Annotated in this window: 51 protein-coding genes (1 of these 51 running past the window's edge); 19 read left to right on the top strand and 32 right to left on the bottom strand. The window is 56.1% G+C overall.

Annotated elements, in window-relative coordinates:
- The 3 genes in view from KDX30_RS17930 to KDX30_RS17920 are tightly spaced (at most 26 nt apart) and all read right to left on the bottom strand, a layout consistent with a single transcriptional unit that may run on beyond the window.
- A protein-coding gene (locus KDX30_RS17930) for a glucosyltransferase domain-containing protein (protein WP_231677089.1) crosses the window boundary here: on the bottom strand, positions 1-1,450 show its 5' portion. 68 nt of this gene lie to the left of the window's left edge; the window shows 1,450 of its 1,518 coding nt (coding positions 1-1,450); it begins with the start codon at positions 1,448-1,450; the stop codon falls past the left edge of the window.
- A gap of 26 nt (positions 1,451-1,476) precedes the next feature.
- The gene (locus KDX30_RS17925; protein WP_231677088.1) at positions 1,477-2,430 is read right to left on the bottom strand and encodes a glycosyltransferase family 2 protein; all 954 of its coding nucleotides are present in this window, start codon (positions 2,428-2,430) and stop codon (positions 1,477-1,479) included.
- Positions 2,427-2,798, bottom strand: coding sequence for a GtrA family protein (locus KDX30_RS17920; protein WP_099267555.1), 372 nt, complete (start codon positions 2,796-2,798; stop codon positions 2,427-2,429). Before KDX30_RS17920 ends, KDX30_RS17925 begins: the two co-directional genes overlap by 4 nt.
- A gap of 302 nt (positions 2,799-3,100) precedes the next feature.
- Here KDX30_RS17920 and KDX30_RS17915 point away from each other — a divergent pair, with 302 nt between their 5' ends.
- The 4 genes from KDX30_RS17915 (at position 3,101) to KDX30_RS17900 (ending at position 6,863) form a co-directional block, all read left to right on the top strand.
- Entirely contained in the window at positions 3,101-4,243 is a 1,143-nt protein-coding gene (locus tag KDX30_RS17915; RefSeq protein WP_122808322.1) for an OpgC domain-containing protein, read from the top strand.
- Positions 4,244-4,356: 113 nt separating this feature from the next.
- Positions 4,357-5,061, top strand: a complete 705-nt coding sequence (locus tag KDX30_RS17910) for a hypothetical protein (RefSeq protein ID WP_231677087.1) — start codon at positions 4,357-4,359, stop codon at positions 5,059-5,061.
- Positions 5,062-5,281: 220 nt separating this feature from the next.
- Positions 5,282-5,989, top strand: coding sequence for a hypothetical protein (locus KDX30_RS17905; protein ID WP_231677086.1), 708 nt, complete (start codon positions 5,282-5,284; stop codon positions 5,987-5,989).
- 214 nt (positions 5,990-6,203) lie between these two features.
- Entirely contained in the window at positions 6,204-6,863 is a 660-nt protein-coding gene (locus KDX30_RS17900; RefSeq protein WP_231677085.1) for a hypothetical protein, read from the top strand.
- A gap of 51 nt (positions 6,864-6,914) precedes the next feature.
- Here KDX30_RS17900 and KDX30_RS17895 read toward each other — a convergent pair whose 3' ends face one another.
- Entirely contained in the window at positions 6,915-7,799 is an 885-nt protein-coding gene (locus tag KDX30_RS17895) for a hypothetical protein (RefSeq protein ID WP_231677084.1), read from the bottom strand.
- Between the two features lie 380 nt (positions 7,800-8,179).
- Between KDX30_RS17895 and KDX30_RS17890 the strand changes: the two genes are divergently transcribed.
- A complete protein-coding gene (locus KDX30_RS17890; protein ID WP_231677083.1) occupies positions 8,180-8,899 on the top strand; it encodes a hypothetical protein in 720 nt (239 codons plus the stop codon).
- A gap of 49 nt (positions 8,900-8,948) precedes the next feature.
- On the opposite strand, the gene KDX30_RS17885 is transcribed toward KDX30_RS17890, so the two are convergent.
- Positions 8,949-9,872, bottom strand: coding sequence for a hypothetical protein (locus KDX30_RS17885; protein ID WP_231677082.1), 924 nt, complete (start codon positions 9,870-9,872; stop codon positions 8,949-8,951).
- A 447-nt stretch (positions 9,873-10,319) separates the two neighbouring features.
- Here KDX30_RS17885 and KDX30_RS17880 point away from each other — a divergent pair, with 447 nt between their 5' ends.
- The 3 genes from KDX30_RS17880 (at position 10,320) to KDX30_RS17870 (ending at position 15,059) form a co-directional block, all read left to right on the top strand.
- On the top strand, positions 10,320-13,430 hold the full coding sequence (locus KDX30_RS17880) for a biosynthetic peptidoglycan transglycosylase (protein WP_231677081.1): 3,111 nt from the start codon (positions 10,320-10,322) through the stop codon (positions 13,428-13,430).
- A 274-nt stretch (positions 13,431-13,704) separates the two neighbouring features.
- Entirely contained in the window at positions 13,705-14,292 is a 588-nt protein-coding gene (locus KDX30_RS17875) for a PadR family transcriptional regulator (protein ID WP_231677080.1), read from the top strand.
- Positions 14,289-15,059: a siderophore-interacting protein gene (locus KDX30_RS17870; RefSeq protein WP_122707978.1), complete on the top strand. Its 771-nt coding sequence runs from the start codon at positions 14,289-14,291 to the stop codon at positions 15,057-15,059. The genes KDX30_RS17875 and KDX30_RS17870 overlap by 4 nt, the downstream gene beginning before the upstream one ends.
- A 188-nt stretch (positions 15,060-15,247) precedes the next feature.
- Here the strand turns inward: KDX30_RS17870 and KDX30_RS17865 are convergent, their stop codons facing one another.
- A complete protein-coding gene (locus tag KDX30_RS17865; protein ID WP_231677079.1) occupies positions 15,248-15,901 on the bottom strand; it encodes a Pr6Pr family membrane protein in 654 nt (217 codons plus the stop codon).
- Positions 15,902-15,939: 38 nt separating this feature from the next.
- Positions 15,940-16,167, bottom strand: a complete 228-nt coding sequence (locus KDX30_RS17860; RefSeq protein WP_027899801.1) for a VF530 family protein — start codon at positions 16,165-16,167, stop codon at positions 15,940-15,942.
- Positions 16,168-16,421: 254 nt separating this feature from the next.
- Here KDX30_RS17860 and KDX30_RS17855 point away from each other — a divergent pair, with 254 nt between their 5' ends.
- The 3 genes from KDX30_RS17855 to KDX30_RS17845 all read left to right on the top strand — a co-directional run bounded on the left by KDX30_RS17855 (position 16,422) and on the right by KDX30_RS17845 (position 22,775).
- Entirely contained in the window at positions 16,422-18,452 is a 2,031-nt protein-coding gene (locus tag KDX30_RS17855) for a TonB-dependent receptor (protein WP_231677078.1), read from the top strand.
- A 394-nt stretch (positions 18,453-18,846) separates the two neighbouring features.
- Entirely contained in the window at positions 18,847-20,229 is a 1,383-nt protein-coding gene (locus KDX30_RS17850; protein ID WP_231677077.1) for a carbohydrate porin, read from the top strand.
- 131 nt (positions 20,230-20,360) lie between these two features.
- Positions 20,361-22,775, top strand: coding sequence for a glucose/quinate/shikimate family membrane-bound PQQ-dependent dehydrogenase (locus tag KDX30_RS17845; RefSeq protein ID WP_231677076.1), 2,415 nt, complete (start codon positions 20,361-20,363; stop codon positions 22,773-22,775).
- Positions 22,776-23,260: 485 nt separating this feature from the next.
- Here the strand turns inward: KDX30_RS17845 and KDX30_RS17840 are convergent, their stop codons facing one another.
- The 8 genes from KDX30_RS17840 to KDX30_RS17805 all read right to left on the bottom strand — a co-directional run bounded on the left by KDX30_RS17840 (position 23,261) and on the right by KDX30_RS17805 (position 31,302).
- Positions 23,261-24,457 (bottom strand): ABC transporter substrate-binding protein, encoded by a 1,197-nt coding sequence (locus KDX30_RS17840; protein WP_231677075.1) that lies wholly within the window; start codon positions 24,455-24,457, stop codon positions 23,261-23,263.
- Positions 24,454-25,461 carry a CobW family GTP-binding protein gene (locus KDX30_RS17835; RefSeq protein WP_231677074.1) on the bottom strand — a complete coding sequence of 336 codons (1,008 nt, stop codon included), beginning with the start codon at positions 25,459-25,461 and terminating at the stop codon, positions 24,454-24,456. The genes KDX30_RS17840 and KDX30_RS17835 overlap by 4 nt, the downstream gene beginning before the upstream one ends.
- The gene (locus KDX30_RS17830; protein WP_027899796.1) at positions 25,458-25,757 is read right to left on the bottom strand and encodes a hypothetical protein; all 300 of its coding nucleotides are present in this window, start codon (positions 25,755-25,757) and stop codon (positions 25,458-25,460) included. Before KDX30_RS17830 ends, KDX30_RS17835 begins: the two co-directional genes overlap by 4 nt.
- Before the next feature lie 21 nt (positions 25,758-25,778).
- Complete coding sequence (locus KDX30_RS17825; RefSeq protein WP_231677073.1) at positions 25,779-26,528, bottom strand: SDR family NAD(P)-dependent oxidoreductase; 750 nt, start codon at positions 26,526-26,528, stop codon at positions 25,779-25,781.
- A gap of 292 nt (positions 26,529-26,820) precedes the next feature.
- The gene (locus tag KDX30_RS17820) at positions 26,821-27,582 is read right to left on the bottom strand and encodes an SDR family NAD(P)-dependent oxidoreductase (protein WP_231677072.1); all 762 of its coding nucleotides are present in this window, start codon (positions 27,580-27,582) and stop codon (positions 26,821-26,823) included.
- Between the two features lie 10 nt (positions 27,583-27,592).
- Complete coding sequence (locus KDX30_RS17815) at positions 27,593-28,933, bottom strand: MFS transporter (protein WP_027899793.1); 1,341 nt, start codon at positions 28,931-28,933, stop codon at positions 27,593-27,595.
- Between the two features lie 27 nt (positions 28,934-28,960).
- Positions 28,961-29,842, bottom strand: a complete 882-nt coding sequence (locus KDX30_RS17810) for a polysaccharide deacetylase family protein (RefSeq protein ID WP_122707992.1) — start codon at positions 29,840-29,842, stop codon at positions 28,961-28,963.
- Between the two features lie 86 nt (positions 29,843-29,928).
- Positions 29,929-31,302 carry an amidase gene (locus tag KDX30_RS17805; protein WP_231677099.1) on the bottom strand — a complete coding sequence of 458 codons (1,374 nt, stop codon included), beginning with the start codon at positions 31,300-31,302 and terminating at the stop codon, positions 29,929-29,931.
- A gap of 349 nt (positions 31,303-31,651) precedes the next feature.
- Between KDX30_RS17805 and KDX30_RS17800 the strand changes: the two genes are divergently transcribed.
- On the top strand, positions 31,652-32,644 hold the full coding sequence (locus tag KDX30_RS17800; RefSeq protein ID WP_231677071.1) for a GntR family transcriptional regulator: 993 nt from the start codon (positions 31,652-31,654) through the stop codon (positions 32,642-32,644).
- 109 nt (positions 32,645-32,753) lie between these two features.
- On the opposite strand, the gene KDX30_RS17795 is transcribed toward KDX30_RS17800, so the two are convergent.
- Genes KDX30_RS17795 through KDX30_RS17780 form a run of 4 tightly spaced genes read right to left on the bottom strand, consistent with a single transcriptional unit; the run spans position 32,754 to position 37,062 of the window.
- The gene (locus KDX30_RS17795; protein WP_049826871.1) at positions 32,754-33,173 is read right to left on the bottom strand and encodes a group I truncated hemoglobin; all 420 of its coding nucleotides are present in this window, start codon (positions 33,171-33,173) and stop codon (positions 32,754-32,756) included.
- A gap of 2 nt (positions 33,174-33,175) precedes the next feature.
- On the bottom strand, positions 33,176-34,039 hold the full coding sequence (locus KDX30_RS17790; protein ID WP_231677070.1) for a DUF3034 family protein: 864 nt from the start codon (positions 34,037-34,039) through the stop codon (positions 33,176-33,178).
- A gap of 3 nt (positions 34,040-34,042) precedes the next feature.
- Positions 34,043-36,394, bottom strand: a complete 2,352-nt coding sequence (locus KDX30_RS17785) for a bifunctional diguanylate cyclase/phosphodiesterase (RefSeq protein ID WP_231677069.1) — start codon at positions 36,392-36,394, stop codon at positions 34,043-34,045.
- A complete protein-coding gene (locus KDX30_RS17780) occupies positions 36,391-37,062 on the bottom strand; it encodes a hypothetical protein (protein WP_049826870.1) in 672 nt (223 codons plus the stop codon). The genes KDX30_RS17785 and KDX30_RS17780 overlap by 4 nt, the downstream gene beginning before the upstream one ends.
- Before the next feature lie 266 nt (positions 37,063-37,328).
- Here KDX30_RS17780 and lon point away from each other — a divergent pair, with 266 nt between their 5' ends.
- The 4 genes from lon to cmoB all read left to right on the top strand — a co-directional run bounded on the left by lon (position 37,329) and on the right by cmoB (position 42,176).
- Entirely contained in the window at positions 37,329-39,749 is a 2,421-nt protein-coding gene (lon, locus tag KDX30_RS17775; RefSeq protein WP_099268528.1) for an endopeptidase La, read from the top strand.
- A 242-nt stretch (positions 39,750-39,991) separates the two neighbouring features.
- Positions 39,992-40,384, top strand: a complete 393-nt coding sequence (locus KDX30_RS17770; RefSeq protein ID WP_231677068.1) for a protease inhibitor I42 family protein — start codon at positions 39,992-39,994, stop codon at positions 40,382-40,384.
- Between the two features lie 59 nt (positions 40,385-40,443).
- Positions 40,444-41,220 carry a carboxy-S-adenosyl-L-methionine synthase CmoA gene (gene cmoA / locus KDX30_RS17765; RefSeq protein ID WP_176560598.1) on the top strand — a complete coding sequence of 259 codons (777 nt, stop codon included), beginning with the start codon at positions 40,444-40,446 and terminating at the stop codon, positions 41,218-41,220.
- On the top strand, positions 41,217-42,176 hold the full coding sequence (gene cmoB / locus KDX30_RS17760) for a tRNA 5-methoxyuridine(34)/uridine 5-oxyacetic acid(34) synthase CmoB (RefSeq protein WP_231677067.1): 960 nt from the start codon (positions 41,217-41,219) through the stop codon (positions 42,174-42,176). Before cmoA ends, cmoB begins: the two co-directional genes overlap by 4 nt.
- A gap of 110 nt (positions 42,177-42,286) precedes the next feature.
- Here cmoB and pdxJ read toward each other — a convergent pair whose 3' ends face one another.
- From pdxJ to rpoE, 11 genes are all read right to left on the bottom strand, one after another.
- Complete coding sequence (pdxJ, locus tag KDX30_RS17755; protein ID WP_231677066.1) at positions 42,287-43,033, bottom strand: pyridoxine 5'-phosphate synthase; 747 nt, start codon at positions 43,031-43,033, stop codon at positions 42,287-42,289.
- 50 nt (positions 43,034-43,083) lie between these two features.
- A complete protein-coding gene (gene recO / locus KDX30_RS17750; RefSeq protein ID WP_049826869.1) occupies positions 43,084-43,770 on the bottom strand; it encodes a DNA repair protein RecO in 687 nt (228 codons plus the stop codon).
- Positions 43,771-43,848: 78 nt separating this feature from the next.
- Positions 43,849-44,751 carry a GTPase Era gene (gene era / locus KDX30_RS17745; RefSeq protein ID WP_027899779.1) on the bottom strand — a complete coding sequence of 301 codons (903 nt, stop codon included), beginning with the start codon at positions 44,749-44,751 and terminating at the stop codon, positions 43,849-43,851.
- Complete coding sequence (gene rnc / locus KDX30_RS17740) at positions 44,744-45,433, bottom strand: ribonuclease III (protein ID WP_027899778.1); 690 nt, start codon at positions 45,431-45,433, stop codon at positions 44,744-44,746. Before rnc ends, era begins: the two co-directional genes overlap by 8 nt.
- Entirely contained in the window at positions 45,430-45,807 is a 378-nt protein-coding gene (locus tag KDX30_RS17735) for a DUF4845 domain-containing protein (RefSeq protein ID WP_231677065.1), read from the bottom strand. Before KDX30_RS17735 ends, rnc begins: the two co-directional genes overlap by 4 nt.
- A gap of 114 nt (positions 45,808-45,921) precedes the next feature.
- Positions 45,922-46,776, bottom strand: coding sequence for a signal peptidase I (gene lepB / locus KDX30_RS17730; protein WP_027899776.1), 855 nt, complete (start codon positions 46,774-46,776; stop codon positions 45,922-45,924).
- 9 nt (positions 46,777-46,785) lie between these two features.
- Positions 46,786-48,582, bottom strand: coding sequence for a translation elongation factor 4 (gene lepA, locus KDX30_RS17725; RefSeq protein ID WP_027899775.1), 1,797 nt, complete (start codon positions 48,580-48,582; stop codon positions 46,786-46,788).
- Between the two features lie 170 nt (positions 48,583-48,752).
- Positions 48,753-50,141: a DegQ family serine endoprotease gene (locus KDX30_RS17720; protein WP_373562208.1), complete on the bottom strand. Its 1,389-nt coding sequence runs from the start codon at positions 50,139-50,141 to the stop codon at positions 48,753-48,755.
- A gap of 350 nt (positions 50,142-50,491) precedes the next feature.
- Entirely contained in the window at positions 50,492-51,454 is a 963-nt protein-coding gene (locus KDX30_RS17715) for a MucB/RseB C-terminal domain-containing protein (RefSeq protein WP_231677064.1), read from the bottom strand.
- An 8-nt stretch (positions 51,455-51,462) separates the two neighbouring features.
- Entirely contained in the window at positions 51,463-52,053 is a 591-nt protein-coding gene (locus KDX30_RS17710) for a sigma-E factor negative regulatory protein (RefSeq protein WP_231677063.1), read from the bottom strand.
- A gap of 31 nt (positions 52,054-52,084) precedes the next feature.
- Positions 52,085-52,666: an RNA polymerase sigma factor RpoE gene (gene rpoE / locus KDX30_RS17705; RefSeq protein WP_020288878.1), complete on the bottom strand. Its 582-nt coding sequence runs from the start codon at positions 52,664-52,666 to the stop codon at positions 52,085-52,087.
- A gap of 494 nt (positions 52,667-53,160) precedes the next feature.
- Between rpoE and nadB the strand changes: the two genes are divergently transcribed.
- Complete coding sequence (gene nadB, locus KDX30_RS17700; protein WP_231677062.1) at positions 53,161-54,777, top strand: L-aspartate oxidase; 1,617 nt, start codon at positions 53,161-53,163, stop codon at positions 54,775-54,777.
- On the opposite strand, the gene KDX30_RS17695 is transcribed toward nadB, so the two are convergent.
- Positions 54,746-55,213: a protein YgfX gene (locus tag KDX30_RS17695; protein WP_231677061.1), complete on the bottom strand. Its 468-nt coding sequence runs from the start codon at positions 55,211-55,213 to the stop codon at positions 54,746-54,748. The two genes, nadB and KDX30_RS17695, sit on opposite strands and share 32 nt — an antisense overlap.
- On the bottom strand, positions 55,197-55,451 hold the full coding sequence (locus tag KDX30_RS17690; RefSeq protein WP_027899769.1) for an FAD assembly factor SdhE: 255 nt from the start codon (positions 55,449-55,451) through the stop codon (positions 55,197-55,199). The genes KDX30_RS17695 and KDX30_RS17690 overlap by 17 nt, the downstream gene beginning before the upstream one ends.
- Positions 55,452-55,594: 143 nt before the next feature.
- On the opposite strand from KDX30_RS17690, the gene ygfZ reads away from it, so the two are divergent.
- Together ygfZ and KDX30_RS17680 are read left to right on the top strand one after the other, a co-directional pair.
- The gene (ygfZ, locus tag KDX30_RS17685) at positions 55,595-56,536 is read left to right on the top strand and encodes a CAF17-like 4Fe-4S cluster assembly/insertion protein YgfZ (protein ID WP_231677060.1); all 942 of its coding nucleotides are present in this window, start codon (positions 55,595-55,597) and stop codon (positions 56,534-56,536) included.
- A gap of 106 nt (positions 56,537-56,642) precedes the next feature.
- Positions 56,643-57,464 (top strand): HDOD domain-containing protein, encoded by an 822-nt coding sequence (locus KDX30_RS17680; protein WP_231677059.1) that lies wholly within the window; start codon positions 56,643-56,645, stop codon positions 57,462-57,464.
- Positions 57,465-57,671: the final 207 nt, after the last annotated feature.

The following is a 57,671-nucleotide window of genomic DNA, read 5'->3' as shown; positions in this document are numbered from 1 at the left end:
GATAGATGTCATAAAGTCCATGATTCACCAATCGCTGCTTATCGATAATCTTCTCGAAATCAGAAGACGACATACCTATTACGTTTGTTATTCCCACGTATGGAAATTGAGATGGCATGACAAGATAGTGCTCCCCTTCTGGGTGCCACCCGCCACCGACATAATTCAATGCGGGATTCTTTACTGCAACAGGCAGACTGGCAGGACGGCGCACCGGGGAGGTGTCAGCATCGACCAGATAGATGACTCCGACACTTCTCAGCTCTAATCGTGAGTGAATATCGTATGCCAACGAGTACAGAATACTGCTCTCAAGCTCTTTCTGGGTCATGAGAATCCGGCCATACATGAATGAAAACGACAACATGCAGAATAGGGGGATCGCCAGTAGCCATGCTGCTTTCTTGCTCAGAGCGCTCAAAAACCGGTGACTGAAGAAGAAGACAAAAAATATCACAGGTGCCAATCCCAGCAGAACTCGAGCACTGGGTTCATACACCCAAAACAACGGAACACATCCCACAACAAGTCCTGCCATCACCGGGACAATCATCACATAGAGCCCTAACAATGCGCCTGTTTCGATGGCTGACTCTCCACGCTTGTATACCTCTGTCGCTCCTTTCAAATAGCCGAGCAACGCACACGTTGAGAACACAATAACCAGCCAACGATTACCCGAATTAACAAATAATAAAAGGCTTTCGACAGCTTGGCTGAAGCGCGCCCATATGACGGTAGGCCAGTGTGTGTCTAAAGGTAGCAATGGTGACCGCCAGGTATTCAAGAACTGCAAGGCAGTTAACCCGTAAATGAGCCCCCCCAACACGACGTGAATGACACGCCTCGCCAGTAATCTGGCCACACCTCCGAACGACGATCCACGTGCGATATTCACGGTAACTTCAACACAATAAAGACCTAGCAAGACGTTTAACAACACCTGATAAAAAGACAGAGAAACTGCGATCAGGACGGCGGGGCCCAACCACGCGTGCCCTCGCCACTCGGACCGGTAGGCGTGAGCATAGAGAACAGTGGCCATCCCTAGCATGACGGCGGGACCGTCGTATTGGTAAATTAATATACCCAAAATAGTGGGACTGAAAAATAATGGCAAAACCACCAGGCAGTCAGCGAGCTTGCACGGCGCAAAATAATATTGAGTAATCACCTGCAACGCAGAGGCCACCACAGGTATTGCAATAAAATGGGCCAGAGGAAATACATTAGGTGTTACCGAGGAAAAGCTTAGTGCATTGTAAAACAGCTGAACCACTACCCTTCCAGCATCCCGCCAAAGTTCATCGCCCTCTAGCAGAGAGCGAAAATTATCATCAAAAAAAAGATAGTCCACTTGAACGATCGGAAAAACAAACAGACTGACAGCAAGCAAGTAGAACCTGAAGACTTCTTGACCGCTCAAATCTCTACGAATAAATCCGTTCACGCCTCGGTCCCTCGCAAAGAACTTCCTCAATCACTATAGTTCGCTGAAGAGTTGCCCGGAAGTCCTGCAATACTCTCCACCACATAGCGCGGCCTGTGCTTGGCTTCCATGTAGATACGCCCCACATACTCTCCTAAAACACCAATCCCGATTAGTTGAATACCGCTAAAAAATAACAAGGCCGTCATCAGCGGCCAATAGTCAGGAATATCGCTACCCCACATCAACCAGTCCACCGCACGGTAAAACCCGTAGCACACCGCAAATAACGAAAGCGTACAGCCCACATAGGTCCATATCCGGAGCGGTACGGTGCTGAAAGAAGTAACGCCATCCAGGGCCAGATGCCAAAGTTTGCGGGCATTGAATTTCGTCTGCCCGGCAACCCTGGCGGCTCTTTCATAGTCAACAATCACGGTATGAAAACCCGCCCAGGAAAGTAATCCTTTCATGAACAATTCATGCTCCGGCAGTGCTTTTATAACGTCCACGACCTTGCGATCCATCAGGCGGAAGTCACCTACGTTTGCTTCAATCCGTGTACTACCAATGACATTCATGACCCGATAAAAAAACGCGGCCGCGTAACGTTTCAAACGACTGTCAACCGAGCGGTCCTGGCGCCTGGCCAACACCACATCGGCTCCTCTTTGCCACTCAATGACCATGCGTGGAATAACGCTGATCGGGTCCTGCAAATCGACGTCTATTGGAATGGCGGCATCGCCACTGGCGTATTCGAGGCCAGCGAGAAGGGCGGCTTCTTTGCCAAAGTTCCGGGACAGGTTTATCAGCAGCACTTCGTCATCACCCGCAATCAGTGCCCGAACTACCTGTTCGGTTTGATCGGTGCTGCCGTCATTGATAAAGACAATCTGCACGGTGTTTCCGTGCAACCAGGGTTCCTGCCTGACAGCTTGGTAAAATAGTGGAATAGCCAACGCTTCGTTGAAAACCGGCGCTATCAGGGAGATTTTCAAGGGTGCCTCCTGAAAATCAGATACCTGGAGCAGCAATAGCCAAGGCTCAAGCTAAGCCCTGAAGAAACAACAAGCGTCACCAGCAGAGGTGTCCCTTGCCCATCCGATATATGGCCAACAATAAAGCTCATCGCCCCCATGAAGAACATGAAAAGCAGATAGCCCGACCATGACAATCGAGCGCTGAAGGTATAAAGAGCATTGGCGTAAAACGAGAAAGAAGCAGCTACAACAAAGCCGACCAGATTGCCCAAAGATTGAGGGGCGAACCAACCCAGGCACAAGACAAGAAACACCGTCCAATGGATAACAGTGTTGCAGATGCCTATCAACAGATAGCGTGAAAATCCTCTTAGATCAGGTGTCATGCGGGCATCACCCTGGCTTCACATCACTTACCGGCTTCCCTGACAACCGACAGCACCACTGGATGACAAACTAATTAAAGGTCACCACCATCAATGGCGTATGACCAATGGTCGGAGGCCCTCTCCAGGCACCTGACGGTATCGAGACATTCTGTAATTAGCCTGCCTTTGCATTTGCACTGAAAATCCTCCACCCTGCCGCGCCGCCGGACAAGCTAGGCCACCTTGAGTGACCGGCGGCGCGGAACCTAGAGCCCTCGCGGCTGATCTTTATCCCTTACAACATTAAAGAGCCTACCGTTATGACTAACGGACGCGACCTGCGCATCGACTTCTTTCGGGGCCTGGCGCTGATCTTCATTTTTTGGGATCACGTGCCTGACAACCCCCTTGCCCAATTGACCGTACGCAACTTCGGCTTCAGTGACGCTGCGGAAATTTTCGTCTTCCTGGCGGGTTACGCTGCCATCCTTGCCTACGGCCGTATTGCCCGACGTGACGGCTTTGTTGTTTCCACCGTACGAATTCTGCGTCGCACCTGGGTGCTCTATGTCGTGCACATCTTTCTACTGACGCTGCTGATGGGCATTGTTTTCGTTGCCAATCATTACGTAGAAACCCGCGACATGATTCAGGAAATGGGCCTGCAACATTTTGTCGCTGACCCGCAGCAAGCCTTGGCCGATCAACTGCTATTGCGCTTCAAGCCCAACCTGACCGACCCGCTTCCGCTCTACATCCTGCTATTGCTGGCCTTGCCGCTTATTCTGCCAATGATGTTGCGCAACATGACCCTGACGGTAGGTTTGTCGATTGGGCTGTATCTGATGGTGCCCCTGCTGGGCTGGAATATTTCGGCATATGAAGGCGGTGGCGTCTGGTACTTCAACCCGGTGGCCTGGCAATTATTGTTCGTACTTGGCGGCGCGTGTGCACTGACTTCCGAAGCTAAACCCTCAACCGATATCGAACCGCGGCCTCTGACCAGACAGCCACTGTTCATGATCTCTGCGATGTATCTGTTAGTTGCGGCGGTCATGGCATTCTCGTGGAAATTCCCGGTACTGCATCCGGTCCTGATGCCGCAGTTCGTCGCCGATGGGCTCTACCCGATCAACAAGACCGATCTGGGTCCACTGCGTTTGCTGCACTTTCTGGCCTTGGCGTATTGCGTCGCCAAACTGTTACCCGCACAAAACACATGGGTGCAAAGCTGGCCCGCGCAACAAGCCTGCCGCATGGGGCGCTACTCGCTGGAGATCTTCTGCCTGGGCGTCTTGCTCGCGCCAATGGCCGACATGATCAACGCACTGGCCGGTGATACCTGGCCAATGCAAGTCTGCACTGCCCTCCTCGGCCTCGGGCTGATGATGCTGATGGCCGCCTGGCTTGACCTGAACAAACGCCTCGGCCGACCAAAACCAGCAAATGCGGTCGCAGTTTGAGACCAGCGTCACAATAAGGCCTCCTCTCAGAAGTTTCCTACACCTTTATCAGGCCAAGTTTTTCCTTAATTGGCCGCTAAGAAAGAGGTAAGGAAACTCAAGAGGAAGTCATTTTGGAAATCAATTCTGCAGCGAGCGTCAGCAACCTTTATTCGGTGGTGCCTGGTAAGGTCAGGGGTATTGAAAAGCCGATCACAGAGGTGGACACCCTGGTGGTTGGCAAGACGGATAGCGTGGAGAAATTCGCACTGCACACAGCCGCAAAAGCGTCCCAGAAGGTGGAAGAAATTGAGCATTACGTCTATGAGGAAGCGCCATGGCTAAAGCTAAAGTTTGATGATCCCGTTATGGAACTGTGTAAGGAAGGGATATACCTAATCAATATAACCTTAGAATCATCCCACAAACTTGACAAGATAAATTCATCATTTAAAGAATTCTCCAAGCGCCTTAACGACCTCCGACCAGACATTTTCTCGACAAACTACAGTTTCACCCTGGACGAAAACGCAAACATCAAGATACTGGACGGACGACAGCCATTAAGTGAGGCGGACAAACTGTGGTTGACCGACGAAATTAACAAGTTTAAAGATTTCAGAAGTTCGGTCCATGCCCACTCCAAAGCGCTGATGGCGCTCGTGGATCACAGAAGGGATTTCGGCAAGTACAACTTGAACAGGCATAACTTTCAAACGACCATTGACTACAGGGACATCCTTAACACCTCAAACCGTGACTTTCATGGCAGATCTTTAAAAATGGTGAGCAGCTATACACCCATGAGGTCAGAACCGCGAATCAATACGTACGCTTAGCATGACGGAGGTGCCCGCCGGGGAATGCTTGGGGCCCTCGCTTTCTTCTTCTGACAATAGTCATAAAATTCTCAAGGCGCGGCACCACGAACAAATAAACTCATTTATGAGAACAGTGTATCAAAACAATCTCCTCAGGAAATTTCCTACAACCTTGTCAGGACAAGTTTTACTCCCCTTGTCGTTAAAGGAAGGGTAAGACAATTGAGAGGAAGCAATCGTGAATATTAATTCTGCAGGGATCGTCAGCAACCTTAGCTCATGGGTGCCTGGCAAATTCAAAGATATGGGAATACCCACCACACAAGTGGACACCCTGGTGGATGGCAAGACCAATAGCGTGGAGAAACTCGCGCTGGACCCAGGCGCAAAAGCCTCCGGAAAGGCGGAAGAAGTCGAGCATTACGTCTATGAGGAGGCGCCTTGGTTAAAGCTAAGTTTTGATGATCCACTTATGGAAATGTGTAAGGATGGAATGTATTTACTCGAAATTGTTTCTGAATCATCCGGAAAACTGACCGAAATAAACTCTAAATTTGAAAAATTCTCCGAATACATTAAAGACCTACGACCCGACATTGTCTCGACAAATTATGGCTTCACACTCGACGAAAACGCAAACATAAAGATACTTGACGGACGACAGCCATTAGATGAAGCGGACAAACTGTGGTTGACCAACGAAATCAACAAATTCAAAGACTTCAGAAATACTGTTCACGATCACTCCAAAGCGCTGATGGCGATAGTGGATCACAGCCAGGACTTTGGTGGCAAGTACAACCTGAACAGGCACAACTTCCAATCGGTCATTGACTACAGAGATATCCTTAATACCTCGCAACGGGACTTTTATGAAAGAGCTCTATATATGGTAAAGAGCCATGCTCCGATGAGGTCAGAACCGCGAATCAATACGTACGCATAGCGAAACGACGCTGCCCGCCGCAAGGCGGGACAGGAGTTTTTTCTGTGAATAATTTTGCAGTCTATATGTCGCTATCGATAGTCTGGAGTTAAAGGTCAATCTGAGAACAGCCTCTCACTATAACCCCCTCCAAAAAGTTTCCTACAACCTTCTCAGTACACGTTTTTACTCACTGGCCGTTAAAGAAATATGGAACTACTGAAAGGATGCATTCGTGAATATCAACTCCGCAATGAGACTCAACCATCTTCAACCACCCGCTTCGATCATCAACGAGCAGGAACGCTCCGCCGAGCGCACAAAAAATACGGAACATAGCGATGTCGTAGATCACCAAAAATATAAGGCAGAGCCTCTGCAAACCGAAAATTCACTTGAGCACGTCTCGACGGAGTGCAAAGATGACGTTTTAGAACTTGCTTGCTTGACCATTGACGCTGCACTCAGGCAAATCGACATTTGCCGGCAGTACGGTGAGTTTTACGAACGCCTTAGAGACCTGCGCCCTGATATCGCTTCAGCAGGATTCGGATTCACGCTGGATGAGAACTCGAAAATAAAAATATTGGACTCAGGGAAATTGGGCGAGGCTGATAAATCCTGGCTAACTGAGGAAATCAATACATTCAAGGACATCAAGCACCACGTCTACAAGCATTCCAAACTATTGATCCAATTGGTAGAAAAAGACACCCAAAGATTTGGTGGGAGATTTAACCTCAATAGTGAGAACTTTCAGAACACTGTCGATTATGGAGATATACTTAATAAAAAATGGGGAGGCATGGGGGCATCTCTCGATAGTTTATTTACTAGGCAGATTTTAGAGAACGCGGAAAAACGCGCGCGCCCCTTGCTTGACACTTATGCATAGTTAAGAAAAACGGCCTGCCAGAAATATCTGACAGGCCGCTATTCTATGGACTCAGGATCGTCTACTGCTAATCAGACGCTGATGACAAATATGTCCGAATTTGTATTCCTCAGAAAGGTCGCCCCCTGCCAGGAAATTCAAGTAATAATATTCGCCTACACGATAGTTCGTCCTCCATGTATTATTGTAGCCCTGACTATAATCAACAAAATCCCTAGCCTGATCCCCGCCTTGGCATGGCCCGATCTCCACAAGCCCCGACGCTTTGCCTTCGACGTCCGACACAAGGCCCCCACTTATATCTTTTCGATAGCCCCCGCCGAATTTTAGTCCATAACCTACGATCGCCCCCTCCAACGGCGCACCTGTTGTGTCAGTAAATTGCGCCATAGCTTTGGCCTGCTTATGAGCTTGACCGGGCAGCCAGACAGGGTCGCTATAGCCATACGGAATCCGTAACACATTTTCCTCGGGCTTTAGATCAAAATCCTTCAACACCGGATAGGAGCCGAATATCAGGGAATATTGCCCACCATTAAAAGCCGCAGCCTGAATATGCGTCACCCTGATGATGATCTCCTCACCCGGCTTCAGGTTTTTGAGGACACTGATACCTTTAACGGTGACCAACGTCCATGCCCCGCCTACATGCCGTTCGACCTTGATATGTTGCTGACTCTGCAGGTTCAGTATTACATCCTGCCCTCTCACAGCGGTAAAACCGTAGTAGTGCTCGGAGACAGCGCTGTTTAAGCGCGTGCTAACAGTGTGAACCTTATCCGTCAACACATTGAATACTGGCTCTTCCATTACCAGTGCTGAGGCAGTTTGTGTAGCACTCCCCCCTGGGACGGTTTGTGCCCATGCAGAATGAGACCCCGCAGAAATAACAGCGGACACAACCATACCCAAAAGCAGCTTTTTATTTTTAAGCATCTGAAACTCCTAAATTGACTCAATAGTTTTAATTCGTTTTATGCCAAGTGGTCTAAGCACTGACAAACCGGACGTAATCACTGCTTTAAACTCGAGTCAACAAGGCTGTTTAAAAATCAGACGCTTCCTACTTTTAATTTTATTTGTAGTACATCTCTCACAATTAACACTTACCAGTTCTTACGTCTAACACTGAAAAAATCACGACTTGCTCAATATTTTAGTCTCCGCCGACCAAAAACCCGTAAATGCAGCCAATATTTGGGAACAGCGTCGCAATAGAAGCCCTTCTCGGAAGTTTCCCACAACATTATCAGGCCAAGTTTTTTCGGACATGGCCGTTACACCGAGGGAGACCTACAACACGGAGAGGGAAACTCGTGAACATCAATGCCAATGCGTCGACCCCTTTGAAAATTTCAGCAATTGATCAGCCTAAGGTGGAGCAAGTCCTGGCGACATCTGCGATTAGGTATACAAGATTAATATCCTCCGACGAAAGCGAGAACACCACACTGAAGATATTGAATTGCAACCCGTTTATGGTGGGGCCTATATTTAGAGATATCGTATTTACACGAGAAACAGACCCACTCGACAGAGGATGGGCTCCCCTTAAGAAGGATGAGTGTTGCTGGGGATGTCGCAGTGACCAAATGGATACATTAGCTTCTAATGCCAGCAGCCTGATTGAGAACATCGGCGTTGAACTGCAAAACTTCAGACAGAAAATTGCTAAAGACTTCCCGGCGCTATCAGCTACACCCTTTAACTTCACAGTCGATGCAAGTGGAAAGGTCAAAGTTTTAAATTCTGATTTGTTGAGCGACCTTGAAACTGCTTTCTTGACAGAGGCCATGCAGGACTATGAACCACTCAGAGAGCTCATCACGGCTCACGCCGAAACGATCATTAGCTATGTAAGCTTTTTAAAACGTCCTGAAGAAGAGGAACCCTTCTCCTACAAACATTTCAGCTCTTTGGTAAATTACGCCGCGCTGCTCGCAGACACCACGGGCAAGCTTAATATTTTCGGACAACCAAAGGAAAATGATCGCACCCATACAAATAATCGAAACAGGATCGACGTAGAAGTCTGATGAGAAAAAAGGGGCAGATGTACTATCTGCCCCTGATAGCCGGAAATTTTTAGATTCTACCTCTGTTCAAAGTCTGGGTGCAGATATGAGCAAAGCCAGCCATTTTTTTCGACTCACTGTCCTTACTCTCTGCGCCAATAAGCTTGTCGAATACGAACCAACGCCCGACATTGTAAGTAGATACCCAATGATGGGTTCCACCAGCATCATTGCGCTGAGCGGCCAGTTCTCCGCCGTAACATTTGTTAAGCGTGAATGTCGCGGTGGCGATTCCACGCTCGTCGGACAGCGCGGACTGCGTCACTTCTGGGTCTTTAGACTTCAGGTTTAGATAAATCGGCAAACTGGCTGACGCGCCTTTCAATGGAATCCCTGTGGTATCGGTAAATGTTGCTTCGAACGTTAACGTACCATGAGTTTGCAAACCAGCTACCCATCCAGAGTCGGCGACAGGAACACGGTTCCTGACAGGTGGAGCGTTCAGTGAAGCATCCTTGAGGACCGGGTACGATCCAAAGGCCACTTTGTATTCCGTCCGCTGGTAAGGTTTGTCTTGTTTGTAGGAAACCCTCATGACTACTTGATCTCCAGGCTTCAAACCAGGTAGATCGAGCGCACTCGTATTATTTTTTGTCTTCCACACACCATCATAATATTCGACCTGCCAAGACGGTTCAGGCTCCTCAGCAATGGCTGCAAGCAAAACTTTCTGCCCACGAATAGAAGTAAAAACATAGCAACGAACGTCGGATTTGCTTTCAAGAAAGCCCTTTGGTTCGTTAATCTGATCTAGCGTGTTCTGACAACTGGATGTATCAGGTTCTGGCAACGACACCGCCGCCATCGTCGCATCAAGCTGAGTCTCAAATTGCTCAACACCATTAACTTCGGCCTGAGCCTGAAACCCAAGCGAAGACATCACCAACAACGGCACGCACAACCGCACCACCCTCAATCTTTTATTCTTGTTCATCTCTATCATCCTGATAATTACTAAAGTTTTAGCCAGACGCTTCTGCAACTGACAAACCGGACGTAATCACCGTTTAAAATACGAGTCAATATTCAACAACCAAAATCAGAATCTTCCTACTTGACTCTTATATTTGAGGGCTTTTCCTACATAAAACATCGACTCAACTTACAAATCCAACTGATTATCGACACATTAAACGTTTTAGGATGAGCACACACGGGCGTATCGAAAATTCATAGCATCTAGGGTTTATCAAATCTCCGGGCTTGCCGATAAACCTGATGAGCCGCTGATGGACCTGCGGCCTGAGCACGCCATGGATTGGTAAGCAGCCCGCCGCTGCTCAGGAAGCGTCCTACAGCCCTAGACAATTTTTCCCGCAATCCCGGTCAGCGACTAAGCTTGAGTCAGGTGCGATTAACAGGTTTAACCGGGCCAATCGAAATGGGCGTTTTAAGGCATGCAGATACCAAACAGACTGTGATTACCGCAGACAGTCGCGACCGAGCTCCCATGCCAAAAACCCCACGCCGCAAAAGCTATGTGTGGCGCGTCATCTGGGTTTTGCTGCTCCTGGGGATTGGCGCGCTGGCCGTGGCGATGGTAATCGAGTCACGCAGCTCGCGCTTGCAGGCGCTTGAGTTCAGCCGCTTTGCGGCGAATCTGAGCTACTCGATGCATGCAGGCCCCAGTGATTCGATGCTTTACCCCGGTGACGGCCCCTTCGATAAACGTCTGGGCTACTCCTCACTGAATGAGTTTCTGCCGCGTCTGCTCAAGCGCGACTATTTGATTACCGAACAGGTAAGGTTTTCCCCCGACTTGCTGGCCTATGCAAAGCGTGGCTTCTTCGTGCCCTATGAAGAGAAGATTCAGGCAGGCCTGTCGATCACCGATTGCCGCGGTGTCGACGTCTATCAATTCCGTTACCCGCAGCAGTTTTACCCAAGCTTTGCCGCGATCCCGCCGCTGTTGGTGCACAGCCTGCTGTTCATCGAAAACCGGGATTTGCTTGATCCACAACAGCCAATGGCCAACCCGGCAGTGGACTGGCCGCGCTTTGCAAAAGCAGCAATTTCTCAAGTGGCGAAGCTGCTCGGTTTGCCGGGGCAGTCGGCGGGAGGCAGCACGCTGGCTACTCAACTGGAGAAGTATCGACACTCTCCTGACGGTCTTACGCTTTCAGGCTCGGAAAAACTTCGGCAGATGATTTCCGCCAGCGTGCGCGCCTATCAACCTGGCCAGCAAACCTTAGAAGCACGTCAACGCGTTGTTCGTGATTACCTGAACAGTGTGCCGCTGTCGGCAGTGCCGGGCCATGGCGAAGTGCACGGGATGGCTGAGGGTTTGCGGGTCTGGTATGGCGCGGACTTCGTGAAGACCAATCAGTTGCTCGCCTCTACCGCCAGTGACCCGCAAAGCATCGCCGCTCAGGGGCTGGCGTTACGCGAAGTGCTGTCTTTGGTCATCGCCCAGCGGCGACCATCGCACTATCTGGCGAAAGGTCGTGCCGAGCTGGCGGAACTGACTGACAGCCACATTCGTCTGCTGGCGCAAAATCAGGTGATCAGTAGCGCATTGGCCAATGCCGCGCTGGAAGCAACGTTGAATTACCGTAACTGGGCGGAGCAACCGACGATTCAGCCCATCGAGACCAATAAAGGTATCAGCGTCGCCCGCAGCCGACTTTCCGGACTGCTCAATCGTCCGCTTTACGATCTTGATCGCCTTGATCTTTCGGCAACCAGCACGCTACAAAGCGAGCTGCAAAACAGCGTCAGCCAGTACCTGAAAGATCTGGCGGACCCGGCCTTCGCTGCACAGGTTGGATTGATGGGCGAGCGCCTGTTGACGCCCGTCAGCACAACCCAGGTGCGCTACAGCTTTACGCTGTTCGAGCGCGGCCCCGATGGATCACGGGTAAGGGTCCAGACGGACAGCACCGACCAGCCTTTCGACATCAACGAAGGCAGCAAGCTGGAACTGGGCTCCACCGCGAAAATGCGGGTGATGACGACCTATCTGGAGATCATCGCCGAACTGCATGATCGTTACGCCGCGCAAAGCGTCAGCGCACTGGGCAAGGAGCCGGTCGCCGATCAGGATCGGCTGACCCGCTGGGCGCTGGATTATCTGATGCAAAACAAGGATCGTGACCTGTCGAAAATGCTCTCGGCGGCGCTGGACCGTCGCTACTCGGCGAGCCCGGCAGAGAGCTTTTTCACCGGTGGCGGCATGCATCACTTCAACAACTTCCGCAAGGAAGACGACAGTCGCCTGCCAACGCTGCGTGAGTCACTGCGCGAGTCGATCAACCTGCCGTTCATTCGGTTGATGCGTGACGTGGTGCGTTACAGCACTTATCAAGGGCCGAACAATAGCGCCGAGCTGCTCAAGGATGACGATGACCCGCGTCGTCAGGAGTACCTGAGTCGCTTCGCTGACCGTGAAGGGTCGGTATTCCTGCTGCGTTTCTGGAAACGTTACAAGGACAAAACCACTCAGGAGCGGCTCGATACATTTCTGGACGGTATCAATGCAACGCCGATAAGGCTGGCGGCTGTGCATCGTTACCTGTTGCCGGGTGCCAATCAGGCCAACTTCAATGCCTTCATCCGTGCGCACATGACCGAAGAAAAGGCCGGGCCGAAGCTGAGCGAGAAACGTCTGGCGGATTTGTATGAAAACTACGGGCCGGGCAAGTACAACCTGCCGGATCAGGGCTACATCGCCAAGGCTCACCCGCTGGACCTGTGGTTAGTGGGTTACTTGCTGCAACACCCGGATGCGCAGTTCAAGGACGCTGTTGCTGCCAGCCAACATGAACGTCAGGAAGTGTACGGCTGGCTGTTCAAGAGTCGGCACAAGAGCGCACGGGACAGCCGGATCCGGACGATGATGGAGGTCGAGGCCTTTCTCGATATCCATCAACGCTGGCAGCGTGTCGGCTATCCGTTTGATCATCTGGTGCCTTCGCTGGCCACCGCCATCGGTAGTTCCGGCGACCGCCCCGCCGCGCTGGCCGAGTTGATCGGCATCATCCAGAACGACGGTATTCGCTTGCCGATACTGCGCATCGACAGCCTGCACTTTGCTGCCGACACGCCTTACGAAACCCGCCTCGCCAATAATCCGGAATTGGGTCAGCGTGTGTTGCCATCTGAGGTCGCCGCAGCCATGCGCGAAGCGTTGTCGCAAGTGGTCGACGGCGGGACCGCCAAGCGGGTGCACGGCAGTTTCAAATTGCAGGACGGCTCGATCCTCGCCATGGGCGGCAAGACCGGGACTGGCGACAACCGTATCGAAAGCATCGGTGCGGGCGGACGCATCCTCAGTTCCCGAGCGATCAACCGGACAGCCACTTTCGTGTTCTATCTGGGCGACAACCACTTCGGCACCTTGACCGCATTCGTGCCGGGTCGGGCTGCAGAGGGCTTTCGGTTTACCTCGGCCTTACCCGTGCAAGTGCTCAAGGGCATGGCACCGATTCTGAATCCGTATCTGGAGCCGGGTGGTCATACGCTCTGCCAGCCGACCATCAGAACGCAACTGTAGCGAACTTGTTCGCGAGGGGCGTCAGACCGGCGCCACCGCGTTAACCCTTTTCGGCAACAAGTTACCTCCTACCCAACACCGCGTTGCTCGGTAGGAGCGAACTTGTTCGCGAAGGCGTCAGACCGACAACACCGCGCCACACGTTGCTCGTGAGCTACAACCATTTCGATAAATTTTCTCAAAACCGCAAACGAGAACCGTTCGTCTTTATCCCTTTGCATAATTATTAAGATATATCTTAAGGTATATCTAACGTGTAACAGGAGATGAAGAAATGCGTGATGACCCTCACGACAACGACCATCGTCCGCCTCACCGCGAGCACGGCGATGGGCGAGACGGTTTTGAAAAAAGGCCTGGGCGGGAACGTGGCGGCCGCGGACCTCGGGTGTTCGCCCCGGGCGATCTGAAATTACTGCTGCTTGCGTTGATTGCCGAGCAGCCCTGCCATGGCTACGACCTGATCCGCCAGATCGAAGGCATGTTTGACGGTGCCTACAGCCCAAGCCCAGGGGTGATCTATCCGACCCTGACCTTCCTTGAAGAAAGTGAGCTGATTGAAGGCGACGCTCAAGGTGGCAAAAAACACTATGCCGTCACTGACGCAGGTCGTGCCTCATTGGCCGAGCAGAAAGTCGCTCTGGATGGCGTAAGGATGCGTATAGACGTCAGCAAGCGCTCATTGCGCGGTCATGATCGTCCTGCGGAAATCCATGAGGCCGTGCATAACCTGCGCCACGCCTTGCAACTGCACCACGGTCGCTGGAGCCTCGAAGAAATCCTCCGGGTTCGCGACCTGCTCAACAACACCGCCAAAGCCATCGTCGATGGCCCCCACGTCACCTCGGAGAAGCCGGTATGAATTCACAGCAATCCATTCATCGTGTCAGCCATGAGATCAAACGCCGCAAGCTTGAAGTGCTGCGAGTGACGGACATTACACCCAAAATGCGCCGGATTACCTTGCATGGTCCAGACCTGAACGGCTTCATCAGCCTGGGACCCGATGACCATGTGAAATTGATTTTCGCCACCACCCCCGAAGAACAGGCCGCGCTGGATAACTTCATTCCGGGCGCCCCAAGCGACGGGCCAAAACCCGTCATGCGTGACTACACCCCGCGCCGCTACGACGCGGTCAGTGGTGAACTGGATATCGATTTCGTATTGCATGGCGAAGGCCCTGCGGCGACCTGGGCGGCACAGGCCCAACCGGGGCAGTTTCTGAATATCGCCGGGCCGCGGGGTTCGATGATAGTGCCGGATATCTTCGACAGTTATCTGCTCATCGGCGATGAAACCGCCCTGCCCGCTATTGCCCGGCGTCTTGAGGAGTTGCCAGCCAATCGCAGTGCGCTGGTCGTCGTTGAAGTTGCAGACTCGGGTGAGCAGCAGGTTTTTGACAGCAAAGCACAGGTCGACGTGATCTGGATCGTGCGTGGCGAACAGGATCTGGTGGACGTCACCCGCCGCCTGGAAATGCCTGAAGGCAAGCTGTACGCCTGGATCGCAACCGAATCGCTGCTGTCGCGCAAACTGCGCCGGGTACTGCTCGGTGAGTTCGGGCTGGAGGAAGAGTTCGTCAAGGCTGCGGGGTACTGGCGGCTGGATGGGAGTGACGAGGGTTGATGAACAAGTAGCTTTCATCAGACAAACTACTGCTATCTGATTTGGAATGCTTTTTCTGTAGGAGCTGCCGAAGGCTGCGAAGCATTTCTACTGATAAACCGCGATCGCAGCCTTCGGCAGCTCCTACAGGTCCTGTGTTTGCCGCGAGACTGTTCGGTGCAATAGACACCGGGGCAGCTCCTACAAATTCAGCGTCTGGCGCGTAACCTGTCCACACCAAGCAGCACCAGCGAAATCACGATAAAACCGATCAGCACTCCACCCGCATTGGTAAACGCCTGCACATAGCCAATATTGCCGACGTTGATGAATGGGTACATGTAGTCGCCAATCGAGCTGCCACGCAGCAGCACGTACGAAAAGTAGATCACCGGGTAGAGAATCCACAGCAACACATGCTCAAGCCGCAACAGTCCCTTGGGTACGTACAGCCACCAATACAGCAGAAAAGCCAACGGCATGACGTCGTGCAGTAACTCGTCAGCCACAAACTGCCAACCTTCCGGGTGCCAGAGATGGCGCAGCAATATGTTGTAGGCGAGTCCGACCAAAACAATGCTGGCTGCAATCCCGCCGCACACGACCGGATGCTGGAAGAAGCGATGCGCGGCCGAGGTTCTGGCGGTCAGCGCGCAGGTCAGTACCACCGCTACCAGCGTGTTGCTCCACACGGTAAAAAAGCTGAAAAACCGCACCAGCCCACCTATCAGACTGGCGTCATCGGCCCAGCGTGCAATGAAAACAAGGTAAAGCTGAATGGCCAGTCCTGACCACCCGAGGCAGGCGGCAATCATCGTGTAACAGCGCTGTCCTTGCGCACTTTTCATGTATTGGAAGTACATCGTTTTTCCTTGGAGCCCAGCCTTGGAACCGGGCGAAATTACCAGCCTTTGCTGCGGTGCAACTTTACGTACAACGCCTCGACCTTCTCCCTGGCCCAAGGCGTCTTGCGCAGAAACGTCAGGCTGGACTTGATGCTTGGGTCGCTCTTGAAGCAGCGAATATCAATGCGCTCAGCCAGGCCTGACCACTCGTAATGCTCAACCAGTGCGTTGAGGATCTGTTCCAGCGTTACGCCGTGCAAAGGGTTGGAGTGGGGTGTATTCATGCAAAACCTTCAGGCTCAATGGATGGGGGCACTTCCCGGAAGCTGCGCACCTTAGCCGAGCCTTCAGACAGCGGGAAGAGCTTAGCGTGCGAAGAGTTTGGTCTGGCAGTCAGCTATCGCCTATCTCAACTGTAGGAAACATCCGAAAAGTTCCTCTTTGAGGCCATAAAGAGATGTTATATTGTAACAACAGTTATCCATCTCAACGCTTCGCCGGGTGCCTCAGAATGCACCCGCCTGCCAAGGAACTTCGCATGTCTCCCAAATATTTGCTCTGGCACCTCACGCCATTGGCAGCCGCCATGCTGCTCGCCTCAACGGCGCACGCAGCGAACACCGTGGATCTACAACCCCAAGTGATTACCGCAAACCCGCTGGGCAGCGACCAATTGGCATCACCAGCAACGGTTCTTGAAGGCGACGATCTGACGTTGCAACAAAAAGGCAGCCTGGGCGAAACACTGAACAAGCAGCCGGGGGTTTCGTCTTCCTATTTTGGGCCCGGCGCCAGCAGGCCGATTATTCGCGGACTGGACGGCGACCGGATTCGCATCCTGCGCAATGGTGTCGGCGCACTGGATGCCTCGTCGCTGTCTTACGACCATGCGGTCCCGCTGGACCCGGTTAACGTCGAGCGCATCGAGATTGTTCGCGGTCCGGCCGCTTTGTTATATGGCGGCAGCGCCATCGGTGGCGTGGTCAACACGTTCGACAACCGCATCCCGACCGAGGCCATCGAGGGTATTCATGGCGCCGGTGAACTGCGCTACGGCGGCGCCGACACTACCCGTAGCAGCGCGGGGAAGCTGGAAGCAGGAAATGGCCAGTTCGCTTTGCACATTGACGCCAATGCTCGCGAGTTCAACGACCTGCGCATCCCGAGTTATGCCCGCACCAGCGAGCAACGCGCTGCAGAGGAAGGCACTGACAAGAAACATCGTTTGAGCAACAGTGATGGTCGCCAGGACGGTGGAGCAGTGGGCGGCTCCTACACTTGGGACGATGGCTACGCGGGCCTGTCCTATAGCAACTATGACTCCAACTACGGGTCGCCAGCGGAAGAAGACGTACGCATCCGCATGCAGCAGGAGCATTACGCGTTCGCTTCAGAGATTCGCAATCTGTCGGGGCCTTTCACTTCGATAAAAATGGACGCGGGCTACACCGATTATGAGCACCGCGAAATAGAAGGCGGAGAAGTTGGCACTACCTTCAAGAATAAGGGTTATGAGGCCCGGGTGGAAGCGCGTCATCAGCCGATTGGCCCGCTTGAAGGCGTGGTCGGCGCGCAAGTTACCCGTGGCGAATTCTCTGCACTGGGAGAAGAAGCGTTCGTGCCGCAGACCGATACTGACGCGGGCGCGCTATTCATTCTCGAAGAACTGCAGGCTACTGAACGTTTGAAATTGAGCCTCGGCGGCCGTGTCGAACACACTACCGTCGACCCCGATGCCAAAGGTAACGAGCGCTTTTCCAGTGCGGATAGTTCGAGCAGCTTCACTGCTGGCAGCCTGTCGTCCGGTGCCACCTACACCCTGACACCCATCTGGTCGCTGGCCGCAACCTTGGGTTATACAGAACGTGCACCCACCTTCTATGAGCTATATGCCAACGGCGCGCACGTTGCTACTGGCACTTACGAACGCGGCGATGCGGGTCTGTCCAAGGAAAAAGCAGTGTCCAGCGACCTGGCCCTGCGCTTCGATAACGGAACCCATAAAGGCAGCGTCGGCGTGTTCTACAGCCACTTCTCCAACTACATCGGCTTGCTGGGCACCGGTCGTACGCTGGATGACGACGGAGTGCAGGACGCGAACGGAATTCCGGAATACAACTATTCGGGTGTTCGTGCCCGGTTCAGTGGCTTCGAAGCACAGGACCAGTGGAAGCTGGGACAGAATCAGTACGGGAGCCTCACGCTGGAGCTTTCCGGTGATTACACCCGTGCAAAGAATCTCGATACCGGCGAAGCCTTGCCGCGTATTGCTCCGTTACGTTTGAACAGTGGTCTGTTGTGGGAGCTTAACAAGTGGCAGGCGCGGATCGATGTAGAACACGCCAGCTCACAGCGTCGTGTTCCGGATAATGAAACCGGCACCGATGGCTACACCACATTGGGTGCCAGCGCCGGGTACAAATTTGATCTGGGCAGCAGCCAGTGGCTGGCGTTCGTCAACGGCGAAAACCTGACCAACCAGACCGTGCGCTATGCCAGCTCAATCCTGCGCGACATCGCTCCCGCGCCTGGGCGCAGTGTCGAAGTGGGGTTGCGGACGACGTTTTGATAAATCCCGCAGTTGACCTTGCAGGACCGGCGGTAGGCGAAAATGCAGCAAGTAGAGCGCCCCCCCCGATCGCAAACAGATGTAAAGCGCTCCCCTATGGGAGCAGAGCTTGCTCGCGATAAGAACACAGCAATCTGAAGCGAATCGCGTTCAGCCTTATCGCGAGCAAGCTCTGCCCACAATAAGAACCAGGCAAGCCTCGCTCCAACAGATATCCATCCCCACTGTTGCAATCCCCGCAATGATCCATGTCAGTTTTGTTGCTTTTTACAAACTCGATAGCCCCCTATCATTACAACCTGCCAGCTGAACCGATTTTGCAACCTCTAAATACGTTGCAAAGCCGCGGCATAGCGCCGCATGCCTTTCTGAATAACTCAAAAGAACGATACCCATGTCCGCCAACCCGAGACGTTTTTTGGCTTTTGCCCTGCCCTTCCCTTCAAACTTGAGCATCGCCGTAAGGCTCTGTGGACTTGCCGTTGCCGGTCTGGCCAGTTGCGCTCAGGCTGCACCCGCATTCGACAGTGAATCGCCCTGGATGCTGGGCGACTGGGCAGGCAAACGTACCGAGCTGTCACAGCAAGGCTATGACTTCAAACTCGATTACACCGCAGAGATGGGTTCCAACCTGCACGGTGGTTACAGCCACGACAACGCGTTCCGCTACAGCGATCAATACGCTCTGGGCGCGCATCTCGATCTGCAGAAGATCCTCGGCTGGCAGGATGCCGAGTTTCAGTTGACCGTGACCAACCGCAATGGCGACAACATCAGCAACGACCGCGTCAGTGACCCGCGCACAGGTACGCTGTCTTCGTCCCAGGAAGTCTGGGGCCGTGGCAGCGTTACCCGCCTGACACAGCTGTGGTACCAGCAAAAATTCTTTGATCAGGCCTTGAGCGTCAAGCTCGGCCGATTCAATCAGGGCGAGGATTTCGGCAGCTTTCCCTGCGACTTCCAGAACCTCTCACTGTGCGGCTCTCAAGTCGGTAACTGGGACGGCGGCACCGTCTATAACTGGCCGGTAAGCCAGTGGGCGATGCGCATCAAGTACCAGATCGCTCCGGAATTTTTCGCCCAGATCGGCGCATTCGAGCAGAACCCTTCGAACCTGGAAAACGACAACGGCTTCAAGCTGAGCGGCAGTGGCACACAAGGGGCGGTCCTGCCGGTTGAACTGGTTTGGTCGCCCAAGGTGAACGGTCTGCCAGGCGAGTATCGCGCCGGTTACTACTACAGCACCGCCGACAGCCAGGACGTTTACAAAAGCAGCAATGGCCAGTCGGCAGCGCTCACCGACGGCACTTATCGCAGTGCTTCGAGCAAACACGGCATGTGGTTGAACCTGCTGCAGCAGGTGACTAGTCGGGACGACGATCAAAGTCGCGGCTTGAGCATCTTCGCCAACGGCACGATGCACGACAAGAAAACCAACCTGGTCGACAACTACGTCGCCGTTGGTGCGTTCTATAAAGGCCCGTTTGATGCCCGCCCCAAAGACGATATCGGTTTTGCAGTCTCACGCATCCACGTCAATCCGGCCTACCGCAAGGATGCGAATGCACGCAATCAGGCGGCAGCGGTCAACGACTACAACGATCCAGCCTTCACGCCGTTGCAGGACACCGAATACAACGCCGAGCTGTATTACGGCGTACACCTGACCAACTGGCTGACAGTACGGCCGAATCTGCAGTTCATTCGCCATCCCGGTGGCGTCGACAAAGTGGACGATGCGTTGGTGGCAGGCCTGAAAATTCAGTCATCGTTCTGACCGACGGCTGATTTCTGCTGTCATTAGTTCGTCTCAACAACTAGTTTCAAAGTATTGCAGGAATTTCTTCAACGAGTCCTGCGCGAATAACAAAGCTTCATCACTTAAATCTGTCCTTGGAGATTCACACTATGAGCACTGACGGTGCTTTGAGTAAAAATCGCCTGCTGCCGACATTGCTCGGGCTGGTGATACTGCTGATGGGGCTTGCCCTGTTGGCCTTAGGCGTCCAGCTGCTACAAGTAGACGGTTCGCCGTATTACGTACTGGCAGGCATCGGCTTCGCGGTGACAGGTGTTTTGCTTGTCACCGGACGCCGCGCGGCGTTCGGCTTGTACGCGCTGATTCTGTTTGCCAGCACCGTCTGGGCATTGTGGGAAGTGGGTCTGGACTGGTGGCAACTCGTGCCGCGTCTGGCACTGTGGTTTGCCCTCGGCATCGTGATGTTGCTGCCATGGTTCCGCCGCCCGGTCCTGCGGGGTCAGCCTGGCGGTAAAGGCGTCGGCGCATTGGCAGTTGCCGTGGTACTGGCCGGCCTCACAGCATTGGCAAGCCAGTTCACCAACCCAGGTGAACTCAAAGGCGAGTTGAATCGCGACACCGCAGGGACAACCAGCGCCGCACCCGCCATGCCTGACGGCGACTGGCAGTCCTACGGTCGCACCGCTTTTGGTGACCGTTACTCGCCACTGGCGCAGATCACTCCGGATAACGCCAGTAAGCTGGTGCCTGCCTGGACTTATCGCACGGGCGATATTCCCGGCCCGAACGATCCGGGCGAAACCACGGCCGAGAACACGCCACTCAAAGTCAACGGCATGCTGTACGTCTGTACGCCGCATAGCCAGGTGATTGCGCTTGACCCGGACACAGGCAAGGAAATCTGGCGCTACGATCCGAAGATCAGCACCCAGAATGCTGCCAACTTCAAAGGCTGGGCACACATGACCTGCCGTGGTGTGTCGTACCACGATGACGCGGCCTATGCGGCAGCCCCTGCGCAAAGCCCTGCAACACCCGCTGTCGCTTCCGCCGGGAGCAATGCTTGCCCGCGTCGCATCTTCCTGCCGACTGCTGACACCCGTCTGATCGCGCTGAACGCCGACACCGGCAAAGTCTGTGAAGACTTCGGCAACAAAGGCGCTGTCGACCTGAGCGCCAACATCGGCACGTTCGCCGCAGGCGGTTACTACTCCACGTCACCACCTGCTGTGACCAAGGACCTTGTAGTGATCGGCGGCCACGTGACCGACAACGTTTCCACCGACGAGCCTTCGGGCGTGATCCGTGCGTATGACGTTCACACAGGCCGTCTGGTGTGGAACTGGGACAGCGGCAACCCGGACGATACGACTCCGCTTGCTGAGGGCAAGTCCTACACTCGTAACTCGCCCAACATGTGGTCCATGTTCGCCGTCGATGAAAAACTCGGCATGCTCTACCTGCCAATGGGTAACCAGACCCCGGATCAGTGGGGCGGTGACCGTACTGAAGAGTCGGAGAAATACAGCGCCAGCATCGTGGCCCTGGACATCGCTTCAGGCAAAGTCCGCTGGAGCATGCAGCTCACTCACCATGACCTCTGGGACATGGATGTCGGTGGCCAGCCGACGCTGATGGACATGAAAACCGCTGACGGCATCAAGCCAGCCGTGCTGGTTTCGACCAAGCAAGGCAGCATCTACGTGCTGGATCGCAGCACTGGCAAACCGATCGTACCGATTAATGAAGTACCGGTCCCAGGCGGTGCGGTAGCGGGCGATCACACTTCGCCAACTCAACCTAAATCAGACCTGAACTTCATGCCGCCACCGCTCAAGGAGCGCGACATGTGGGGCGTGACGCCGTTCGATCAGGCGCTGTGCCGGATCGACTTCAAATCCCTGCGTTACGATGGCCCGTTCACCCCGCCGTCGCTGCAAGGCTCGATTGTTTACCCAGGTAATTTCGGTGTGTTCGACTGGGGCGGCATTTCGGTTGACCCGGTGCGGCAGATCGCCTTCGTCAACCCGAGCTACATGGCGTTCCGTTCCAAGCTTGTGCCTGCGGCAGAAGTTGAAGGCGGTCCTGGCCGCAAGAGCGAAACCGAAGGTGTGCAGCCAAACAAAGGCGCGCCATACGGCGTGATCCTCGAAGCGTTGCTGTCGCCGATGGGTCTGCCTTGCCAGGCACCCGCGTGGGGTTATGTGGCGGCAGTGGATCTGACCAACCATCAGACCATCTGGAAACACAAAAACGGCACCGTGCGTGACAGCTCGCCGGTTCCGATCCCATTGAGCATGGGCGTTCCAAGCCTGGGCGGCACGTTCACCACAGCCGGTGGCGTTGCCTTCCTCAGCGGCACGCTTGACCAGTACCTGCGCGCTTACGATGTTCGTAACGGCAAGCAACTGTGGGAAGGCCGCCTGCCAGCAGGCGCGCAAACCACGCCGATGACCTACACCGGCAAGGACGGCAAGCAATACGTGCTCGTCGTCGCTGGCGGCCATGGCTCGCTGGGTACTAAGCAAGGCGACTACGTGATGGCGTTCAAACTGCCGGATTGATGGTTCGCTGAGGTAATGAAAAAGGTGGCTATCGAAAGATAGCCGCCTTTTTTTGTGTCAGATTTTCGACCTTGCCTGAAAGTGTTGCCCGGCGTAATCCCACAGAGGTTTGGCAGTTGGACCACGTTATCGTTCTTCGCGGGCAAGCCCGGCCCTTGTCAAAAAAATATGCAAACACCTGATTTATAACGATTTTGATCTGTATGAGCGCGCTTGCCCGCGATTCGGTCTGTCGGACGATAAATATATCGTCTGTGCTGACGTAATCGCGGGCAAGCGCGCTCCTACAGACCCGGTTTACTAATAGACAGCGCGGTGTCAGTGGCACCGGGGCCGCTGATACAGAGGCATGTGGTGATTCTGTTGGAGCAAGGCTTGCCCGCGAATCAGGCGCGGTGATTTAACGGGTAGACAGCATTGTCCTTATTGCGAGCAGGCTCGGCCTCCAAGAACTTCGTTCGAGTAAAGAATCGAGACCCCTTTAGCTACCGCAACTTAACGCCAGCCTTGTTCCCCGCCCGTAAAATATCGCTCCAGCGTCTGACCAGATAATTGTGCTCATCCATCACCGAGTTCCACACTGCAATATGGCTCATGCGCTGCTCATATGAGCCGCCATCACGTACCTCTCCGGCATCGATCAGGGGCAGGCCGTCGCTACCGAGCAGTTGCTCACGGGCTGGCAAGCCGGCGTACCAGTAATCCCATTCTGCCGCGCTCAGGTGGTCGCGGCTGCGTGCCGGATTGCCGATGTAATAACCCTGGCGCGCCATGATTGCCCCCGGCCAGCCGGACAGCCACCAGTTGAGATACGCATAGGCAGCATCGAGTACAGGTCCCTTGGCATGTCGCGACAACGACAAGCCGCCAAACCAGCCGCGATAGCCTTCACGGGGTACCGCCACGCGATATTTCACGCCAGCGCGATGCAGCCGCACCAGAGTCGGCGACCACAGGCTTTGAATATCGATAGTCGGGCTAAGCATCAACTCTGCGGCCTCTTCATCATCTGACCAGAACGCGCCGAAATGCCCTCCCTGTTGTTTACGCACCAGGACATCGGCGAGCATGTCGATTTCCTCGATACTCATGTTGCCGATGTCTTTGAACTGCGCCAGTCCTGCGCCCTGTACTGCCAGTGCTGCGTCCAGCGCACCAATGGCCGCATCGCTTTGCAGGGCAATACGTCCAGCCCACGCCGGATCAAGCAGCCAGCCCCAGCTTTCATGGGCACTGTCCAGCCCGGCGGGCACGCGTTCCGGGCGATAGGCAAAACTGTCGGCATTGTGCGTTAGCGGCAGCATACTGATCCGCTCGCTCACCGTACTGCCCAGCGTGCCGTCATGCTGCACGAACAGCCGCTCGCTGGGGACGCTGCCACTGCCGAGCCGGTCAGCAGGCCGCAACCGGCCGCGCTTGGGCAAGTCATTGATCTCATGCCAGAGAGCGATGCGCCGGGTATCGATGGGCTGGATGGCACGCGCCGGCCACACAAAGTCGACGTTGTGAAACCATTGATCGTAGAGGTCGTAACTCTCGGGCTGCATCACCGCGATGCGTTGCGCGGTCTGCACGTCATGCATCTGGTACACCATGCGAATACCCAGTTCCTGCTCGGCACGCTCACGGATAGATTCAAGCAAGGTAACCGATGTACCCAGGACGCGTAGCGTAATGGTCATGCCGTCGTCTCGCTGATGGCCGGAGCGAAGCTGCGGGCAAACACATCAAACGAACGACGCAACCGCTCAGGGTCAAGACCGCGCAGAATGAACACCAGTCGCGAACTGTGATCGTCCCCCGGCCAGGCCGACAGGTGCACGGGTGCATGCAGGCAATGCTGCACACCATGAATCACGATAGGCGCCTGGCTGGCATTCACGTTGAGAAGTCCCTTGACTCGAAGGATTCGTTCGCCATGGCATCTTAACATCATCGACAGCCAGACCCCGAAACCGACCCAGTCCAGCGGCTGCTCGAACCTCAGGCAGCACACTTGCGCATCACCATGCCGTGACGCTCTGGATTGCACTTGATGGAGCTTCCAGCGCGCCACCTCCTGAGCAGGCTCTGCATCGCGCACGCCTTCGCCCAGTAATAACTGATCGCCGCTGTGGACCTGCGCGGTATCCATCATGAGCGCGGAGAAATTCAGGGCCTGTAGATGTGTTCGCAACTCAGTCAGCGATGGCTCATCCACCACATCCGTCTTGCTCAGCAACAAACGATCCGCCGCCGCGACTTGCGCCAGCCACTCCGGGTGCAAACGTTCCTGCAAAGTGGCGTGACAGGCGTCTACCAGGGTCACGATCAGGCCCACATGAAAACGCCCGCGCAGTTGCGGATCGTTGCTCAGGGTCGCGAGGATCGGGGCCGGGTCAGCAAGGCCTGTGGTTTCCAGAATCACCCGGCGAAACGGCGGGATCTCACCTCTTGCGCGTCGGGCAAGCAGGCCCAGCAGCGCTTCCTTCAGTTCGCCGCGAATGGAGCAACAGACACAGCCACTCGGCAGCAATACGGTGTCCGGCGCGACCTCCTCGACCAGCAGATGATCGATCCCCACGTCGCCGAACTCATTGATCAGCAACGCGGTATCACCGAGGTTTTCGTCCTGCAGCAGTCGTTTGAGCAAGGTCGTCTTGCCGCTGCCGAGGAAGCCGGTGATAACGTTCAACGCGATGCTCATGATGACCTCTGCAAATGATCCAGCACGACGGGGTCAAGCGGGTCCAGCTGGCGACCAATCAGTAATTCGGCCTTCTCCCACAGTTGATCGAGGCCCGACGCCAGTGCCTGCTTGCCGGTGGCACCGAGCAACAGGTACGACGAACCCTGAAAGTCTTCAACCCTGAGGCGAAACGGCGCTACCACTCTGTTGATCGCCGCGATACGCCGCAAGCGCTCACGACGTCGGGGCAACTCACCACCCAACGGGTCGCTCCAATGCACGTCTTCGCCCAGCAGGCCACACAATCCACACATCAGGTGATCCTCATTGACTGACTACGGCATCACATCGCCAGAGTTCGGCCCCAATGTCTGACCGACAAACAGATTGCCTCCCGGCTCACTGGCCAGAAGCACCGCTACCGGCGCGACCTCTGCCGGTAGACCGAAGCGCCCCAGCGGTAACTCGGCAGCCTTGGCCGTTTTCCAGGCGCTGCTGATGCCCGACACCAATGGCGTTTCAATCGGGCCAGGGGCAATTGCGTTAACCAGCACGTTGTCCTTGGCCACTTCCAGCGCCAGCGATTTGGTAAAACCTAACACTCCAGCCTTGGCCGCAGCGTAATGAGTGAGTTCAGCGCCGCCCTTTATACCCAGCTGCGAAGCGACGTTGATGATGCGCCCCCACCCTTGACCCAGCATGTGCGGCAGTGCCCGCTGACTCGCCACGAAGACACTGGTCAGGTCTACACGCAACATGTCGTTCCACATGTCGATGCTCAAATCGACACAGCGCGCCTGAGTGAGCATGCCAGCGTTATTGACCAGAATGTCGATGCCCCCAAAATGCTCGACGCAGGCATCGACACTGGCTTGCGCGCCTTCGACGCTGCCCACATCGGCCACGCACTCGCGCACCTGCGCACCCAGTTGTCGGCACTCCTGGGCGACTTGCGCCAGGCTTAGCGGATCACGATCACCCAGCACCAGTATTGCGCCTTCGAGTGCATAGGCACGGGCAATGGCTGCACCAATTCCGCTGCCTGCGCCCGTGATGACAGCGCGTTTGTCGATCAGTTGTTGCATGTACGGGTTCCTTTTTGAAATGGCGCACGATCCTGTGGGACCGATTTATCAGGGAAGAACAAAGCCCGGCGGACATAAAGCCCACGGTGTGACCCACATCGCCTTCGCGAATGAATTCGCTCCCACAGGTTCTGCACGATGCCGTTAGACCGGCTTTAGCCGGGAGGAAGTCGGGGTGTTCGCTAGATTTTCGTCGGCGACATACCGCTCTCCCGGCTAAAGCCGGTCCTACAAGATCAAGAGCACGCTTGCAGGCAAACATGGAATCTCCCACCTCATCTACGCAGAGTCTTCACCCAGGCCAACGCACCGTCAGCCCTCCATCAATCACAATGCTTTGTCCGGTCAGGTAACTGGCTTCATCGCTGCACAGGAAACGCACCAGTGAGGCGACTTCATCAGCCCGCCCCACACGGCCGAGCGGGATAGCTTTGGCTGCCTGAGCGAGACCTTCCGGGCCCAGGGAGTTTTTGCTGTCCAGGGATTGCGGCGTCTCGATCAATCCGGGAATCACCGCATTGCAGCGAATACCACGGCCAGCCAACTCCACCGCCAGTGATCGACACAGCCCTGGCACGCCAGCCTTCGCGGCTGCGTAGTGAGCATGGTCCTGCCAGCCGTAAACGCCGCCTGCTATAGACGAAATCGCCACCAAAGCGCCGCCTTCTCCCATGTGCCTGGCCGCGGCGCGGAAGGTGCGCATGACGCCGGTCAGATCCACATCGAGCATCTCGTTCCAGAGCTCGTCTGTCATTTCCAGCAGCGGAGCGCGGCGCAGCAGGCCTGCGTTAGCCACGGCGTAGTCGATGCGGCCGAAGACCTCAAGCGCCTGATCGGCCAATGCATCTACCGATTGCGTGCTGGTGACGTCCAGTGCCGCCATCAGACACTCGCCCCCCACTGCTTCCACCAAACGAATGGTTTCCTGAGGATCGTGAGGATCGGCGGGGTAAAAACCGCCAACCACTGCAACGCCTTTTTGCGCGAACGCTACGGCCAGCGCCTGCCCGATGCCGCTGGCGGCACCGGTGATCACTGCGACTTTACGGGTCATGTGCAATTCCTCATTTCACGGTTTCGGGACGCACGTGGCGGGCGGCAAACATCAACGCACCGGAGAGGAAGCAAGGCAGCGCGCCGAAGTACAAGGCAGAAGTCTGCCAGTTGCCGCCTGCGCTCAGCACCGAGGTGGCACCAAAGCCCGCAACCACTGCGCCGATGGGCCCCATGGCGTGAATGATCGCGCCGCCAGTAGCGCGGATACTGGTCGGGAAGCTTTCGCTGATGAAGAACAACGCGGCTGAGTAAGGACCGATCAGGAAGAACAGACCCAGGCTGTAAAGACCGATCACGACGGGCATGTTGCTAGGGCCGTAGAGCATCGCGGCAAAGGACAGTCCACCCAGCATCCAGCCCAGTCCGATCACGTTACGGCGACCAATCTTGTCGCCCATCCAGCCGTGGCTCAGGTAACCGCAGTACCCCACCAGATTGGATAACACCAGAATGATCAGCGAGTTCTCGAAAGAGACGTGATGCACACTGACGATCACTGACGTACCGAGCACGCTGAACACCTGAATCGCTGCCCAGTTGAGCAGAATGGCCGCACCAATCACCAGGGTTGCACGGCGCGATGTGCCACGAAACGCTGCGGCCAGACCTGCAGTGCGGTGCTCTTCGTAATCCACTCCATAGGTCAGCGCCACGGCTTGAGCCTGGCTCACATCTCCGGCTTTGCGCAGTTGAGTGATGCGCTGATGGATCTGGAACTGCGGACTCTCCTTGAGTTTGCGCGCCAGAATCGCGATGACGATGGCCGGGATCGCCGCAAAAACGAAGCAGCCCTGCCAGCCGATGATGGGCAACAGCACCGCAGTCAATCCCGCAGCAATCAACGCCCCAACTGGCCAGCCACCTTGCACCAGGCTGTAAATAAAGCCGCGACGTTTAGCCAGACGCGGGTCATCGGAGGCCGCGTAGATTTCACTCAGGTAAGTAGCGTTGACCGTTTCTTCCGCATAGCCCAGGCCACCCAGAGAACGAATCAGGATTAACGGCGATTTCCCCCACGAACCTCCGATCGCGGTCAGCGCCGAACAGATCGCCGAACCGCTGACGGTGAAGATAATGCCCATGCGTCGACCCAGGCGATCTACCAGCGGCCCGATGGCCAGGGCGACCACTGCGGTCCCGACCGCCACCCAGGTCGCAATCTCGGCCTGCTCTACTTCGCTCCACGCAAAATGCCGACCGATTTCCGGCAACAGCGTGCCGAACAGAATGAAGTCGTACACCGCAAAGACCCAGGCGAAGAACGCGATCCAGGTGGCAAATCGCACCTGGTCTGGAGTCAGTTGCTGGGGTTTCCAGCCAGTCAGGTCAAGCTTGCTGTAAATGGACATGAGTGACGCCTCGCACAGGGCAATGAATCAGCGGTTACGTGGGTTACGGCGGACAAAGTCGTCGGCGATTTCGTCGAAGGTGACGAACTTGACGCCCTCATGGCTCTGGATGTGTTCGATCAAACGCTCCAGCATCAACAGCACCTGCGGGCGACCAGAGACATCCGGGTGGATAGTCATGGTGAACACCGCGTGCTCGTGCTCGCGATAGACCCAGTCGAACTGGTCGCGCCACATTTCTTCCAGATGGCGGGGGTTGACGAAGCCATGGCTGTTGGGGGCTTTCTTGATGAACATCATGGGCGGCAGGTCATCGAGGTACCAGTTGGCCGGGATCTCCACCAGATCGGTTTCTTCACCGCGCACCAACGGTTTCATCCACGTATCGGGATGCTGGCTGTAATCGATCCTGGTCCACTTGTCTCCGACCCGGACGTAGTACGGATGGAAATCGTTGTGCATCAGGCTGTGGTCGTACTTGATGCCTTTTTTGAGTAGCAACTCATTGGTGACGTTGCTGAATTCCCACCAGGGTGCGACGTAACCGGTCGGACGCTTGCCGGTCATTTGCGTGATCAGCTCGATGGACTTGTCGAGGACGATCTCTTCCTGCTCCGGGGTCATCGCAATCGGGTTTTCGTGGCTGTAACCGTGCACACCGACTTCATGACCGGCATCGACAACGGCCTTCATTTGCTCGGGGAAGGTTTCCATGGAGTGGCCGGGAATGAACCAGGTGGTGCGCAAGCCGTAACGCTCGAACAGTTTGAGCAGACGCGGCGCACCCACTTCACCCGCGAACAGGCCACGGGAGATGTCATCCGGAGAATCCTCACCGCCGTAGGAACCCAGCCAACCCGCTACCGCATCAACATCGACGCCAAATGCACACAAGATTTCTTTAGCCATTTTGCTACTCCTGCTTGTTGATCAGACCGGCGCTAACGCATTCATCACTGGGTGCCGGGTTCCAGTGCTTTACTGTTCGAGGTCAATCAGGCCTCGGCCATTGCCGCTTCGACGGCCAGCGCGGCGCGCAACAAACGTGCGTCTTCCCCCGCTGGCGCGCTGAGCAACAGCCCTGTTGGCAACCCGCGTTCGTCATGACCGCTGGGCAAGGAAATACCCGGCATGTTCAGCAGGCTGCCAGGCATGGTCAGGCGCAAGGTGGCCAGATTGGTCTGGAAAAACAGCTCGTCGTCCGCCAGCAAAGGCGCCAGCGGCGGGGCCACATGGGCCACGCTTGGAGTCAGCAGAAAAGCGCCGTCAAGCTCCAGGCTGATTTGCTCCTGCAGTTGCTCACGGGCGCTATATAGCTTGAGTAGTTGACTGGCGGGCATGTGCCGGGCCGTCTCAAGGCGCATGCGCACCCGAGGATCGAGCTGGCTGGCGGCATCGCTGTCGAGCAGGTTCTGATGCAAAGCAAAAGCCTCCGCAGCGCCCAGCCAGCCGTGCTGTTGAATCAGCTGCAAGGTGGCCTGGAAGGCTGCACATGGCCGCATCTCCACCAGCGCACCGGCTTCATGCAACCGCGCCACCGCCTGCAACAGGTTATTGCGCACCGCGGGTTCGACACGTTCGTCCTGCAAAACCGTCTCATCAACCCAGAAACGCTGCCCGACCAGACTGCGCGGCACCAGAGAAGTCGGCTTGCTACGAGCACGCAGCACATCATCAATAACGATGACGTCGCGTACGCTGCGGGTCAGCGGGCCGACGCTGTCCAGCGTATGGGCCAAGGGAAAAATGCCGTCCCGACTGTAGCGCCGAGTGGTGCTGCGAAACCCTACCAAGCCATTGAAAGCGGCCGGAATGCGGATCGAGCCTGCGGTGTCGGTCCCCATGGCGATAGGCACAATGCCCGCGGCGACCGCGACCGCCGAACCGGAAGACGATCCACCCGCAATGCGAGGTTGATCATCGCTGTACGGATTGATCGGCGTACCAAAATGCGGGTTGAGGCCCAACCCCGAATACGCAAACTCACTGAGGTTGGTTTTCCCCACACTGACCAGGCCCGCCCGCGCCAGAAGGCCGGTGGTGGGTGCATCCAGCAACGCGGCCCCAAGGTTATTACGCACGGCGGCACCGGCGCTGGTGACGGTGCCAGCGACATCAAACAGGTCTTTCCAGGCAACGGGTACTCCATCGAAGGGGCTTAGAGGCTGCCCCGCCCGCCAACGAGCCGCAGATGCATGGGCCTCACGGCGTGCACGTTCGACGCTCAGGGAGATAAACACGTGATCAGCGGACAGGGCTTGTTCAAGCGCCAGTTCGAGGGCCTGCACCGGATCATTGCGACCCGAAGCATATCCCTCGGCCATTGCACTGGCATCCATAGCCCTGCATTGGCTAGAACTGTTGATCATCGGCATGCCGCACCCATTAAATGTACTTATTAATAAAATGTACATTTAATGGAGGCAGATTCCATGCCAAACATACGTCAGCTCACCAGCGTTGCCAGCGTCAAAACTTTCTAAACCACAGCAAATGGTTATGCCAGAGCCCTTTCAACGCGATGGATGATTGTGTTTTGGGGGAGCTCCCCGGCAAAACGTATCCTCACTGCAAAAAATGTACATTTTATAAAAGGTACGTTTAGGTGCACATTAGTAACAGTGAGCCCTATGAATGTGCATCGCACGTAGCTCGAGGTGACAAATGGACTTCTGTGCGAGAATCCGCCGTCGATCATTAGAGAAGCTCAGGAAACCGATGTCAGGAGACGATTCGCGCACGGCCTCACGCTATGCCACGATCCGGGAAGTGTTACGCGAAGCCATTGTCAGCGGGGCGGCGAGCACCGGTCTGGTACTGCTCGAAGCGCCGCTGGCCGACCTTTTCGGCACCAGCCGCGTGCCGGTGCGCAAAGCACTCAATCTGCTGCATGACGAGGGACTGATCTGCCGGTTTGACGGCCGTGGGTATCTGGTCAATCCACAAGGCATTGAGGTTGAGCCACTGCGCCTGACCCTCAGTCATAAACAGTTTGGCCTGGATAGCAGTGAAGAGCTGGTGGATACCCGTCCGCTGGGCGAGCGCATTTACGACGAAATCAGCGCGGCGCTTTCAAGCTGCATGGCCTTCGGGCACTACCGGCTGGACGAAAAAGACGCTGCAGAGCATTACGGCGTCAGCCGCGCCGTGGTGCGTGAAGCACTGATGCGCTTGCGTGATCGCGGGCTGGTGGAAAAGGAACCCTACTCGCAATGGCTGGCCGGCCCGCTGACGGCGCGCGAAGTGACCGAAGACTACGAACTGCGCGCCTGCCTGGAGCCCGAAGCGTTGCGCCAGACAGCACCGGGCCTGAGTCGCGAAACGCTGGAAGCCATGCTTGAACGGGTCGTTCAGGCGCAAAACGCGGAACACTGCAGCCTTGAAGATATCGAACGCATCGAGGAAGACCTGCACCAGCATTGCCTGTCAGGCCTGCATAATCGCAAGATTGCTACGTTGATTCGCCAAGGGCAAAGTCCGATGATCATCAGCCGGATCTTCTACCGATTACTGGGCATCGGTGCCGACGAGGCGATGCTGGCTGAACATCGCCTGATTATCGAACTGCTGCTGCATGGTGCATTCGACGCCGCCGCACTGAACCTCAAGGAGCACTTGCTGCGCGCACGACAGCGCATGCTGCAACGACTGAAAGTGCTGTCGGTATTGCCTGAACAGGAAGTGCCCGGGTATTTGACGCGTTTAAGTTGAGTGTCAGCCTGTTGGAACCGGGCTTGCCCGCGAAGAGCGATAATGCGGGGGACCAGACGGATCAGGTCGGCAGGTTCGCGGGCAAGCCTCGCTCCAACACCGCCCGCCCCTACTTCTCGATCACTTCTGCGCGCATCGGGGCCAGCCGGGCAATCAAACGATTCTGGTTTGGCACCGAAATACCTTCGGCATCCATGGCCTTGATCAGGTTTTCAACCAGAGCATTGAAATCACTGCGCGTCAGCTTCTGGCCCTTATGGGCTTCAGCCATAGTGTCACCGGTGTACTTACACGGGCCACCCGCTTCGACACACAGCTGCTCAACCAGCTTGTCACGCAAACGCACGATATCGATCTTCTTGAAGTGCTCGCCGATGCGCTCATCTTTTACCGACGTGATGAGCAAGCCCTCAACAATTCGCTGAATCCCGGCGCGCTGTCCAAGGCCTTGATAGAGGCTGTCGTCTTTAGGCGGTTGTTGGGCACAACCAACCAGCAAAACAATCAGAAAAAAGCTGAGCAGACGCATGATCAGAAACTCCCCTGAATGGACAGATAAGCCCCGTTCTGGTTTTCCAGCGTCGCGATTTCTCCCAGCTTCGCGTAAGCAAGCACCACGGAGAGATGTTTGTTGGGGAAATAACCCACGAACAGATCAGCCCAATCACTTTCACCAGCAAAAGAAAGGTTGTCCGGTTTCTCACGATATTCCACACCCACTGCCCAGCGCGGGTTGAGCAACACGGCGACCGAACCTTCCTTGAGCACGCTACGCGTATCGCGACGATCACCGCCGAAACCCAGCAGACCGGTTTCATTGGCGCGGCTGTAACGTACGCCACCGTTGACCACCAGGTTGTAGCCGAACGCAGCCCCCATGAACAGGCGACTGGCAGTCAGGTAGCCTTCGACATCCGCATCGCGTTTGGCGCCGATGAGGCTGGGGATCAGGAAATCATTCTGGTGTTTGTATTCAATCCCGAGGGAGACCTGCGGCAGGGTGTCGTAGATCAGGTCGCCGAACAGGCGCACTTTCAGGCCGAAGATGTCCTGAGTCACGTTATCTTCAGGCAAGCTCAGATCCTTCTGCAACGTGCCCAGGTCAAAGCGCTGGTGAGCGTAGGACAGTTCGACGCGATTGCCGTAAGCGACCGACATGCCAGCTACATCCAGGGTGTAATCCGGCAGGTCGACATGGGTTGCAAAAACGCTGGAACCCCACTCGCCCTGCTCGCCATAGCCGGTCAGCACGGCCCACGGAATAATCCCGCCGCCAGCGGCGCCCTCAATGCTCGACGCCCCACCCGTGGCGATTAAACGACCATTGTCAGCAGCCACACATTGCGTAACAGCGCACAACGCGCACCCCAGGACGATCAAAAATTTGTGGGTCATAACTCAATTAACCACCAGGCCGGGTGAAAACAGGGACTTGGCCATCCAGGCTTCGAAGGCGACGGCGGGCAACGGACGGCTGATTAGATAGCCCTGAGCCGTGTCGCAGTGCCAACGCTCCAGCAACTTGAGACTGTGTTCGTACTCGACGCCCTCCGCGACCACCTTTAGCCCCAGGTTGTGGCTCATCTCAATGGTAGAACGCACGATCACCGCGTCCTCGCTGGTCTCATCCAGGTTGCGAATGAACGATTGGTCAATTTTCAATTCCTGCACCGGCATACGCTTGAGATGTGCCAGTGACGAATAACCGGTGCCGAAGTCATCCACCGACAGGCTGATGCCAAGATCGCGCAAGCGGTTAAGTACGATCAGTGCCTGCGCAGGCTCGCGCATGATGGCGCTTTCGGTGATTTCGAAAATGAGTTGTTCCGCTGGCACGCCGTATAACTTGAGCAGTTTTATGACGCGGTCCACGAGGTGGTCACCGTGCAGGTCATCGGCAGAGATGTTGACCGACACCTGCAAATGCAGGCCTCGCCTGCTCCATTCTGCCAACTGGCGCATGCACTCTTCGATGACCCAGTTGGTCAGCAACTGAATGCTACCCGTGCGCTCGGCCAGCACGATGAACTCGGCAGGTGAGACATTACCGAACTGCGGATGTGTCCAGCGCAACAGGGCTTCAGCCTGATGCACCGTCCCTTGCCGAATATCCAGCTTGGGCTGGTAATGCAGCAGCAGCTCACCTTTTTTCGCGGCATGCCGCAGGTCGCGAATCAGGCTGATCTGACGCTGGTGAGCAAGATCGCGACCGTCCTGATAGACCTGCAAACGGCCTGGCAGATTCACGGCATCCTGACGCGCGATGGCGGCGCGTTTGAGTAGCTCTTCAGAGGAATCACCCTGCTCGGGATAGCTGGCAATGCCAATACTGCATTCCAGCGTCACATCATTGCTGTCCACCTGTTGAGGTTGACCCAACATGCGTTGCAGCTGGTCGGCCCGCCCCACCGCACCGTCACTACCAGTGTGGTCGAGCAACACCAGAAATTCATTGGCCGTCAGCCGCGCAAGCGTGTCACCAGGCTGCAAGATATCCTGCAAGCGCTTGCCGATCTGTTGCATCAATTGGTCGACACCTGCTGAGCCACACGAATCGCTGATCGCCAGATAGTTATCGATACTCAAATACAACAAGGTCATGGAGCGCTGAGCTGTGATGGAAGTGCTCAGGCGCTCCATGGCAAGTGCGCGATTGGGTAAGCCGGTCAGCGGATCATGCAGTGCGTTGTGTGCCAGTTGATCTTCGCGAACGGCAATGCCTTGCTGCATCGTATTGATGGCAGAGGCCAACTGACCCAACTCATCGCTGCGGGCCAGTGTGACGGGTGTTTTGTAATCGCCCTCGCCAATACGTCTGGCAGCCTCGGCCAACACCTGAACCGGTTGTGAAACACTGCGCGCCAGGCCCAGCGTACCGATCAACGAAGCCAGCAGCGCGATGATCGAAATCCAGAAGATTTTTTCGTCCAGAGGCGCGAACGCCAACATGGCTTTATCCATCGGGCTTTGCAGCAGCGCGAACACTTGCTCCTGACTCCCGTCGATACTGTCCAGCACCATCGTCTGACTGAGGAAACTCAGGCCACCATGCTCGGTGGTGTGCATATGATCTTCAGCAGGATTGAGCATCAGCGCTATCAGGCTATCATCCAGCTCTGCCGGTTGCGTGCTGATCAAGCGTCCGGGCTTACCGTTCTCGACAGTAAGGAACGAAACTTCCAGGCCGCTGAGCGAGCGCAGAGACTGGGCAAGCTCGGCGTCCATGCTGAAACCCATGACGACACGGCCGATGGGCAGTGGTGCAAGGACGGTGCTTTCGACCAGCAGATGCGGCACGCCGCCACCCGGGACTATCACCGTCGACTGACCTTTACGACGAGCATCGCGCAAGGTCTGGTCAAACGGGAATTTGCTGCCCTCAACAATGCCCGGCATGGTGCTGGCTATTACGGTGCCGTCCATGCCCAGCAGAAACATGTCGTTGGCATTGATCCGGCTGCCGTGGTTGAGCAACACGGAACGAATAGTCAATGCATCAGAACTGGCGACCGCATCACGAAAGCCGAAGTCGGCCGAAACCAGTTGCACGCCGTCACGCAGACGCTTGCCACGCATATCCATGACGTCGGCGAACACACGAGTCCCCACCTCCAGCTGGGTCTGCGCCTGGGATCTGACCGCATCCCCGGTTGCAGCCTTGACGGCGAGAAACACCGCGACCACCACAACCAGCAGCAACGCGATAAGCACGCAGGCAATTCGCGCCTGAAAGCTGGTGCGCAGGTTCATTGGTGGGCCGCTTTATGAAACGCATCGCCGAACGCGTCAGGAGCAGGCGCCGAGGATTTCTCTTCTTCTCCTGGCTCCACTTTCAGCCTGAAGTCCTTGCTCAGCCCCGCGGCAGGCACCTCAAAGTCGCCGCCACTGGTCGGCTGCATATCAATGGTCTTGGGGTGCCACAGGGTCGCCGAATAATGCCCGGCCGACATATCCTCGAACTTCACGACACCATTGGCATCACTGACCGCGAACCAGGGCTCATCGGTCACATAGATGTAGCCCACCATCCAGTCATGAATGTTGCAGCCCAGCACCACTACGCCCGGCTTGTCGAACAGCAGCGGATCGGAAGGCGTGCCGCTGTAAAGGCGCAGTTCAAAGCGCTTGGCCGGAGAAAAGGAATAAACCTGATGGCGAATGTTATCGCTGTTGGGGAATTTGACTTCAGTGTTGCTGTGCACGGCCAATACCCGCGGCGCAAACTCCTGATCACGCTGGTCCATGTTCGCCTTGAGCACGACCGCAGTCTTGCCCGGCGGCCCTTGCAGGGTCAGGACAGCGTTTGGCAGGGGCTTTCCCTCTTGATCGACGACGCGAGCAGTCAGCGTGGCCGCCGGAGCAGCCACTGCGAACGCCCAACAGCCGATCAAAACGAACAGCGAAGCAAATTTATTCATAAGCTAAATCCACATCGGCAAAGCCGGATAAAACAACGCCAGCCTTGGCAACGAAGGGTCTTGTTCGCAGAGTAGCTGCGGTCAGACAGAAGATCACGCGCCGAGAAGAGGCATTTAGCCATCACCGTTCAGTAATCGACGAAAGGTTGTTACTGTGCCCTGAATGGCTTGTTTTTCCTTCCTCTCAATAGGCTATCGACAGAAGCCATTGAAACCTGAGCGCGACTGCCCCATCTAAGCACCATGTTCAATTGTGCAGGTGCCCCATGAGCGACCAGCAAGCAGACTCACAAGATTTGTCAGACGACGTAGAAGCCGAGCCCGAAGTGACACTGAGCTCCACCAGCACCTCGCTCGCATTGCCTGGGCAGAACCTGCCGGACAAGGTCTATATCATCCCGATTCACAACCGCCCCTTCTTCCCGGCTCAAGTATTGCCGGTGATTGTCAACGAAGAGCCCTGGGCTGAGACGCTGGAGCTGGTCAGCAAGTCTGATCATCACTCGCTGGCGCTTTTCTTCATGGACACGCCGCCGGAAGATCCACGGCACTTCAATACCGGGGCTTTGCCGGAGTACGGCACGCTGGTCAAGGTGCACCACGCCAGCCGTGAAAACGGCAAACTGCAATTTGTCGCCCAGGGCCTGAGCCGGGTTCGGATCAAGACCTGGTTAAAGCATCATCGTCCGCCGTATCTGGTGGAGGTCGAATATCCGCATCAGCCCAATGAGCCAACCGACGAGGTCAAGGCCTATGGCATGGCCTTGATCAACGCCATCAAGGAGCTGCTGCCGCTCAACCCGCTTTACAGCGAAGAGCTGAAAAACTACCTCAACCGCTTCAGCCCTAACGATCCGTCGCCGCTGACTGACTTCGCCGCTGCGCTGACTTCAGCGACCGGTGTCGAGTTGCAGCAGGTCCTCGACTGCGTTCCGATGCTCAAACGCATGGAAAAAGTCTTGCCCATGCTGCGCAAGGAAGTCGAAGTCGCGCGTCTGCAAAAGGAAATCTCCGCGGAGGTGAACCGCAAGATCGGTGAACACCAGCGCGAGTTCTTCCTCAAGGAACAGCTCAAGGTCATCCAGCAGGAGCTGGGCCTGAGCAAAGACGACCGCAGTGCGGACATCGAGCAGTTCGAGGCCCGTCTGGAAGGCAAAACCTTGCCCGCCCAGGCCCGCAAACGCATCGATGAAGAAATCAACAAACTCAAAGTGCTGGAAACCGGCTCCCCGGAATATGCGGTCACCCGTAACTATCTGGACTGGGCCAGCTCGGTGCCGTGGGGTGTCTTCGGTAAAGACAAACTGGACCTCAAGCACGCCCGCAAAGTGCTGGACCAGCACCACGCGGGTCTGGACGACATCAAGACCCGGATCCTCGAATTCCTTGCGGTTGGTGCCTACAAAGGCGAGATCAGTGGTTCGATCGTGTTGCTGGTGGGCCCGCCGGGCGTCGGCAAGACCAGTGTCGGCCGTTCGATTGCCGAATCGCTAGGCCGACCTTTCTATCGCTTCAGTGTCGGCGGCATGCGCGACGAGGCCGAGATCAAGGGCCATCGCCGCACCTACATTGGCGCTCAACCCGGCAAGCTGGTGCAGGCGCTCAAGGATATGGAGGTGATGAACCCGGTCATCATGCTCGATGAAATCGACAAGATGGGCCAGAGCTTCCAAGGCGACCCGGCTTCGGCGCTACTGGAAACCCTCGATCCCGAACAGAACGTTGAATTCCTCGATCACTACCTGGACTTGCGTCTGGATCTGTCGAAAGTGCTGTTCGTCTGCACCGCCAACACCCTGGACTCGATTCCCGGCCCTCTGCTGGACAGGATGGAAGTGATTCGCCTGTCGGGTTACATCACCGAAGAAAAAATGGCCATTGCCAAGCGTCACCTGTGGCCCAAGCAACTGGAAAAGGCTGGCGTGTCCAAGGGCAGCCTGAGCATCAGCGACACGGCTCTGCGTTCGATCATTGAAGGTTATGCGCGGGAGGCGGGTGTCCGGCAGTTGGAAAAACAACTGAGCAAAGTCGTGCGCAAGGCAGTGGTGAAATTGATCGACGCGCCCAAGTCGACGATCAAGGTTGGCCCGAAAGATCTGGAAGCCTCGCTCGGCATGCCAGTCTTTCGTAACGAGCAAGTACTGGCGGGTACCGGCGTTATCACCGGTCTGGCCTGGACCAGCATGGGCGGCGCGACCCTGCCGATCGAAGCAACGCGGATTCATACTCTCAACCGTGGTTTTAAACTCACGGGGCAACTGGGTGAGGTAATGAAAGAGTCGGCAGAAATTGCTTACAGCTACGTCAGTTCGAATCTCAAGCAATTTGGCGGCGATCCGACCTTCTTTGACGAAGCATTCGTGCATCTGCACGTTCCCGAAGGCGCCACCCCAAAAGATGGCCCTAGTGCAGGCGTGACCATGGCCAGCGCTCTGCTGTCTCTGGCTCGCAACCAGGCACCGAAGAAAGGCGTGGCAATGACCGGCGAACTGACGCTGACCGGGCATGTACTGCCGATTGGCGGCGTGCGAGAGAAAGTCATCGCGGCGCGTCGGCAGAAGATCAATGAATTGATCCTGCCAGAGCCTAACCGCGGCAACTTCGAGGAGCTGCCGGACTATCTGAAGGAAGGGATTACTGTGCACTTCGCCAAACGCTTTGCGGATGTGGCGAAGGTGTTGTTCTGACCCTGACACCGCTCTCCCGGGAGGGCGCACTTGTTCGCGAGGCGTCAAACCTGTCACACCGCGTCAAACTTCTCGGCAACAAGTTACCTCCTACCGGACACGTCACTACCCGGTAGGAGCGAACTTGTTCGCGAGGCGTCAGACCTGTCCCACCGCGTCAAACCCTTGCCAACAAGCTAACTCTCTCCCACACCCATAATTCATCGGTTATGCTCCGGTCTCGTTTGAAGACCGGAGCCACCATGCCCACTGCCCGTCTGCTAGCCCTGCTAAGCCTGTCGCTGCTCACTGCCTGTGCGCAGCAACCCAAACATATCGTCACCCTCGAAGATCAAAGCGACTGCCCACTGCCCCTCAAAACGGGCCAGACGTTGATACTGAGTTTGCCCAGCTCGCCCACCACCGGTTATCGCTGGCAGGTCCAGGACGCTGCGTCATCAATTCTGCGCAGTCTCGGCCCTGAGGTTTATAACAACTCAGGTGACAAGAACATGGTCGGTAGCGCTGGCCAATCGGTGTGGCGCTATCAGGCGTCGACTGCCGGAACCGGTCGCCTGCTGATGATTTATCAACAGCCCTGGGCCCCGGAAGTACCACCGGAACAGACCTTCGACTGCACCATTACCGTCAACTGAACAGGTTTTGCTGTCGTTCGATGAGATGAGGTTTCAGCCGAGGCGCGGATTTGGCTAAAATGCCGCACTTTTCAGCCCCCGCCGGAACAACCGTGAGCAAAGAACCCGACCGCATTTTCGCCCAGCCCCTTGCCCAGGTGCCGGACTTCGCCTTCAACGAAGACGTGGTGCGGGTCTTCCCGGACATGATCAAGCGTTCGGTGCCCGGCTATCCGACGATTGTCGAAAACCTTGGCGTGCTCTCCGCGCAATTCGCCCAACCCAACAGCGTGCTGTATGACCTGGGCAGTTCACTCGGCGCTGTCACGCAAGCCTTGCGCCGCCATGTGCGGGTCGAAGGGTGCAAAGTGATCGCAGTGGATAACTCGGCCGCCATGGTCGAGCGCTGCCGGGAATACCTGAATGCGCAGGACTCGATGTTTCAGGAGTTGCTGCCGGTACAAGTGATTGATGGCGACATTCTGGCCCTTGAGTTTCAGCCTGCTTCGGTGGTCGCACTCAATTTCACGCTGCAATTCATCGCCCCCGAGCAGCGCCTGGCTTTGCTGAGCCGTATTCGTCAGGCACTGATCCCCGGCGGCGCGCTGATTCTGTCCGAAAAGCTGCGTTTCAATGATGAGCAGGAACATGCGTTGCTTACCGACCTGCACATCGCGTTCAAGCGTGCCAACGGCTACAGCGAGCTGGAAATCGCCCAGAAGCGCAGCGCGATCGAAAACGTGATGAAACCCGACAGCCTCGAAGAACACCGCCAACGCCTGCTCGACGCGGGCTTTTCCAAGGTGGTGCCGTGGTTCCAGTGCCTTAACTTTGCCTCGTTGATTGCCCTGCCATGATTGATCTTGCCCCACTGGTCCGCCGTCTGGCGGGCACTCCTCTGGCTGAATGGGCCAACGGCCTGCAGGCTCAACTCGACACGAAAATGGCCAAGGGTCATGGCGACCTGGAGCGCTGGCAAGGTGCTCTCAATGCGCTGCCGGATTTGATACCGTCGCGTGTCGAACTCGACAATAGCTTTACCCTCGACGTCGATTGTGACGATGAGACCCGGACACAAACCCGTACAGCTTTGATGGGGCTATCTCCCTGGCGCAAAGGCCCGTTCGATGTATTCGGCGTGCACATTGATACCGAGTGGCGTTCAGACTGGAAGTGGTCGCGTGTCTCGCCGCACCTGAATCTCAAGGGCAAGCGCGTGCTGGATGTGGGTTGTGGCAACGGCTACTACCAATGGCGCATGCTGGGTGCCGGGGCTGACAGCGTGATCGGTGTCGATCCGAACTGGCTGTTTTTCTGTCAGTTCCAGGCCATGCAGAAATACCTGCCCGACTTACCGGCGTGGCATCTGCCGTTTGCCCTGGAGGACCTGCCCCCGCGTCTGGAAGGCTTCGACACAGTGTTTTCCATGGGCGTGTTGTATCACCGCAAGTCGCCGATTGATCACCTGCTGGCGCTCAAGGATTGCTTGGTGAAAGGTGGCGAACTGGTGCTCGAAACCATGGTGGTGGAAGGCAACGTGCATCAGGTGCTTGTCCCGGAAGATCGCTACTCACAGATGCGAAACGTGTGGTTCCTGCCTTCTGTGCCCGCCCTCGAATTGTGGCTACGCCGCGCAGGCTTCGTGGATGTGCGTTGCGTGGATGTCAGCGTGACCACTGTTGAGGAACAACGCGGTACGGAGTGGATGCGCTACCAGTCGCTTAGCGACTTCCTTGACCCGAACGATCACAGCAAAACCGTGGAAGGTTTGCCAGCGCCGATGCGCGCGGTGATTGTGGGGCGCAAGCCGTAACAAGAGGGCCCTGTTGGAGCGAGGCTTGCCCGCGAATCAGGCGCCGCGGTGTCATGAACCTACCGCGCTATCGTTCTTCGCGGGCAAGCCTCGCTCCAACAAGCACCAACTCAGGCTTTGTGCACGGCCGCAACAATCAACGCTTTCATCTCTGCCACAGCAGCCTTGAAACCCACGAACAGCGCATGGGCCACCAATGCGTGGCCGATGTTAAGTTCGTTGATGCCCTTGATCGCCGCCACGGCTTCAACGTTGTGGTAATGCAGGCCGTGACCGGCATTGACGATCAAGCCTTCGCTCCAGCCAAAAGCCACGCCATCAGCAATCCGCTGCAGCTCTTCAGCGACTTCAGTAGGCGTTTGAGCATCTGCATAGCGGCCAGTATGTAACTCGATAGCCGGAGCGCCTACACGCCTGGAAGCGGCAATCTGTTGCTCATCGGCATCGATAAACAGCGACACTTCACAGCCAATCCTGCTCAAACGCTCAACCGCCGCCTTGATCCGGGCTTCTTGCCCTGCAACGTCCAGACCGCCCTCAGTGGTGAGCTCCTGACGTGTTTCCGGTACAAGGCAAACGTGAGCCGGACGAATGCGCTCGGCAAACGCGAGCATCTCATCGGTAACGCCCATTTCGAAGTTCATGCGGGTCTGCAACACATCCTTGAGCAGCAGAACGTCGCGCTCCTGAATGTGACGACGGTCTTCACGCAAATGCACGGTGATGCCATCTGCACCCGCCTCTTCAGCGTCCAGCGCGGCCTTGACCGGATCCGGGTAACGCGTACCGCGGGCCTGACGCAAGGTGGCAACATGGTCGATGTTTACGCCAAGAAGGATGCGAGTGCTGTGAGTCACGGGTGTCTCCTGAAATATGATCGAAACAGGTCGGTGAGCATAAAGCCTGGTTACGGCTTGCGAAACAGTTCGCGACTGACCAATGGGCGGCCGCCCAGATGCACAGCTAGCGCCTGACGCATCAGTCGCTTGGCAGCGGACAAAGCACCCGGAGCACTCCAGTCGGCTTGCGCCATAGCCAGCAACTCGGTGCCATTGAACAATCCTGGCTGTAACAGATACACCTGTTCAAGCCCCGCATCCACTTGCAGCCGATACATGCCCTTGGCATCCAGTGGTTCGCCATTGATGTCGACATCCAGCGCGAAGCCGTAGCCCAGATCATCCAGCAGACGCCATTCGAAGGAGCGCAGCAATGGCTCCAGCGGTCGCCCCTCTGCCAGGGCTTGCAACGTTGCAGCGTAGTGATCGAACACGGCAGGATGGGGGTCTTCGGCAGGCAACAGGCGGATCAGCAGTTCGTTGAGGTAAAGCCCGCTGAACAATGCATCACCCACCATCCAGCTGGCGACGCCGGCGCTTTCCATGCGCCCGACATTTTTCAGCTCGCCACGGCCACGGAACTCGACCTCCAGCGGGACAAACGGCCGCGCCAGTGTACCCGCCTTGCCCCGCGCACTGCGCAGCACTGCACGCAAGCGACCTTGAGGCGTGAGGAAGTCCACCAGCGCGCTGTTTTCACGGTACGCCCGGCTGTGCAACACGTAAGCAGGTTGGCCGACTGGCACGCTGATCATTTCAGGGCGGCTCGAGAGAAGCGAAGGCGTTCAGGCAATCCGGTACCGCCGCACGGGCAGTACCGGACAGATCAGGATTTAAAGGTCGCCGTAGCCAAGCGAACGCAGGGCGCGTTCGTCATCGGACCAGCCGCCTTTGACTTTGACCCAAAGGTTCAGCATGACCTTGGAGTCGAACAGCAACTCCATGTCGCGGCGCGCTTCAGTGCCGATACGCTTGATGCGATCGCCCTTGTCGCCAATGATGATTTTCTTCTGGCCGTCACGCTCAACAAGAATCAAGGCATGGATGTGCAGGGTTTTGCCCTGCTGCTTGAATTCTTCGATTTCCACGGTGATTTGGTAAGGCAGCTCGGCACCCAACTGGCGCATGATCTTCTCACGGACCAGCTCGGCGGCGAGGAAGCGGCTGCTGCGGTCGGTGATCTGGTCTTCCGGGAAGAAGTGATCGTTTTCCGGCAGGTGCGAAGCAATCAAACTTTCCAGCGCGTCAAGATTGTGCCCGTGTTGCGCGGAAATCGGAACGATGGACGCATTCGGCAGCTGGCCTTGCAGCCACTCCAGATGCGGCATCAGCTCAGCCTTGTCCTCGATACGGTCGGTCTTGTTGATCGCCAGGATCAGTGGGCCCTGAACATACTGCACGCGTTCGAGAACCATCTGGTCTTCGTCGGTCCAGCGGGTACGGTCAACCACGAAGATGACAACATCAACGTCTTTCAACGCAGCCGAGGCCGTCTTGTTCATGTAGCGATTGAGCGCCTTCTCGCCATTCTTGTGCATGCCCGGTGTATCGACGTAGATGGCCTGCACAGCGCCTTCGGTCTTGATGCCCAGCATGTTGTGGCGAGTGGTCTGCGGCTTGCGCGAGGTAATCGCCAGCTTCTGACCAAGAATGTGGTTGAGCAGCGTGGATTTGCCCACGTTCGGGCGGCCGACGATGGCAACGTAGCCACAGCGTGTTGCGGTTGAATCAGTCATGGCCGTTCTCCACGCCAAGGGCAATGAGTGCTGCAGCCGCTGCTACCTGTTCGGCAATACGACGGCTGACACCCTGACCCCGGCTTTTTTCATTCAATAAGGTGATCTCGCATTCGACAAAAAATGTCCGGCAATGCGGTTCGCCCTGGATATCCACCACTTCGTAACGCGGCAGCTCACAGGCACGCGACTGCAGAAACTCCTGCAATCGGGTTTTTGGATCTTTGTTGGTGTCGACCAGCGTCAGGCTGTCGAACTCCGTGGTCAGCCAGGCCAGCACGCGCTCGCGAGCCATCTCCATGCCTGCGTCCAGATAAATCGCACCAATCAGCGCCTCAAGGGCGTCGGCGAGAATCGACTCGCGACGGAAGCCGCCGCTCTTCAATTCGCCAGACCCGAGGCGCAGGTATTCACCCAGATCAAAACCACGGGCCAGCAGGGCCAGGGTCTCGCCTTTCACCAGACGCGCTCGCAGACGCGACAACTGGCCTTCACGTGCCTGCGGGAAGCGGTCAAACAGCGCTTCACCCGCAACGAAGTTCAGAATGGCATCACCGAGGAACTCCAGACGCTCATTATTGCGACCAGCGAAGCTACGGTGAGTCAGGGCCAGGACCATCAGTTCCTGATCCTTGAAGGTATAGCCGAGCTGACGCTCCAGGCGACTCAAGGAAACGCTCACGGTTTACCCACGCTGATGGTGTCGTCGAACATGACCACCAGATCAATGTTGCGGATCAATGGTTCACGTTGTTCATATTTCAAATGGGCAACGAACCTGTTGTTCACTACCGTCACGCTTAACGCCTTGTTCAAATCCACATCCCGAATACTGTTGACCTGCATATTCTTCCCGACATAGCTGTAAAAATCGCTGATCGTAGTGATTTCCAGAGCAGGGTTGCTGTCGACCGCATTAATGATTTTCTTCATATCCCTGTTATCCAGGTAATGCGGGACCAGCTTGAAAGCCACACTCAGTGCGAAAATCCCCAGCGCTGCCGCCAGCAATACTCCTGTAAACGACCATCCCTTTTGCGAACCGGCGAACGTCATGTACGACTCCAAGGATAGCTCGTCACTGCACTCGCAGATGTTCCCACCAGTCGCAGCACATTTTTCGAGCAACCCAAATGACATACGGCGCTGTAGAAAACAGCGCCGTATTGATTACTTTATCAACCCAACCCGCGAAAAGTTAGGGAAGTGACTCAGTTTTGGCTCAGGCCAGCTCATCCATACGGCAAAGGCTTTGCCGACGATGTTCTTGTCCGGAACCATACCCAGCTCATCCTTGGGGATATTGGGATCATCCCAGTAGCGGCTGTCGTTGGAGTTGTCGCGGTTGTCGCCCATCATGAAGTAATGGCCGGCCGGCACTGTCCACTCGTGGTCAGGCTGCGCACGGTAACGAGTCATTTCCTGACGGATCTGATGCTCGACTTCACCCAGCTTCTCGCTGTACAGCTCTGCACTGCCCAGGGTTCCGGGCTCAGTACCGATCAGTTGCTTGGCAACCAGCTCACCGTTGATGAAAAGCTTCTTGTCACCGGTGTAGCGGATCCGGTCACCCGGTAAACCGATTACACGCTTGATGTAGTTGACACTCGGGTCGCTCGGGTAGCGGAACACCATAACGTCACCGTGTTTCGGTTCGCCGATCGAGATCACTTTCTCATCGATGACCGGCAAGCGAATCCCGTAAGAGAACTTGTTCACCAGGATGAAATCACCTACCCGCAGCGTCGGAATCATCGACCCGGAGGGTATCTGAAACGGCTCGACCAGAAACGAACGCAGCACCAGAACGATGAACAGCACCGGGAAGAACGATTTGCCGTATTCAACCAGCAAAGGTTCCTTGTTCAGGCGCTCTACCACCGCAACATCCGGCTGGCTGACACTGCCTTGATACGTTGTGATGGCAGTCCGGCGACGAGGAGCCAGGATGACCAGATCAAGCAACGCCAGCAAACCGCAGACGAATACAGCGATGACCAGCAACAGCGGGAAATTTAGTGACATAGGACCTGACTATTCCAACCTGAGCACTGCAAGGAAAGCTTCTTGTGGAATTTCCACGTTGCCGACCTGCTTCATGCGTTTCTTACCGGCCTTTTGCTTCTCAAGCAATTTACGTTTCCGGCTGACGTCGCCGCCGTAACATTTGGCCAATACGTTCTTTCTGAGTGCCTTGACGGTGGTACGCGCAATGATCTGACCGCCAATGGCAGCCTGAATCGCTACGTCGAACATCTGCCGAGGAATCAGCTCTTTCATTTTCTCGGTCAACGCGCGGCCTTTGTAAGCCGCGTTGTCACGGTGCACGATCAGCGCCAGTGCATCGACCTTCTCGGCGTTGATCAGGACGTCCAGCTTCACCAGATTCGCGGACTGATAACGGTCGAAATGATAGTCCAGCGATGCATAACCGCGGCTTACCGATTTGAGACGGTCGAAGAAGTCCAGAACCACTTCGTTCATCGGCAAATCGTAGGTCACTTGCACCTGGGTACCAAGGAACAGCATGTCGTGCTGAACACCACGCTTCTCGATACACAGAGTAATGACGTTACCAAGGTGTTCCTGCGGCACAAGAATATTTGCCCGAACGATAGGTTCGCGCATGTCTTCGACAGCCGAAAGGTCTGGCAGCTTGGATGGGTTATCGACGTAAATCGTTTCACCGGTCTTGAGCAAAAGCTCGAAGATAACCGTCGGCGCTGTGGTGATCAGGTCCAGATCGTACTCGCGCTCCAGACGCTCCTGGATGATCTCCATGTGCAGCATGCCGAGGAAGCCGCAACGGAAGCCGAAGCCCAGTGCGTCAGAGCTTTCTGGCGAATACTGCAAGGACGAGTCATTCAGCGTCAGCTTTTGCAGCGCTTCGCGGAAGTCTTCAAAGTCATCGGAGCTGACCGGGAACAGACCAGCGTAAACCTGCGGCTGAATGCGTTTGAAACCGGGCAGGACTTCAACATCCGGCGTGGTGCTCAACGTCAGCGTGTCACCGACCGGCGCGCCGTGAATGTCTTTGATGCCGGCGATGATGAAACCTACTTCGCCGGCTTTCAGGTCAACGGTGGCGGTGTGCTTGGGGCTGAAAACGCCCACGCTGTCGACCAGGTGCATCTTGCCGGTGGACTTCACGAGGATCTTGTCGCCCTTTCTCACCCGGCCGTGACGGACACGCACCAGGGAGACAACGCCCAGGTAGTTGTCGAACCACGAGTCGATGATCAACGCTTGCAGCGGATCTTCGATATTGCCGGTGGGAGCTGGAATGGTGTGAACCAGACGCTCCAGTACCTCGGCGACGCCCATGCCGCTCTTGGCGCTGCACGCCACGGCATCGGTGGCGTCAATGCCGATGATCTTCTCGATTTCGTCCTTGACGCGGTCCGGATCGGCCTGCGGCAAGTCCATCTTGTTCAGGACCGGCATGACCTCAAGGCCCTGCTCGATGGCGGTGTAGCAGTTGGCAACAGACTGTGCCTCAACGCCTTGACCGGCATCCACAACCAGCAACGCACCTTCGCACGCGGCCAGGGAACGGCTGACTTCATAGGTGAAGTCGACGTGACCCGGGGTGTCGATGAAGTTCAACTGGTAGGTTTTACCGTCATTGGCCTTGTAATGCAGCGTAACGCTGTGGGCCTTGATGGTGATCCCGCGCTCACGCTCGAGATCCATGGAGTCAAGTACCTGAGCTTCCATTTCGCGCTCGGACAAGCCGCCGCACATTTGAATGAAGCGGTCGGCCAGCGTCGACTTGCCATGGTCAATGTGGGCGATGATGGAGAAATTACGGATATGACTCAAATCACTCACGGATCAACACTCAAAAAGGTTGCAGGCAGATTGCCCGCCGAAAAATAGCCGGGAATTGTACCTGAACTAACGCTTGGGCGTCACGTTCAGCGGCGACAGGATCAACATTAGAGCGCACACCGCGCACAAAAAAGGGCGGTAAGCACCGCCCTTTTCGTTGATCGACCCGACTATTCAGCCAGCTTGAAGGTGATGAAGCTCGCGCGCCCCTGGCGCAGTACGCGCATGGAGACCGAGCGATTCTTTGGCAAGCCTTTGGCTATTTCGGTGAAGTTCTTCGCCGAGCTGATTGCCTGATTGTTCAAGTGGGTAATCACATCGCCAGCCTGCAAGCCGATGAGAGCCGCCGGACCGTCGGTCACTTCCTTGATGACGACACCACCCTTGAGTTCAAGCGTCTTCTGCTGCTCAGCGGTCAAGTCCACAACCGATACGCCCAGACGATTGCTGCTGCGCTCTGCACCGGCAGCATCCCCAGCGCCCATTTCCTGACCTTCATCAGGCAACGCACCCACGGTGACGTTCAGGGTCTGGCGTTTACCGTCGCGAATAATGCCCAACTCAGCCTTGCTGCCATCCTTGAGATTGCCAATCAGGTGCGGCAAATCAGCCGACATCACGATAGGCGTGCCATTGGCACTCAGGATCACGTCGCCCACCTGCAGGCCACCCTTCGCAGCCGGACCATTGTCGAGGACTTGCGCAACCAGTGCACCGGCAGGCTTGTCCAGACCGAAGGATTCAGCCAGGTCTTTGTTGACCTCTTGAATCACAACCCCCAGCCAGCCACGGTTTACCTTGCCGCTGGCCTTGATCTGATTGGCAACATCCAGCGCTACATCGATAGGAATCGCGAACGACAGCCCCATGAAGCCACCGGAGCGAGTGAAAATCTGCGAGTTGATGCCGACCACCTCGCCCGCCATGTTGAACAGCGGACCACCGGAATTACCCGGGTTGATCGCCACGTCGGTCTGGATGAACGGCACGTATGTGTCGTTAGGCAGACTACGGCCCTTGGCGCTGACGATACCTTTGGTCACGGAATGGTCAAAACCGAACGGCGAGCCGATAGCCAGCACCCACTCGCCGACCTTCAGTTTCTCGGAGTTGCCGAGTTTGACGGTTGGCAGGTCTTTGCCTTCGATTTTCAATACCGCCACGTCAGTACGTGGATCAGTGCCAACCAGCTTGGCTTTGAGTTCGCTGCGATCGGACAGACGAACCAGAATCTCGTCAGCGCCGTCGATCACGTGGTTATTGGTCAACACATAACCATCAGCCGAGATAATGAACCCGGAGCCTAGAGATTGCGCTTCACGCTGACGATCTCCACGACCCGACCCAGGCGGACGGGAGCCAGGCGGAACGCTGCGCTCAAGAAACTCGCGCAACATCGGTGGCAGGCCTTCAAGGTCAGGCATTTGATTCTGGGCGACCGAACGCTCGGGCATTTTCTGCCGGGTACTGATATTCACAACGGCCGGCGAGGCTTGCTCTACGAGCGTGGTGAAGTCCGGCAGCGACTCAGCCTGAGCGGAGACGACTTGCCCGAGCATCAGCACGGCAGCAAATAGTGAAAGATAGGATTTCAAGCTTGGTATAGACATACGGCTCCCGTTCACAACGAGCAGAGTTAAGCAGTACAGACCGAAAGGCCCAATGAGCCTGCGTCCATGGCACTCGACCGAGTGCATATTTCCAGCAGCCATTTCCCTGACCCGGAAACAACAAAGGCCAGAGCTGCAAGGCTGTGACCTATAGAAAAAAACGAGAGTTTTTGCAACCTGGAAACCTCACCAAACATTTCGGCGAACTGACCAGAAATCCTGCAAAGGCTTGCTGTGCGGCTTGCCGAGCCCAAGATGAAACCTTCTACATCTTGGGCTCGAACCAGCACTTTTACGACCTACTTCTTGCTGGCTTGCAGATCAGTGCTGCGTAGCGAAAGCGCCACTCGCTCAGCGGTACCGATGGGCACTTCACCGACCACCGTCACCAACACATCGCCTTTAGGTGTCGTCAATCGACGAGACACGGCCACCGTAGGACCAAGCTGGGTACGCGTATCAGTCACCACAGCGCCACTGATTGGCTCTACGAAAACCGAAAACCGGGCAATACCGTCGTCATACATCAGGTTACTGACCTGGACGCTGGTAGCCGGGTCTTTACGGACCGCACTGCTGCTGAGCTCAAAACCAGGCGGCATCCACTCCAGATGCCAAGGTGCCGGATTTTTCGAAGCTTCAGGCCTGGACTTGGCGACGTCCACTGCTTTGCAATCAGCACTGGCTTGCAACGCATGATCATCAGGGACGCTGGCAGTGTCGAATTCCGTGAATTGAAAACGCTCCAACAGTTGCCCTTTTTCGCTCAACAACAACGATTTGAGAGGCAAACCGGTTTCATCATCGAGGTGTAGTTCGATGCCGTAGCGATGCTGATCTTTAGGGCTCAAGGCAATGATTTTTGCCGCACGGCCCGCCACACGTGAGGTACCGACAACTTTCATGTCGTACCAGGCAGAGAGCTTTTTAGCATCGTATGCATGAACTGCAGAATCGGGGACATTAGACACTCCAGCTTCGAGAGTGCCGCTGACGCATTGGGTTACCCCGTCTACGCGCAACACTTCCTGAGCAGAACCGTCCAGCTGAAGCAGACGCTCACGAACCTTGCCATCGGTGACCCGATGCCAGATTCGGTGAGTGGAGAAACTACCATTTCGTTCGTAAACGAAGGTACCTTGAAAGCTTTGCTGCTGCTCAGCCTGCGCAAGACGCTTTAGCGAATCTTGCGCTTCATCGGCGTGAGCGGGGAGGACAAGCCATCCACCAAGCAACAAAGGCAATAGAGGGATGGCGCGCATGATCCTCCTTAACGGTTTTCCAGGCTTGCAGCACGTGCGTAAGGCAGAGCACTTTCAGTGCCTTTCAACGCAGCTTGCTGAGCATGTTGACGCAGGTAACCTGGCAGACGTTGATCCTGACCGGACTGACCTTGCAAAACACCATTGACCATCGGACCTTGCGCAGGCTCGCTGCTCTCAGTGTAGCCAGCCAGTACGGCCGGACCTTTCACTTGCGGTACAGACATGCTGGCAGGCTGTGGAGCCTGTTGCGCAAGCTGTGCACCGGCGATGTCATCCTGGTTGTACAAGCGCACACCAGCCAGTACCGCTACGGTAACCGACGCTGCAACTGCCAGACGACCCAGGCTGCGCCATGGACCACGAGCAGCTTTCAACGGGCTGACTTCATCAGCGATCGCGGCAGAAACTGCAGCCGTGATATCCAAGTGAGGGATCAACAGATCTTTGTGCATCGCTGCACGAGCAATCTGATAACGCGACCATGTGGCGCGTGTATCCGCATCGTCAATGGCATTCAGTACCCGACGTAATTCCAGTTCGTCCGCTTCGTTATCCATCACTGCGGACAGCGATTCCTGCAGGGCTTCACGACTCATGGCGGTTCCTCTCTTGGCTATCGCCGCTGTCTCAGGATTCCTGCAACAACGGCTGCAGGGCTTTATCGATGGCTTCCCGAGCCCGGAAAATCCGAGAACGTACGGTACCCACCGGACATTGCATGACGCTGGCAATGTCTTCGTAACTCAGACCGTCGAACTCACGTAAAGTTAGGGCAGTACGTAAATCTTCCGGGAGAAGCTGGATAGTTCGATGGACAGTTCCCTCGATCTCATCCCTTAACAATGCACGCTCCGGCGACTCGATGTCCTTGAGGCCGTGATCGCCATCGTAGAACTCCGCGTCTTCAGACCTTACATCGCTATCAGGTGGTCGCCGACCGCGCGACACCAGATAGTTCTTCGCCGTGTTAATGGCGATGCGGTACAGCCACGTATAAAAGGCGCTGTCACCGCGAAAGTTTCCGAGCGCACGATAAGCCTTGATAAAAGCCTCTTGCGCTACGTCTTGAGCTTCATGGGTGTCGTGCACGAAACGCACGATCAACCCGAGAATCTTGTGCTGATACTTCAGCACCAACAGATCAAAAGCTCGCTTGTCGCCACGCTGAACGCGCTCGACCAGCTGCTGATCTTCTTCCTGGGTTAGCATGAACACTCCTCATAAAGCTTGAAGGAGCGCTGTACCAGCCAGTCTGTCGGCTTGCATACATAGACTCGGGCATCTCGCAAAAGTTCTCCCCTCCAGGCAAGTTTCCTGTGGACGCTCAATGGTCCGCACGGAAAAACGCAGCTCGAACCATGTCGGCTGCGCGAATAATCTAGTCGTCGAATTCGCTGGTGATAGCTTGATCAGCCCACTCAAAGCCGACGCCGTCCCTCTACAGGCAACCAGCTATTGAACCCGAGTGATCATAAAAAGTTCCCGAAGTTCGATAGCAGTTGTGAGACCAATAACACTCCGTACGTAGGAAGATAGCCGCAGTATTCAGCAATCTACGACCCATCTGACGCTTACGGTATGCATTCAGACACGGACTGGAGCACAATCCGGGCCCTTCATAGTTCCACATTGCCATAAAGGCGCGGCTATTGTGCCGCTACACCCTTACTTATACTAGTGGCCGCAGCGTGCGGAATTCATAGATGAACAAACATTTTCAACACGACGTACTAGTGATCGGCAGCGGCGCAGCAGGCTTGAGCCTCGCACTGACATTACCCGCTCATTTACGGATTGCGGTTCTAAGCAAGGGTGAGCTGGCCAATGGCTCCACATTCTGGGCTCAGGGTGGCGTGGCAGCGGTTCTCGACCAAAGCGACACGGTGCAATCCCATGTGGCGGACACGCTCGATGCAGGCGGCGGACTGTGCAATGAAGACGCGGTGCGTTTTACCGTCGAACACAGTCGCGAAGCGATTCAGTGGCTTATTGATCAAGGCGTCCCCTTCACTCGCGAGGATCATTCAAGCCCTGAAGACAACGGCTTCGAATTCCATCTGACCCGTGAAGGCGGTCACAGTCATCGGCGCATTATTCATGCGGCAGATGCCACTGGCGCAGCAATTTTCACGACATTGCTGGAGCAGGCCAGCTCACGGCCCAATATCGAATTACTCGAACAGAGGGTCGCCATCGACCTGATCACTGAACGCCGCCTTGGCCAGGAAGGACAACGCTGCCTCGGCGCCTATGTACTTAATCGCAGCAGCGGCGAAGTCGACACTTATGGTGCACGCTTCACCGTCCTCGCGTCCGGCGGCGCAGCCAAAGTCTACCTCTACACCAGCAACCCGGATGGCGCGTGCGGTGATGGCATCGCCATGGCCTGGCGGTCTGGCTGCCGGGTAGCCAATCTGGAATTCAACCAGTTTCATCCTACCTGCCTCTATCACCCGCTGGCCAAAAGCTTCCTGGTAACTGAAGCGCTACGTGGTGAAGGCGCCCACCTCAAACTGCCCAACGGCGAACGCTTCATGCAACGCTTCGATCCCCGCGCAGAACTGGCCCCTCGAGACATCGTCGCCCGCGCCATCGACCACGAGATGAAGCGCCTTGGTATCGATTGCGTCTATCTGGACATCAGCCATAAGCCTGAAGCCTTCATCAAGGGTCATTTCCCGACGGTCTATGAACGTTGCCTGGAATTCGCCATCGACATCACCCGCCAGCCGATCCCGGTGGTACCCGCCGCGCATTACACCTGTGGCGGCGTGATTGTGGATTATCGCGGTCGTACCGACGTACCCAACCTGTATGCCATTGGCGAAACCAGCTGCACGGGTTTACACGGCGCCAATCGCATGGCAAGTAACTCGCTGCTTGAGTGCTTCGTCTACGCCCGCTCGGCGGCGGCAGACATTCTCGAACAACTGCCGCAGATCCCGGACGTTGCGCCTTTGCCGATGTGGGATGCCAGCCAGGTGACCGACTCCGACGAAGACGTGATCATCGCTCACAACTGGGACGAACTGCGGCGCTTCATGTGGGATTACGTAGGGATCGTGAGAACCAACAAGCGTTTGCAACGCGCTCAACACCGGGTACGTCTGCTGCTTGACGAAATCGATGAGTTCTACAGCAACTACAAAGTCAGCAGAGACCTTATCGAACTGAGGAATCTTGCGCAGGTCGCCGAACTGATGATCAGGTCAGCCATGGAGCGCAAAGAGTCTCGCGGCCTCCATTACACGCTGGACTATCCAGACATGCTGCCCGAAGCACGCGACACTATTCTGGTGCCGCCCACCTACGTCGGCTGAATTTCAGTCGTAGCCGCAGGCGCCGGTGAATATCCGGCTCCATTGCGTCGCGAGGGATACACAGACCACGCGTCATTCGCCATCTGCTGCGACTTTCATCCGCGAGGCGAAAGCGCAGCACGACGATCAGAGGCAGCGCCATGCTGTCGCGGCACATCTGCACGGACTGCCAGCCATCACGCTGATTCCACAACTGCCAGCCTTCAGTATTGCGCCGCAGCCCGGTAAAGGCCGTGGCGCTACTCAGCAGAATTGAGCCGGATACCACACAAATGCCATGGGTTGCACACAGCATCAGACCTAGCGCCAACACCCAACCTGGCACGGCGAGCATATAAAGAGCGATCAGCGCCAGAAGTTGCGCAATGCCATACGCCACCAACAGTGCACGCGAGGCACGCCAGTGGCATTCAAAACGGTCACTTTGGCTGGACACGATCCAGAATCATGCGAACCATGCGCTGCAGCTCTGCATCTTCGGATTCGCCACGTTGCATGAACCAGCCAAACATGTCCTGGTCTTCACAGGTCAGCAGGCGGCGATACAGATCGCGGTCGACATCATTGAGCGTCGGGTAAACTTCCCGGACAAACGGTACCAGCAGCACATCCAGTTCAAGCATGCCGCGGCGGCTGTGCCAGTAAAGGCGGTTGAGTTCGACGTCTTCGACCATGGAGCGCTCCTCAAAATAGGCGGCGAGTATACAACCGCAGGCCACATGAGCGAACCTCGCAATGGTCGCAGTAGTTTTCATGTACCTATTCTCCGGACTCGGCACTATCATGTGCCCCAGACTTTTTTCCGTTGCGATGACTCATGGCCGATACAGCTTTCTACTGCCCGCTTTCCCATGAAGGTGTTCTCGCCGTCCGCGGCGTCGATGCCAGCAAATTCCTGCAGGGCCAATTGACCTGCAACCTCGATTACCTGAGTGACACCAAAGCCACTCTGGGTGCACGCTGCACGCAAAAGGGCCGCATGCAATCGAGCTTTCGCATTCTGCTCGAAGGCGATGGCTGCCTGCTTGCCATGGCCAGTGAGCTGATCGAGCCACAACTGGCTGATCTGAAGAAATACGCCGTGTTCTCCAAGTCGAAGCTGACCGATGAAAGCGCCTCCTGGGTGCGATTCGGCCTGCATAACGGCGACGGCGCCCTGGTCAATCTTGGCCTTGATCTCGCGCAAGAGACTGACTCGGTAGTGCGCGCCAACGACCTGATTGCAATTCGGGTCTCCCCATCCCGGGCCGAATTATGGGTGCGCGCCGATCACGCCAGTGACGTTCAATCACGTCTGGCGGCGCAACTGAATGAAGGCACGCTTAACGATTGGCAGTTGGGGCAGATCCGCGCCGGTATCGGCCAGGTGTTCGGTGCTACCCGCGAAGAGTTCATCCCGCAAATGGTCAACCTGCAGGCGGTTGGCGGTGTGAGCTTCAAAAAAGGCTGCTACACAGGCCAGGAAATCGTTGCGCGCATGCAGTATCTCGGCAAGCTCAAACGCCGCCTTTATCGTTTGACGCTTGCTGACCAGGAACTTCCAGAGCCAGGCGCGGCATTGTTCTCCCCGGTACATGCCAGCGCCGTCGGCAACGTCGTCCTGGCGGCCAAGGCTGAAACCGGCATCGAACTGCTGGCGGTGCTTCAGGCCGATGCGGTGGAAAATGCCCAGATCCAGCTCGGCTCACCGGAAGGCCCAGCCCTGCAACTGGCTGAGTTGCCGTACACGCTGGACAGCAAACTCGAGACACAGCGCTGAACCTGACGAACACCTTCACGCTGGAAATGTCTGCATATCTGTCCCGCCTCCTCGCACCCTGGGTAAGAAGAGGCACGGGACTACCCAAACGTCTACGAGATGCGACATGAGCGAGATGGCTGAAGAGGTGCAAAGGAACTTGATCAAGGCGATCGATAGAGACGCCCTGTTCTTGCCTACCCTTCCGGAAGTAGCATTAAAGATTCGCCTGGCGGCCGAAAATACCGAAATCAGCGTCGCCGAGCTGAGCCGGGTGATTGGCAGCGATACCGCGCTTTCAGCACGCTTGATCAAGGTGGTGAACAGCCCCCTGCTGCGCCCGAACTTTGAAGTCAGCGACGTTAATACGGCGATCACCCGCCTGGGTGTCAACTACACCTGCAACCTGGCCATTGGGCTGGTGGTGGAGCAAATGTTCCACGCCAAGTCTGAAGTGGTTGAACGCAAGTTGCGCGAGATATGGAAACAAAGCCTGCAGGTAGCAGGCATCAGCTATGCGCTGAGCTATCGTCGCCCGTCACTCAAGCCCGACAAGGCAACGCTCGCCGGGTTGATCCATCTGATCGGCGTACTGCCGATCCTGACCTACGCCGAAGATCACTTCGAACTGCTGGCTGATCCGGTCAGCCTCAACCATGTGATCGAGTCCATCCACCCGGTCATCGGCGAAAGACTTCTGCGCTCGTGGGATTTTCCGGACATGCTGGCCTCCGTCCCCGGAAGCTTTCAGGACTTAACCCGCGTATCACAATCAGCGGATTACATCGATCTGGTGCAAATCGCGACCGTACACATCTATCAGGGCACCAGCCACCCTTACAGCCAGATCGAGTTGAGCAGCCTTCCGGCGTTTCATCAACTGGGGCTGGACATGAGCGGCGGAACTTTGGGTGCCGAAATGGATGAAGCGAAGATGATGCTTTACTAGGAACGCGATACCGGGATGTCTGACAGGTAACAGGTGCCGGACTTCACGCTCATCCGATCGCGGGATCACATCAAACCTGTGGGAGATTCTATGTTGCCTGCAAGCGAGTTCTTGATCTTGTAGGACCGGCCGGGCGGCGTTCCGCTTTAGCCGGGAGGAAGTCCGAATGTTCGCTAAATTTTCTTTAGCGACATACCGCTCTCCCGG

Source organism: Pseudomonas quasicaspiana, assembly GCF_021147825.1.
GTDB classification, from domain to species: domain Bacteria; phylum Pseudomonadota; class Gammaproteobacteria; order Pseudomonadales; family Pseudomonadaceae; genus Aquipseudomonas; species Aquipseudomonas quasicaspiana.
Note: the sequence above shows the minus strand (reverse complement) of the source record. Positions and strands in the feature narration are given on the sequence as shown.

What these genes read in the sequence shown, in the direction of transcription:
- KDX30_RS17920 (WP_099267555.1), bottom strand. Translation starts at nt 2,798, where the DNA reads ATGACACCTGATCTAAGAGGATTTTCACGCTATCTGTTGATAGGCATC.
- KDX30_RS17915 (WP_122808322.1), top strand. Translation starts at nt 3,101, where the DNA reads ATGACTAACGGACGCGACCTGCGCATCGACTTCTTTCGGGGCCTGGCG.
- KDX30_RS17895 (WP_231677084.1), bottom strand. Translation starts at nt 7,799, where the DNA reads ATGCTTAAAAATAAAAAGCTGCTTTTGGGTATGGTTGTGTCCGCTGTT.
- KDX30_RS17885 (WP_231677082.1), bottom strand. Translation starts at nt 9,872, where the DNA reads ATGAACAAGAATAAAAGATTGAGGGTGGTGCGGTTGTGCGTGCCGTTG.
- KDX30_RS17880 (WP_231677081.1), top strand. Translation starts at nt 10,320, where the DNA reads ATGGGCGTTTTAAGGCATGCAGATACCAAACAGACTGTGATTACCGCA.
- KDX30_RS17875 (WP_231677080.1), top strand. Translation starts at nt 13,705, where the DNA reads ATGCGTGATGACCCTCACGACAACGACCATCGTCCGCCTCACCGCGAG.
- KDX30_RS17870 (WP_122707978.1), top strand. Translation starts at nt 14,289, where the DNA reads ATGAATTCACAGCAATCCATTCATCGTGTCAGCCATGAGATCAAACGC.
- KDX30_RS17865 (WP_231677079.1), bottom strand. Translation starts at nt 15,901, where the DNA reads ATGTACTTCCAATACATGAAAAGTGCGCAAGGACAGCGCTGTTACACG.
- KDX30_RS17860 (WP_027899801.1), bottom strand. Translation starts at nt 16,167, where the DNA reads ATGAATACACCCCACTCCAACCCTTTGCACGGCGTAACGCTGGAACAG.
- KDX30_RS17855 (WP_231677078.1), top strand. Translation starts at nt 16,422, where the DNA reads ATGTCTCCCAAATATTTGCTCTGGCACCTCACGCCATTGGCAGCCGCC.
- KDX30_RS17850 (WP_231677077.1), top strand. Translation starts at nt 18,847, where the DNA reads ATGTCCGCCAACCCGAGACGTTTTTTGGCTTTTGCCCTGCCCTTCCCT.
- KDX30_RS17845 (WP_231677076.1), top strand. Translation starts at nt 20,361, where the DNA reads ATGAGCACTGACGGTGCTTTGAGTAAAAATCGCCTGCTGCCGACATTG.
- KDX30_RS17840 (WP_231677075.1), bottom strand. Translation starts at nt 24,457, where the DNA reads ATGACCATTACGCTACGCGTCCTGGGTACATCGGTTACCTTGCTTGAA.
- KDX30_RS17835 (WP_231677074.1), bottom strand. Translation starts at nt 25,461, where the DNA reads ATGAGCATCGCGTTGAACGTTATCACCGGCTTCCTCGGCAGCGGCAAG.
- KDX30_RS17830 (WP_027899796.1), bottom strand. Translation starts at nt 25,757, where the DNA reads ATGTGTGGATTGTGTGGCCTGCTGGGCGAAGACGTGCATTGGAGCGAC.
- KDX30_RS17825 (WP_231677073.1), bottom strand. Translation starts at nt 26,528, where the DNA reads ATGCAACAACTGATCGACAAACGCGCTGTCATCACGGGCGCAGGCAGC.
- KDX30_RS17820 (WP_231677072.1), bottom strand. Translation starts at nt 27,582, where the DNA reads ATGACCCGTAAAGTCGCAGTGATCACCGGTGCCGCCAGCGGCATCGGG.
- KDX30_RS17815 (WP_027899793.1), bottom strand. Translation starts at nt 28,933, where the DNA reads ATGTCCATTTACAGCAAGCTTGACCTGACTGGCTGGAAACCCCAGCAA.
- KDX30_RS17810 (WP_122707992.1), bottom strand. Translation starts at nt 29,842, where the DNA reads ATGGCTAAAGAAATCTTGTGTGCATTTGGCGTCGATGTTGATGCGGTA.
- KDX30_RS17805 (WP_231677099.1), bottom strand. Translation starts at nt 31,302, where the DNA reads ATGATCAACAGTTCTAGCCAATGCAGGGCTATGGATGCCAGTGCAATG.
- KDX30_RS17800 (WP_231677071.1), top strand. Translation starts at nt 31,652, where the DNA reads ATGTCAGGAGACGATTCGCGCACGGCCTCACGCTATGCCACGATCCGG.
- KDX30_RS17795 (WP_049826871.1), bottom strand. Translation starts at nt 33,173, where the DNA reads ATGCGTCTGCTCAGCTTTTTTCTGATTGTTTTGCTGGTTGGTTGTGCC.
- KDX30_RS17790 (WP_231677070.1), bottom strand. Translation starts at nt 34,039, where the DNA reads ATGACCCACAAATTTTTGATCGTCCTGGGGTGCGCGTTGTGCGCTGTT.
- KDX30_RS17785 (WP_231677069.1), bottom strand. Translation starts at nt 36,394, where the DNA reads ATGAACCTGCGCACCAGCTTTCAGGCGCGAATTGCCTGCGTGCTTATC.
- KDX30_RS17780 (WP_049826870.1), bottom strand. Translation starts at nt 37,062, where the DNA reads ATGAATAAATTTGCTTCGCTGTTCGTTTTGATCGGCTGTTGGGCGTTC.
- lon (WP_099268528.1), top strand. Translation starts at nt 37,329, where the DNA reads ATGAGCGACCAGCAAGCAGACTCACAAGATTTGTCAGACGACGTAGAA.
- KDX30_RS17770 (WP_231677068.1), top strand. Translation starts at nt 39,992, where the DNA reads ATGCCCACTGCCCGTCTGCTAGCCCTGCTAAGCCTGTCGCTGCTCACT.
- cmoA (WP_176560598.1), top strand. Translation starts at nt 40,444, where the DNA reads ATGCCGCACTTTTCAGCCCCCGCCGGAACAACCGTGAGCAAAGAACCC.
- cmoB (WP_231677067.1), top strand. Translation starts at nt 41,217, where the DNA reads ATGATTGATCTTGCCCCACTGGTCCGCCGTCTGGCGGGCACTCCTCTG.
- recO (WP_049826869.1), bottom strand. Translation starts at nt 43,770, where the DNA reads ATGATCAGCGTGCCAGTCGGCCAACCTGCTTACGTGTTGCACAGCCGG.
- era (WP_027899779.1), bottom strand. Translation starts at nt 44,751, where the DNA reads ATGACTGATTCAACCGCAACACGCTGTGGCTACGTTGCCATCGTCGGC.
- KDX30_RS17735 (WP_231677065.1), bottom strand. Translation starts at nt 45,807, where the DNA reads ATGACGTTCGCCGGTTCGCAAAAGGGATGGTCGTTTACAGGAGTATTG.
- lepB (WP_027899776.1), bottom strand. Translation starts at nt 46,776, where the DNA reads ATGTCACTAAATTTCCCGCTGTTGCTGGTCATCGCTGTATTCGTCTGC.
- KDX30_RS17720 (WP_373562208.1), bottom strand. Translation starts at nt 50,141, where the DNA reads ATGCTCGGGCAAGTCGTCTCCGCTCAGGCTGAGTCGCTGCCGGACTTC.
- KDX30_RS17715 (WP_231677064.1), bottom strand. Translation starts at nt 51,454, where the DNA reads ATGCGCGCCATCCCTCTATTGCCTTTGTTGCTTGGTGGATGGCTTGTC.
- KDX30_RS17710 (WP_231677063.1), bottom strand. Translation starts at nt 52,053, where the DNA reads ATGAGTCGTGAAGCCCTGCAGGAATCGCTGTCCGCAGTGATGGATAAC.
- rpoE (WP_020288878.1), bottom strand. Translation starts at nt 52,666, where the DNA reads ATGCTAACCCAGGAAGAAGATCAGCAGCTGGTCGAGCGCGTTCAGCGT.
- nadB (WP_231677062.1), top strand. Translation starts at nt 53,161, where the DNA reads ATGAACAAACATTTTCAACACGACGTACTAGTGATCGGCAGCGGCGCA.
- KDX30_RS17690 (WP_027899769.1), bottom strand. Translation starts at nt 55,451, where the DNA reads ATGGTCGAAGACGTCGAACTCAACCGCCTTTACTGGCACAGCCGCCGC.
- ygfZ (WP_231677060.1), top strand. Translation starts at nt 55,595, where the DNA reads ATGGCCGATACAGCTTTCTACTGCCCGCTTTCCCATGAAGGTGTTCTC.
- KDX30_RS17680 (WP_231677059.1), top strand. Translation starts at nt 56,643, where the DNA reads ATGAGCGAGATGGCTGAAGAGGTGCAAAGGAACTTGATCAAGGCGATC.